Source organism: Amycolatopsis sp. 505, assembly GCF_031625235.1.
Taxonomy (GTDB): domain Bacteria; phylum Actinomycetota; class Actinomycetes; order Mycobacteriales; family Pseudonocardiaceae; genus Amycolatopsis.
On the sequence record NZ_JACKQP010000006.1, the window covers coordinates 1 to 56,213 of the forward strand.

General features: G+C 72.3%; 53 protein-coding genes, 1 tRNA gene, 1 rRNA gene and 1 pseudogene (1 of these 56 running past the window's edge). 35 read left to right on the forward strand and 21 right to left on the reverse strand.

Features of this window, described 5'->3' with window-relative positions:
- Positions 1-7: 7 nt before the first annotated feature.
- Positions 8-124, forward strand: a 5S ribosomal RNA gene (rrf, locus tag H5965_RS22405).
- A 55-nt stretch (positions 125-179) separates the two neighbouring features.
- Here rrf and cobF read toward each other — a convergent pair.
- Positions 180-947, reverse strand: a complete 768-nt coding sequence (gene cobF, locus H5965_RS22410) for a precorrin-6A synthase (deacetylating) (RefSeq protein ID WP_310972042.1) — start codon at positions 945-947, stop codon at positions 180-182.
- A 78-nt stretch (positions 948-1,025) separates the two neighbouring features.
- Between cobF and H5965_RS22415 the strand changes: the two genes are divergently transcribed.
- Genes H5965_RS22415 through H5965_RS22425 form a run of 3 tightly spaced genes read left to right on the forward strand, consistent with a single transcriptional unit; the run spans position 1,026 to position 3,639 of the window.
- Positions 1,026-1,232 carry a heavy-metal-associated domain-containing protein gene (locus tag H5965_RS22415; protein WP_191307862.1) on the forward strand — a complete coding sequence of 69 codons (207 nt, stop codon included), beginning with the start codon at positions 1,026-1,028 and terminating at the stop codon, positions 1,230-1,232.
- Positions 1,229-3,301 carry a heavy metal translocating P-type ATPase gene (locus H5965_RS22420; RefSeq protein ID WP_310972044.1) on the forward strand — a complete coding sequence of 691 codons (2,073 nt, stop codon included), beginning with the start codon at positions 1,229-1,231 and terminating at the stop codon, positions 3,299-3,301. The genes H5965_RS22415 and H5965_RS22420 overlap by 4 nt, the downstream gene beginning before the upstream one ends.
- A gap of 56 nt (positions 3,302-3,357) precedes the next feature.
- Entirely contained in the window at positions 3,358-3,639 is a 282-nt protein-coding gene (locus H5965_RS22425) for a metal-sensitive transcriptional regulator (protein WP_310972045.1), read from the forward strand.
- Here H5965_RS22425 and H5965_RS22430 read toward each other — a convergent pair.
- From H5965_RS22430 to H5965_RS22440, 3 genes are all read right to left on the reverse strand, one after another.
- On the reverse strand, positions 3,636-4,286 hold the full coding sequence (locus H5965_RS22430) for a CPBP family intramembrane glutamic endopeptidase (protein WP_310972664.1): 651 nt from the start codon (positions 4,284-4,286) through the stop codon (positions 3,636-3,638). The two genes, H5965_RS22425 and H5965_RS22430, sit on opposite strands and share 4 nt — an antisense overlap.
- A 144-nt stretch (positions 4,287-4,430) precedes the next feature.
- On the reverse strand, positions 4,431-5,366 hold the full coding sequence (locus H5965_RS22435; RefSeq protein ID WP_310972047.1) for a M protein: 936 nt from the start codon (positions 5,364-5,366) through the stop codon (positions 4,431-4,433).
- Between the two features lie 120 nt (positions 5,367-5,486).
- Positions 5,487-6,206, reverse strand: coding sequence for an MgtC/SapB family protein (locus H5965_RS22440; RefSeq protein WP_310972048.1), 720 nt, complete (start codon positions 6,204-6,206; stop codon positions 5,487-5,489).
- 109 nt (positions 6,207-6,315) lie between these two features.
- Here H5965_RS22440 and H5965_RS22445 point away from each other — a divergent pair, with 109 nt between their 5' ends.
- Positions 6,316-6,984 carry a maleylpyruvate isomerase family mycothiol-dependent enzyme gene (locus tag H5965_RS22445; RefSeq protein WP_310972050.1) on the forward strand — a complete coding sequence of 223 codons (669 nt, stop codon included), beginning with the start codon at positions 6,316-6,318 and terminating at the stop codon, positions 6,982-6,984.
- A gap of 13 nt (positions 6,985-6,997) precedes the next feature.
- Here H5965_RS22445 and H5965_RS22450 read toward each other — a convergent pair whose 3' ends face one another.
- The 3 genes from H5965_RS22450 to H5965_RS22460 form a co-directional block, all read right to left on the reverse strand.
- Positions 6,998-8,332, reverse strand: a complete 1,335-nt coding sequence (locus tag H5965_RS22450) for a CopD family protein (protein WP_310972052.1) — start codon at positions 8,330-8,332, stop codon at positions 6,998-7,000.
- Positions 8,329-8,901, reverse strand: a complete 573-nt coding sequence (locus H5965_RS22455; protein ID WP_310972054.1) for a hypothetical protein — start codon at positions 8,899-8,901, stop codon at positions 8,329-8,331. The genes H5965_RS22450 and H5965_RS22455 overlap by 4 nt, the downstream gene beginning before the upstream one ends.
- 120 nt (positions 8,902-9,021) lie before the next feature.
- A complete protein-coding gene (locus H5965_RS22460; protein WP_310972055.1) occupies positions 9,022-9,711 on the reverse strand; it encodes a winged helix-turn-helix transcriptional regulator in 690 nt (229 codons plus the stop codon).
- 220 nt (positions 9,712-9,931) lie between these two features.
- On the opposite strand from H5965_RS22460, the gene H5965_RS22465 reads away from it, so the two are divergent.
- The 3 genes from H5965_RS22465 to H5965_RS22475 all read left to right on the forward strand — a co-directional run bounded on the left by H5965_RS22465 (position 9,932) and on the right by H5965_RS22475 (position 15,049).
- Positions 9,932-12,229, forward strand: coding sequence for a TOMM precursor leader peptide-binding protein (locus tag H5965_RS22465; RefSeq protein ID WP_310972056.1), 2,298 nt, complete (start codon positions 9,932-9,934; stop codon positions 12,227-12,229).
- A gap of 51 nt (positions 12,230-12,280) precedes the next feature.
- Entirely contained in the window at positions 12,281-13,711 is a 1,431-nt protein-coding gene (locus H5965_RS22470) for a SagB/ThcOx family dehydrogenase (protein ID WP_310972057.1), read from the forward strand.
- 108 nt (positions 13,712-13,819) lie between these two features.
- Positions 13,820-15,049 carry a histidine kinase gene (locus H5965_RS22475; protein ID WP_310972059.1) on the forward strand — a complete coding sequence of 410 codons (1,230 nt, stop codon included), beginning with the start codon at positions 13,820-13,822 and terminating at the stop codon, positions 15,047-15,049.
- Positions 15,050-15,068: 19 nt separating this feature from the next.
- Here H5965_RS22475 and H5965_RS22480 read toward each other — a convergent pair whose 3' ends face one another.
- Positions 15,069-15,674: a response regulator transcription factor gene (locus H5965_RS22480; protein ID WP_310972060.1), complete on the reverse strand. Its 606-nt coding sequence runs from the start codon at positions 15,672-15,674 to the stop codon at positions 15,069-15,071.
- A gap of 176 nt (positions 15,675-15,850) precedes the next feature.
- Positions 15,851-16,597, reverse strand: coding sequence for an AraC family transcriptional regulator (locus tag H5965_RS22485; protein WP_310972061.1), 747 nt, complete (start codon positions 16,595-16,597; stop codon positions 15,851-15,853).
- Between the two features lie 456 nt (positions 16,598-17,053).
- Here H5965_RS22485 and H5965_RS22490 point away from each other — a divergent pair, with 456 nt between their 5' ends.
- Positions 17,054-17,251: a hypothetical protein gene (locus H5965_RS22490; RefSeq protein WP_310972063.1), complete on the forward strand. Its 198-nt coding sequence runs from the start codon at positions 17,054-17,056 to the stop codon at positions 17,249-17,251.
- A 307-nt stretch (positions 17,252-17,558) separates the two neighbouring features.
- A complete protein-coding gene (locus tag H5965_RS22495; protein WP_310972064.1) occupies positions 17,559-18,164 on the forward strand; it encodes a response regulator transcription factor in 606 nt (201 codons plus the stop codon).
- Positions 18,165-18,191: 27 nt separating this feature from the next.
- Here the strand turns inward: H5965_RS22495 and H5965_RS22500 are convergent, their stop codons facing one another.
- Positions 18,192-20,549, reverse strand: a complete 2,358-nt coding sequence (locus tag H5965_RS22500; RefSeq protein WP_310972065.1) for a histidine kinase — start codon at positions 20,547-20,549, stop codon at positions 18,192-18,194.
- A gap of 262 nt (positions 20,550-20,811) precedes the next feature.
- Positions 20,812-21,267, reverse strand: coding sequence for a DUF899 family protein (locus H5965_RS22505; protein WP_310972067.1), 456 nt, complete (start codon positions 21,265-21,267; stop codon positions 20,812-20,814).
- Positions 21,268-21,473: 206 nt separating this feature from the next.
- On the opposite strand from H5965_RS22505, the gene H5965_RS22510 reads away from it, so the two are divergent.
- Positions 21,474-22,094: an L-threonylcarbamoyladenylate synthase gene (locus H5965_RS22510; RefSeq protein ID WP_191307835.1), complete on the forward strand. Its 621-nt coding sequence runs from the start codon at positions 21,474-21,476 to the stop codon at positions 22,092-22,094.
- Here H5965_RS22510 and H5965_RS22515 read toward each other — a convergent pair whose 3' ends face one another.
- Entirely contained in the window at positions 22,095-22,796 is a 702-nt protein-coding gene (locus tag H5965_RS22515; RefSeq protein ID WP_310972068.1) for a wyosine base formation, read from the reverse strand.
- Between the two features lie 134 nt (positions 22,797-22,930).
- Between H5965_RS22515 and H5965_RS22520 the strand changes: the two genes are divergently transcribed.
- Both H5965_RS22520 and H5965_RS22525 read left to right on the forward strand, forming a co-directional pair.
- Positions 22,931-23,320 carry a YciI family protein gene (locus tag H5965_RS22520; RefSeq protein ID WP_310972070.1) on the forward strand — a complete coding sequence of 130 codons (390 nt, stop codon included), beginning with the start codon at positions 22,931-22,933 and terminating at the stop codon, positions 23,318-23,320.
- Complete coding sequence (locus H5965_RS22525; RefSeq protein WP_310972071.1) at positions 23,317-24,543, forward strand: DUF6596 domain-containing protein; 1,227 nt, start codon at positions 23,317-23,319, stop codon at positions 24,541-24,543. The genes H5965_RS22520 and H5965_RS22525 overlap by 4 nt, the downstream gene beginning before the upstream one ends.
- Positions 24,544-24,596: 53 nt before the next feature.
- On the opposite strand, the gene H5965_RS22530 is transcribed toward H5965_RS22525, so the two are convergent.
- Both H5965_RS22530 and H5965_RS22535 read right to left on the reverse strand, forming a co-directional pair.
- Positions 24,597-24,743 (reverse strand): hypothetical protein, encoded by a 147-nt coding sequence (locus H5965_RS22530; RefSeq protein ID WP_310972072.1) that lies wholly within the window; start codon positions 24,741-24,743, stop codon positions 24,597-24,599.
- Positions 24,744-24,853: 110 nt separating this feature from the next.
- On the reverse strand, positions 24,854-25,702 hold the full coding sequence (locus H5965_RS22535) for an AfsR/SARP family transcriptional regulator (protein WP_310972074.1): 849 nt from the start codon (positions 25,700-25,702) through the stop codon (positions 24,854-24,856).
- 492 nt (positions 25,703-26,194) lie between these two features.
- On the opposite strand from H5965_RS22535, the gene H5965_RS22540 reads away from it, so the two are divergent.
- The 21 genes from H5965_RS22540 (at position 26,195) to H5965_RS22640 (ending at position 50,029) form a co-directional block, all read left to right on the forward strand.
- A complete protein-coding gene (locus tag H5965_RS22540) occupies positions 26,195-27,097 on the forward strand; it encodes an AraC family transcriptional regulator (protein WP_310972075.1) in 903 nt (300 codons plus the stop codon).
- A gap of 31 nt (positions 27,098-27,128) precedes the next feature.
- Positions 27,129-28,124 carry a DUF1702 family protein gene (locus H5965_RS22545; RefSeq protein ID WP_310972077.1) on the forward strand — a complete coding sequence of 332 codons (996 nt, stop codon included), beginning with the start codon at positions 27,129-27,131 and terminating at the stop codon, positions 28,122-28,124.
- A gap of 107 nt (positions 28,125-28,231) precedes the next feature.
- Positions 28,232-29,215: a DUF1702 family protein gene (locus H5965_RS22550; protein WP_310972078.1), complete on the forward strand. Its 984-nt coding sequence runs from the start codon at positions 28,232-28,234 to the stop codon at positions 29,213-29,215.
- Positions 29,212-31,188 (forward strand): VCBS repeat-containing protein, encoded by a 1,977-nt coding sequence (locus H5965_RS22555; protein WP_310972080.1) that lies wholly within the window; start codon positions 29,212-29,214, stop codon positions 31,186-31,188. Before H5965_RS22550 ends, H5965_RS22555 begins: the two co-directional genes overlap by 4 nt.
- Before the next feature lie 4 nt (positions 31,189-31,192).
- Positions 31,193-32,200, forward strand: a complete 1,008-nt coding sequence (locus H5965_RS22560) for an enediyne biosynthesis protein (protein WP_310972081.1) — start codon at positions 31,193-31,195, stop codon at positions 32,198-32,200.
- Positions 32,197-33,582 (forward strand): cytochrome P450, encoded by a 1,386-nt coding sequence (locus H5965_RS22565; RefSeq protein ID WP_310972083.1) that lies wholly within the window; start codon positions 32,197-32,199, stop codon positions 33,580-33,582. Before H5965_RS22560 ends, H5965_RS22565 begins: the two co-directional genes overlap by 4 nt.
- 34 nt (positions 33,583-33,616) lie before the next feature.
- The gene (locus H5965_RS22570; protein WP_310972085.1) at positions 33,617-34,186 is read left to right on the forward strand and encodes a DUF5987 family protein; all 570 of its coding nucleotides are present in this window, start codon (positions 33,617-33,619) and stop codon (positions 34,184-34,186) included.
- Positions 34,183-35,835: a GMC family oxidoreductase gene (locus H5965_RS22575; protein WP_310972086.1), complete on the forward strand. Its 1,653-nt coding sequence runs from the start codon at positions 34,183-34,185 to the stop codon at positions 35,833-35,835. Before H5965_RS22570 ends, H5965_RS22575 begins: the two co-directional genes overlap by 4 nt.
- A 66-nt stretch (positions 35,836-35,901) precedes the next feature.
- Entirely contained in the window at positions 35,902-37,008 is a 1,107-nt protein-coding gene (locus H5965_RS22580) for a carboxymuconolactone decarboxylase family protein (RefSeq protein WP_310972087.1), read from the forward strand.
- On the forward strand, positions 37,001-37,795 hold the full coding sequence (locus H5965_RS22585) for a TIGR03084 family metal-binding protein (protein WP_310972088.1): 795 nt from the start codon (positions 37,001-37,003) through the stop codon (positions 37,793-37,795). The genes H5965_RS22580 and H5965_RS22585 overlap by 8 nt, the downstream gene beginning before the upstream one ends.
- 142 nt (positions 37,796-37,937) lie before the next feature.
- A complete protein-coding gene (locus H5965_RS22590; protein WP_310972089.1) occupies positions 37,938-43,766 on the forward strand; it encodes a type I polyketide synthase in 5,829 nt (1,942 codons plus the stop codon).
- Position 43,767: 1 nt separating this feature from the next.
- The gene (locus H5965_RS22595; RefSeq protein WP_310972091.1) at positions 43,768-44,220 is read left to right on the forward strand and encodes an acyl-CoA thioesterase; all 453 of its coding nucleotides are present in this window, start codon (positions 43,768-43,770) and stop codon (positions 44,218-44,220) included.
- A gap of 1 nt (position 44,221) precedes the next feature.
- Positions 44,222-44,797: a flavin reductase family protein gene (locus H5965_RS22600; RefSeq protein WP_310972093.1), complete on the forward strand. Its 576-nt coding sequence runs from the start codon at positions 44,222-44,224 to the stop codon at positions 44,795-44,797.
- A 14-nt stretch (positions 44,798-44,811) separates the two neighbouring features.
- Complete coding sequence (locus H5965_RS22605; protein ID WP_310972095.1) at positions 44,812-45,870, forward strand: NAD-dependent epimerase/dehydratase family protein; 1,059 nt, start codon at positions 44,812-44,814, stop codon at positions 45,868-45,870.
- Complete coding sequence (locus tag H5965_RS22610; RefSeq protein WP_310972097.1) at positions 45,867-46,052, forward strand: DUF6222 family protein; 186 nt, start codon at positions 45,867-45,869, stop codon at positions 46,050-46,052. The genes H5965_RS22605 and H5965_RS22610 overlap by 4 nt, the downstream gene beginning before the upstream one ends.
- A 161-nt stretch (positions 46,053-46,213) precedes the next feature.
- Entirely contained in the window at positions 46,214-46,366 is a 153-nt protein-coding gene (locus tag H5965_RS22615; RefSeq protein WP_310972098.1) for a hypothetical protein, read from the forward strand.
- Between the two features lie 180 nt (positions 46,367-46,546).
- Complete coding sequence (locus H5965_RS22620; protein ID WP_310972100.1) at positions 46,547-46,852, forward strand: DUF6235 family protein; 306 nt, start codon at positions 46,547-46,549, stop codon at positions 46,850-46,852.
- Positions 46,853-47,203: 351 nt separating this feature from the next.
- The gene (locus H5965_RS22625) at positions 47,204-47,683 is read left to right on the forward strand and encodes a DUF6423 family protein (protein WP_310972665.1); all 480 of its coding nucleotides are present in this window, start codon (positions 47,204-47,206) and stop codon (positions 47,681-47,683) included.
- A 39-nt stretch (positions 47,684-47,722) separates the two neighbouring features.
- Positions 47,723-49,051: an FAD/NAD(P)-binding protein gene (locus tag H5965_RS22630; protein ID WP_310972102.1), complete on the forward strand. Its 1,329-nt coding sequence runs from the start codon at positions 47,723-47,725 to the stop codon at positions 49,049-49,051.
- Positions 49,044-49,490, forward strand: a complete 447-nt coding sequence (locus tag H5965_RS22635) for a DUF6187 family protein (protein ID WP_310972104.1) — start codon at positions 49,044-49,046, stop codon at positions 49,488-49,490. Before H5965_RS22630 ends, H5965_RS22635 begins: the two co-directional genes overlap by 8 nt.
- Positions 49,478-50,029 carry a carboxymuconolactone decarboxylase family protein gene (locus H5965_RS22640; RefSeq protein WP_310972105.1) on the forward strand — a complete coding sequence of 184 codons (552 nt, stop codon included), beginning with the start codon at positions 49,478-49,480 and terminating at the stop codon, positions 50,027-50,029. Before H5965_RS22635 ends, H5965_RS22640 begins: the two co-directional genes overlap by 13 nt.
- Positions 50,030-50,076: 47 nt before the next feature.
- Here the strand turns inward: H5965_RS22640 and H5965_RS22645 are convergent, their stop codons facing one another.
- The 7 genes and pseudogenes from H5965_RS22645 to H5965_RS22675 form a co-directional block, all read right to left on the reverse strand.
- The gene (locus H5965_RS22645; protein ID WP_310972106.1) at positions 50,077-50,343 is read right to left on the reverse strand and encodes a YceI family protein; all 267 of its coding nucleotides are present in this window, start codon (positions 50,341-50,343) and stop codon (positions 50,077-50,079) included.
- Positions 50,340-51,461 carry a nucleotide disphospho-sugar-binding domain-containing protein gene (locus H5965_RS22650; protein WP_396136937.1) on the reverse strand — a complete coding sequence of 374 codons (1,122 nt, stop codon included), beginning with the start codon at positions 51,459-51,461 and terminating at the stop codon, positions 50,340-50,342. The genes H5965_RS22645 and H5965_RS22650 overlap by 4 nt, the downstream gene beginning before the upstream one ends.
- A gap of 34 nt (positions 51,462-51,495) precedes the next feature.
- Positions 51,496-51,971, reverse strand: a pseudogene (locus H5965_RS22655) (dTDP-4-dehydrorhamnose 3,5-epimerase family protein).
- A 169-nt stretch (positions 51,972-52,140) separates the two neighbouring features.
- Positions 52,141-52,359 carry a hypothetical protein gene (locus H5965_RS22660; protein ID WP_310972110.1) on the reverse strand — a complete coding sequence of 73 codons (219 nt, stop codon included), beginning with the start codon at positions 52,357-52,359 and terminating at the stop codon, positions 52,141-52,143.
- 265 nt (positions 52,360-52,624) lie between these two features.
- Positions 52,625-52,701: transfer RNA gene (locus tag H5965_RS22665), tRNA-Arg, on the reverse strand.
- Between the two features lie 767 nt (positions 52,702-53,468).
- On the reverse strand, positions 53,469-53,843 hold the full coding sequence (locus H5965_RS22670; protein WP_310972111.1) for a peptidase inhibitor family I36 protein: 375 nt from the start codon (positions 53,841-53,843) through the stop codon (positions 53,469-53,471).
- A gap of 172 nt (positions 53,844-54,015) precedes the next feature.
- A complete protein-coding gene (locus H5965_RS22675) occupies positions 54,016-55,074 on the reverse strand; it encodes a LacI family DNA-binding transcriptional regulator (protein ID WP_310972112.1) in 1,059 nt (352 codons plus the stop codon).
- 59 nt (positions 55,075-55,133) lie between these two features.
- Between H5965_RS22675 and H5965_RS22680 the strand changes: the two genes are divergently transcribed.
- A protein-coding gene (locus H5965_RS22680) for an MFS transporter (protein ID WP_310972114.1) crosses the window boundary here: on the forward strand, positions 55,134-56,213 show its 5' portion. 102 nt of this gene lie beyond the right edge of the window; the window shows 1,080 of its 1,182 coding nt (coding positions 1-1,080); the start codon lies at positions 55,134-55,136; its stop codon lies off the right edge, out of view.

Genomic DNA, 56,213 nt, shown 5'->3' on the forward strand with positions numbered 1-56,213 from the left:
GTAGTGTTTCGGTGGTTATAGCGTCAGGGAAACGCCCGGTCCCATTCCGAACCCGGAAGCTAAGCCTGACAGCGCCGATGGTACTGCAACCGAAGGGTTGTGGGAGAGTAGGACACCGCCGAACTTACTTGAACGGAAGGCCCCGGTCGAGAACCCCACGGTTCTCCCGGGGCCTTCCGCTATTCCCGGGCCGGCCGCCGGAGCAGGTACGTGTCCATGATCCAGCCGCGCCGCTCCCGCGCCTCCGCCCGCACCTCACGGATGTGCGCCGCCAGCGCCGGGGTGAGCGGACCGGACAGCAGGATCTCGTCCGGCGTGCCGATGTAAGCGCCCCAGAAGATGTGCAGGCCCTCCGACGCGAAGCGGTCGAACGTCGTGTGGGCGTCCAGCAGCACGAACACGTCGTCGACGCCCTCCGGCCAGCCCGTCGCCAATCGGCGGCCGGTCGTCAGCTGGACCGCGCGGCCGATCTGGTTCATCGTCGTCCGGTGCCGGGCCACCAGCGCCGAGATGCTGCTGATGCCCGGGACGACCTCGTACTCGAACTCCACGTTCCCCCGGGCCAGCACCGCCTCGATCAGCGCGATCGTGCTGTCGTACAGCGACGGATCGCCCCACACCAGGAAGGCGCCGGATTCGGCGGGCCCCAGTTCCGAGCGGATCAGGTTCTCGTACACGGCCGCGCGGGCCGCGTGCCAGTCGGCGACCGCGGCCCGGTAGTCCGCCGGGGTCCGGTCGCGGGGCGGGTCCTCCGCCAGCACCACGCGGTAGCCCGGGCGCGTCACGAACCGGTCGAGGATCTCCTGCCGCAACCGGACCAGGTCGCTCTTCTCCGCCCCCTTGTCGAGCACGAAGAACACGTCGACGCGGTTGAGCCGGTCGATGGCCTGCACCGTCAGGTGCTCCGGGTCGCCGGCGCCGATCCCGATCGCGTAGATCTTCCGCATGCCGGGAGTGTGCCGGGGGCGATCGGTGAACCCCTACCCCCGATGGGTATAAAGGAAGAAGAGCGAAAGGAGCGGGAGATGGCCGAAGCGACCTACACCGTCGAGGGCATGACCTGCGGGCACTGCGCCACCTCGGTCCGCGAGGAGGTCTCCGAGATCGACGGCGTCCAAAGCGTGGACGTCGACGTCGAGAGCGGCCGCGTGACCGTGACCAGCGACGCGCCGCTGACCACCGACGCGGTCGCCGCCGCCGTCACCGAGGCCGGCTACCGCCTGGTCGCGTGAACTCCACCGAGGTGTCGGCCGCGGCCCGCGTCGAGCTCGCCATCGGCGGGATGACGTGCGCGTCCTGCGCGGCTCGCGTCGAGCGGAAGCTCAACAAGGTCGACGGCGTGACCGCGACGGTCAACTACGCCACCGAGAAAGCCCGGGTCAGCTACCCGAGCGGGCTCTCAGTCGACGACCTCAAGGCCGTCGTCGAAGCCGCCGGCTACTCGGCACGGCTGCCCGAGCCCGAGGCGCCGGATGACCCACGCGAGCTGCGCAAACGTTTGCTGGTGTCCGCCTCGCTCACTGTCCCGCTGGTCGTCGTCGCGATGGTCCCCGCCTGGCAGTCCGCGGCCTGGCCGTGGGTGTCGCTCGTCCTCGCCGCCCCGGTCGTGACCTGGGGCGCGTGGCCGTTCCATCGCGCCGCCGGGGTCAACCTGCGGCACGCCACCGCCACGATGGACACGCTGATCTCACTCGGCGTCGTCGCTTCCGTGGCCTGGTCGCTGTACGCGCTCCTTCTCGGCGACGGCCACCACCACCTGTACTTCGAGGTGGCCGCCGCGGTCACCACGTTCATCCTGGCCGGCCGCCACTTCGAGACGCGGTCGAAGCGCCGGGCCGGCGCCGCCCTCCGCGCCCTCATGGACCTCGGGGCGAAGGACGTCACCGTGCTCCTCGACGGCGAAGAGCACCTCGTCCCGATCAAGGACTTGCAGGTCGGTGCCGTCTTCGTGGCCCGGCCCGGCGAGAAGATCGCCACCGACGGCGTGGTCACCGAAGGCGGGTCGGCGGTCGACACCAGCATGCTGACCGGCGAGTCGGTCCCGGTCGAGGTCGGTCCGGGCGACGCGGTCACCGGTGCCACCGTCAACGTCGGCGGGCGGCTGCTCGTGCGCGCCACGCGCGTCGGCGCGGACACCCGGCTGGCGCAGATGGCGCGGCTCGTCGAGTCGGCGCAAAACGGCAAGGCCGAGGTCCAGCGCCTGGCCGATCGGGTCTCGGCGGTGTTCGTCCCGGCGGTCGTCTTCGCCGCGCTGGCGACCCTCGTCGGCTGGCTGGCGACCGGCGGCTCGGCGGACGCGGCGTTCACCGCGGCCGTGGCCGTGCTGATCATCGCCTGCCCGTGCGCGCTCGGCCTCGCGACGCCGACGGCACTGCTCGTGGGCACCGGCCGCGGTGCGCAGCTGGGCGTCCTGATCAAAGGGCCCGAGGTGCTCGAGTCGACCCGGCGCGTCGACACCGTCGTGCTCGACAAGACCGGCACCGTCACCACCGGCCGGATGACGCTCGTCGAGGGCGACGGCGAGGTGCTCCGGCTTGCGGGCGCCGTCGAGGCCGCTTCCGAACACCCGATCGGCCGCGCCATCGCCGACGCCGCCCGCGAGCGCTTCGGCGCATTGCCCGCCGTCACCGAATTCCGCAGCACGCCGGGTGTCGGCGTGGCCGGGGTGGTCGAAGGACGCGTCGTCAGCGTCGGGCGGGCGCCGGGTGGCGACGTGACCACGGTCGGGGTGACCTGGGACGGCGAGCTGCACGGGACGCTGGCCGTCGCCGACACGATCAAGCCGACGTCCGCGCGGGCCGTCGCCGAATTGCGGCAACTCGGCCTGGAGCCGATCCTGCTGACCGGTGACAACGCGGGCGTGGCGCGGGCGATCGCCGCCGAAGCCGGGATCGGCGAGATCGTCGCCGAGGTGCTGCCCGAGGGCAAGGTCGACGTCGTCAAGCGGCTGCAGGCGGAGGGCCGCGTGGTGGCGATGGTCGGTGACGGCGTCAACGACGCGGCCGCGCTCGCGCAGGCCGACCTGGGCCTGGCGATGGGCACGGGCACCGACGCGGCCATCGAAGCCGGCGACCTGACGCTGGTGCGAGGAGACCTGCGGGCCGCGGCCGACGCGATCCGGCTGGCCCGCCGCACCCTCGCCACGATCAAGGGGAACCTGTTCTGGGCGTTCGCCTACAACGTGGCGGCGCTGCCGCTCGCGGCGCTCGGCCTGCTCGACCCGATGATCGCGGGGGCGGCGATGGCCTGCTCGTCGGCCTTCGTGGTGAGCAACAGCCTGCGGTTGCGCCGGTTCCGCTGACACCCCGGGAGGGTATAGTCGGGGTGAGGAAGGCCGACGACGGGGACAGGTGGGCGATGACGGGTTACGGCACCGAGCGGGAAGCCTATCTGAAGCGCCTGCGCCGGATCGAGGGTCAGATCCGCGGGCTGCAGCGCATGGTCGAGCAGGACAAGTACTGCATCGACATCCTGACCCAGGTCTCCGCGGCGACGAAGGCGCTCCAGTCGTTCTCGCTCGAACTGCTCGACGAGCACCTGGCCACCTGCGTCGTCCAGGCGGCCGCGGCGGGCGGCGAGGACGCCGATCTGAAGGTCCGGGAAGCTTCGGACGCCATCGCGCGGCTGGTGCGGTCCTAGCGGACCAGCACGGCCAGGGTGAGGCCGCCCGCGTTCGTCGTGAAGTGCACGATCACCGACGCGAGCACGCCCCGGCCGAGGTGGCGCCACCAGTGCAGGAAGATCCCGGCGACGCCCGCCGCGGCCATCGCCAGCACCTGCAGCACCACCACCGGCGTCGAGCCGAACACGGCGTGCACGGCGGCGTTGCGGCCGATGGCGAGGGCAGGCAGCGCGTGCCAGAGCCCGAACAGCGCGGCCGAGCACAGGATCGGCGGCCAGCGCCACCGGTCGTCGTCCGCGCCGAACAGACCGGGCAGCACACCGCGGAACGCGACCTCCTCGATCAGGACCGTGCCGAACAGGATCCGGCCGCAGGTCAGCCACAGCAGCTGCGCGAAATCGGGGTCGCCGACGCGGCCGTCCTGGTAGACCGTGCGCAGCGACGGCACGGCCAGCGCGATCCCGAAGACGACCGCCACCGAAGCCGCGCCGGCCAGGCCGGCGAGCGCGGGACGCCGGAGCCGGCTCAGCCCCAGGTCCGTCCACGAGCAGCCGGCCGCCCGGCCCAGCGCGACCAGCACGAGCGCCGTCACCAGCCCGCACACCGGGTACGCCCAGCCGGGCAACACGCGGTTGGCCAGCGTGGTCGACGCGCCGAGCGTCATGACCGCGGCGACCAGCGCGAACACCCGCCGCGGGGGGAACGTCGCGGCTTCGGTCAAGGACCGGCTCCCGCGGTCCCGGTGAAGCCACCGTGGGGACTGCCGGCCGTCACGACGTCCTGACCTGCGCCGATGCCGCGGCGCAGGTCAACCTACCGCGTCGGTGAGGTCGTCCGCCGGTGACCGGCGCTGGATCGGCACTCTTTTCGACATCGGCAGGGTGGCTTCCGGGTCGAACGACGCGGGACGGTCGTCGAGGGCGACGGCCGCGTCGGCCAGCAGCGCCCGGCAGCCCGTCAGGCTCGCCTTGAGCTCGTCGCGGACCTCCGCGAGGGCCGTGACCTCGCGTTGCGCCGCCTCGACCAGGGATTCGCCGTGCTTGGTCGCGTCGGTGACCAGCTTCTCGGCCTTCTCCCGGGCCGCGGCCAGCTCGGTTTCCGCGGTCGTGACCAGGGTTTCGCCGTGTTGCCGCGCTTCGGCGACCAGCTGGTCGGCCTTCGCTCGGGCGGCCGCAGACTGCTCGGCCAGCTCGCGCATCGCGTCGGCGCGGCGCACGGTCATCGCGCGGGTGTGGTCCTCTTCCAGCTGGGCACGGCGGTGTGCCGCGGCCTCGTCGAGTTCCTTGCGACGCTGCTCGGCCGCGCGCAGGAGTTCCTCGTGCTCGGCGCGCTGCCGCTCGCGTTCGGCCTCCGCCTCGGCGACCAGCCGGCGTTCCTTCTCCGTGAGCCGGACGGCCTCCGCCTCGGCGTCCCGGCGGATCCGCTCCGCGGTTTCCGTTGCCGCCGCGGTGATTTCGGCCGCTTCCTCGCGGGTCAGCTCGATCATCCGGCGGGAGCGCTCCTGCAGGGCGTCCGCGGGGATCGGGGTCATGCTGATCCGGTCGATCTTGACACGCAGCTCGTGGTTCTCCTCGGCGAGCGCGGTCCCGCGGCGCCGCGCGGAGTCCCGCTCCGCGGTGAGTCTGCGGATCTCGGCCTCGGCCCACGCGACGTACTCCGCGACCTGGGCCCGGTGAAAACCGCGCCACGCCAGGTCGAATCCGGGCTGCGTGTTCGCCACGTCCTCGCCGCCGCCGGGGGCCATGCCTCACCTCCGAATTGGATGGTTTCTCCTGGGCCGCACGTTTTCCTTGCGGCACCGGGGATTTCCGTGTGCACTCCAGTGTGCCGCAAACCCGCCTCCGCGCGCTGCCCGGGCGGCCGATCATTCGTCGAGCGGTTCTCCGAGCCCGGTGGACGTGCTCCGGACGGCGGGCAGCTCGGCCAGTTCGGCGGCCAGGTCGTAGAGATCACCGCGGCCGTCCAGGCGCAGCGTCACGACCGCGATCCGTTGCCCCTCTTCGGAAACGGATTCGTGGTCGACCTCGACGTGGTGCACCGCCCACCCGCGCCCGGTGCACACGGCCAGCGCCGCGCGCAGCACGCCGTGGCCGTCGAGGTAGCTCAGCCGGACCACCGGTGGTTCCCGGCGGTGCCGGGCCACGAACCGCTGCAGCGGCGGGAAGCCCCGGGTCACCACGAAATGCCCGATCGTCGTGCCGGCCGCGAGCACCGGCAGCCCGGCCCCGCACGCCGTGCCGACCGCGGCGGTCAGCCAGATCGTCGCCGCCGTGGTCAGCCCGCGCACCGCGTCCCGGCGGACGAAGATCAGCCCGCCGCCGATGAAGCCGATGCCGGAAACGATCTGGGCGGCGATCCGCGACGGGTCGAGCGAGACGTGCTCGAAGCCGAGCAGATCGGCGAAGCCGTACTTCGACACCAGCATGAACACGGCCGAGCCGACGCCGACCAGGCTGTGCGTCCGCAGCCCGGCGGCCTTCATGCCGGCCTCGCGTTCGAGCCCGATGGCGACGCTCAGCACGAGTGCGAGCAGGACCGGCGGGAGCAGGCTCCACTGCGCCGGCGTGGACCACAGGGTGGGCAAGTTCGTGACCTCCAGGGTTTCCGGTGGCCGGCAAGCGGGGAGAACCGCGGCGCCGTCACCTGGGCATACTGGGCCGGACGCCCCCGATCGTGCCAGGCGAGGAGGACTCGTGACAGCGAGCCTGCCGGTTCCGGACTTCGTGGCCTACCGCGCCGTGCGCCGCGGCGTCCGCGACCTGCTCGGGGGACGGCCCGGCGCGGGGTTCCACCGGGTCCCGGCGTGTCCGGAGTGGACTGTCACGGACCTGCTCGGCCACCTCACGGCGATCGCCGGGCGGGTCCTGGCGCGCCACGGCGGCGGCCCGGTGTCGCCGGCCGGGGCCGTGGCGGTGCCGGAGCTGCTCGACCACTGGGACGACGTCGGCGAGGAGCTCGACCGGCGGCTCGAGGACGCGGGCGGGCGCAGTGGCGCGGTGATGGTGATGGACGCCTACACCCACGAGCTGGACCTGTGCGCGGCCCTCGGCGTCGCGCCGCCGGAGGACCACGCGGCCGAGGCGCCGAGCTTCGAAGTGCTGGTCAGCGGACTGTCCGGCTCGATCACGGCACGCCGGTTGCCGTCGCTGCGGCTGCGCACGACGTCGGGTGCGGAGTGGACGGCAGGTGCCGGCCGTCCGGCGGCGACGGTGACCGCGCCCACCCACGACCTCTACCGCTCCCTGGCCGGACGACGGTCCCTTGCCCAGCTCGCGGCTCTGGCCTGGAGCACGGCGCCCGAGCCGTGGCTGCCCGCGTTCGGCTGGGGGCCGTTCGCGCCGCCCGCCCAGCCGGGCGTCTGACGGGCGGCGGGGCTCAGCCGGACGGCGGGGTGACCGTCAGGAGGGCGGCCAGGGCCAGCACCACGACGCTGAGCAGCACCTCCACCACCACTGCCTGGCGCAGGCGGCGCAGGTCCGCCGTCACCGTCTTCGTCGCGCCTTCCGGCGGTGCCGCCGGGGTCAGGCTCCGGCGCACCGCCCGGCGGGAGCGGCTCGCCACCGCCAGCAGCACCGCGAAGCCCGCGATCTTCAGCAGGACCAGCAGGCCGAACCGGGTCGTCCAGAGGGACGACAGCGACGGCATGATGCGCAGCGCCAGCACGGCGCCGCTGAGCGCGACGGCCGTCACCGCTCCGCCCGCGATGCGGGAGAAGCGCATCGCCACGGGAACCAGGTCCTCGTCGGCTGCCGGGCGGTGGAGGCACAGGGCCAGCTGGGCCAGGCCGCCCGCCCAGACGGCGATCGCGCCGAAGTGCACCAGGTCCGCCGAGACCGAGACGAACATGATCGGGTCGGTGACCGGGTGGCCGGTGGCCGAGAACGTCAGCAGCACGAGGAAGCCGGTCACCACGGCCAGGTTCTCGTAGCGGGAGCGCAGCCGTTCCGGCAGGTCCGGCCGCAGCAGCCGGGGCAGCAGCAGCGCCAGCACGGCCACCGCGGCCAGCCGGAGCAGCAGCAGCTTCCCGTAGGCGACGCGCAGGGTGTCCGCCAGAAGCCGGGTGTCGAACACCGCTTCGAGGTTCCGCCCGGTCGCGTACGGGCCCTGCAGCACGAACGCCGCGACGGTCGTCGCCGCGACGAGGCCGGCGCCCCAGCGCAGCAGCCGCCGGGCACGGGGGTCGGCGCGGGCCGCCGGACGGCACAGCACCACGAACGCCAGCCCGCCGAGCAGCACGACTCCGAGGTAGGCCAGCCAGCGCACGCCCGTCGACACGGCGTCGACGGCCGCGTCGGTGCCGGTCGCCGCCGACACCGCGCCGGCCGACGTCACCAGCGGCCCGGTGCCCACCACGAACGCGAAGGTGCCGCGCACCGGGTGGGAGTCGGCCGAGACGAAGGCGTATTCGACCAGATAGCTGCCGTCCGGCAGGCCCGGCTTCAGCCGCACCGCGAGCTGCTCGGCGACGTCGCCGGGCTGGAACACCGGCCCGGTGTCGGCCCGCGTGCCCGCGAGGTCGACGACCTTGATCGACCCGGGCTGGATCCCGACGTTCTCCGAAAGGGTGACCGACACCAGGGGCGGCGCCGCGCTCAGGCGGGCGCCGTCCCCCGGGGCCGACGAGACGATCTCGACGTGGGCCGAAGCCGGAACGGCGCCGAGCACGAGCCAGCCGGTGAGGAAGGCCAGCAGGGCCAGCGCTCGCTTCACGACGCGGCGAGGGCGGCCTTCGGCAGCCCGCAGACGCAGCCGCTCAGCTCGTGCTCGGCGACCGAGGCACGCCGGTGCAGGACGACCGCGACGATCATCGGGATGGTGACGATCGTGTTGTAGAACAGGTGTAGTTCCACTCGCGGCACGAGCAGCTGGATGATGCTCGTGGGCACCTTCTGCCCGGCCAGCCGCCAGCCCGACTGCGCCTGGATGAACAGCAGCAGGTGCTCGATGTGGTGCCAGAACTGGATGGCGAGCGCGAGGTTCCACCACTGCCGCGACCGGCCGGCGAAGCCGTACCGCAGGATCCACAGGAACACCAGCATCACGAGCGCGTAGCCGTAGTGCAGCCATTCCTGCGAAATGAGCCACGGGAACGGCATCCCGAGCACTCCCCGCGCCCGCGAGGTGGGCCACCCGAACCCGTAGATCTGCACGGCTTGGACGATGTGCTCGGCCCAGTGGGCCACCACGATCACCATGAACACGGCGAGGGCCCGGTTGTGGTACTTCCCGTTGAGCGTCCCCAGGAAGCCGGCCGGCCGAACGAACTCGGAGGTCGACATGCAAGTGCCCCTTCTCGAAGGACCGAATCTCGGCTTTCCGACGATAAGCCTCCCGGCGGCCCGCTCCGTTACTCCGGATTGCCCATTTCGCGGGGTCGGCCGGCCGCACCCCGGGGCGGCTCAGTGCAGGGTGAGGCCGTCGGAGAGCTCCGGCTTCGGGGGGATCCGGAACAGCTTGGTGAACAGCTCCAGGTGCGCGAACGCGCCTTCGATCTTCACCCGGCCGGACGCCATCGCCTCGGCCGCGGTCAAGTCGCCGTTGAACAGGTCGATCAGCACCGGCCCCTGCGGCTCGATGACGATGTCCGCCGAGGGGTGGTCGCCGCTGCTCACCTTCAGCGTTCCGTCGTCGATCATGGCGTGGACGATCAGCGAGCCGCTGTGGCGCACCACGTACGTCACGTGCACGCCGCGTGCGGCTTCCTCCTGGAACGTCGTGTAGAGCGAGAGGATGGCGGCGTCGGTGGTGAAGACGTCGTCGCCCTTCGGGTGGCCGAGCGAGCGCGCGCCCCACAGCCCGAGGTCCAGCAGGATGTGGTCCAGTTCGCTGCCGTACTCGGTGAGCTCGTAGACCAGGCCGGCGTCGAGCTGCGGCAGGACGCGGCGGCGGACGACGCCGGCCTGCTCCAGCTCGTTGAGCCGGGACGACAGGATGCTCGCCGGGATGCGGGGCAGGCCTCGCTGCAGGTCCGTGAAGCGCTTCGGGCCGAGGATCAGGTCGCGGATGACGAGCATGGACCACCGCTCGCCGATGATTTCGAGAGCACGCGCCAGTCCGCAGAACTGTCCGTAGGTGCGTGTGGTCGTCATACTCGGTCCTCACTGTGGGTCGCATCGGACGCTCGGGATCCAGGTTGACGACCCGCTCGGCCGCCGGGCCAGTGCGGTGTGCACGCCTTCGCTGTGGATTTCACGGGAGGTGCCGTGTGTTTCGCATCCCGGGCAGGTGTACTGCGCACTGGCCGCAGGTCCGGCCGCCGGAGAAGAATCCGGTTTCTCGGATTGTGCGCACCGGCGGCAGGGAGTTGAAATGAGCGGATCGGCCGTGCACCCCGCCTTCCACCCGTCGACGTCGCACGCGCGCGGCCGCGTGCTCGGCTTCAAACGGCACCTGCGCGCCGAGGTCAGCAACGGCAACGGCGCGTACCTGTTCTCCGAACGCGGGGTCATCGCGATGCGGGGCGCCCGCATCGAATCGCTCGCGCCGCTGCTGGACGGGACGTGGGAACTGGCCGACGTGCTCGGTGCGCGGCCGGACGGGATGGCGCCCGAGGAGGTCGCGGCGCTGGTGGCCCAGCTCGTCGAGGCGGGCCTGGTGGCCGTGCGCGAGGCGGCCGGGCCCGGGGCCGACGAACGGGAGCTCGCCTACTGGGACGCGTGCGGCATCGACGCCGGCGAGGTCGCGGCCGGCGACACCCGCGGCAGCATCCGGCTGATCGCGGTCGGCGAGGACGTCGACACGCGGCCCGTCGAGCAGGCGCTGGCGGGCGCGGCCCTCGACGTCGTCGGCGGGACCGGCGAGCCCGACCTGAGCGTGGTCCTGTGCACCGACTACCTCGACCCGCGGCTGGGCGAGGTCGACGCCGAGCACCGCCGCACCGGACGGCCGTGGCTGCTGGCGCGCCCGTTCGGCGCCCAGGTCTGGATCGGGCCGGTGTTGCGGCCGCACGAGTCGGCGTGCTGGATGTGCCTGACCAACCGGCTGTGGGCCCACCGGCACGCCGAAGCGTGCGCCCAGGAGGTCCTCGGTCACGTCGGCCCCGCGCGCCACCCCGCCGCCGCGCTGCCGCCGCTCACCGCGGCGGCGGCCCACCTGGTGGCGCTGGAGGCCAGCAAGTGGCTGGCCGGCTACCGCCACCGCGGCCAGGAGAGCGTCTGGGTGCTCGACACCCTCAGCCTGCAGGGCGAGCTGCACCAGCTGCGCCGCCGCCCGCAGTGCCCCGGCTGCGGGGACGCCACGCTCGTGACCCAGCGGTCCGCCCGGCCGATCGAGCTGCGGGAGGCCCGGAAGGCCACCTCGACCGGCGGGGGGCACCGCACCGCGACGCCGGCCCAGATGCTCGAGCGGTACCGGCACCTCGTCAGCCCGGTCACCGGGATCGTGAAGGCGGTCCGGCCCGACCCGGCGGCGCCGCCGTTCGTCAACGCCTACCGGTCGGGGACGAACGTCGCCCGCGCCCTCACCGGCGTCGTCGGGCTGCAGGCCGGGCTGCGCGGGGAGAACGGCGGCAAGGGCGTCAGTCCCCTCGACGCCGAGGTCGGCGCGCTCTGCGAAGCGGCGGAGCGCTTCTCCGGCAACTTCCAGGGTGACGAACTGCGGATCCGGGCCTCGTTCGACGACCTCGGCGCGGAGGCGGTCCACCCCAACGACTGCATGCTGTTCGCCGAGCGGCAGTACCGGGAGCGCGCGGCCTGCAACGCGGCGCACGGACTGTTCCAGCACGTCGGCGCGCCCTTCGACACCTCGGACGTGATCGACTGGACCCCGGTGTGGACGCTGGCGGGCCGGCGCCGCCTCCTGCCGACCGGGTTCCTGTACTACGGCGCGCCCACCGGCTGCGGGATCCGCGGCCTGCGCCCGGACTCCAACGGCGCGGCGGCCGGCAGCAGCCTCGAGGACGCCGTCCTGCAAGGCACCCTGGAGCTCGTCGAACGGGACGCCGTCGCGTTGTGGTGGTACAACCGGACGCCGGTGCCGGGGGTGGATCTCGCGTCCTTCGGCGACCCGTGGCTGGAGGAGATGATCGGCGGCTACGCGGGCATCGGCCGCGAGCTGTGGGCGCTCGACGTGACGTCGGACCTCGGCGTCCCGGTGGTCGTGGCGCTCTCGCGGCGCACCGACGGGCCGCACGAGCACGTCATCTTCGGCTTCGGGGCCCACCTCGACCCGCGGATCGCCCTCCGCCGCGCGGTCACCGAGCTGAACCAGATGATCCCCGACGTGCTCCAGTTCGGACACGAGCTCGACGACCCGGACGCGGCCCGCTGGCTCCGGTACGCGACGGTCGCCAACCAGCCGTACCTCCGGCCCGCCGCGGGCGTGCGGATGCGCGTCCCGGCGGACTTCCGGTTCGTCCACCGCCCGGACGTGCGCGACGACGTGGTGGCGCTGGGCCGGACGCTGGCGGCGGCCGGCACGGAACTGCTCGTGCTCGACCAGACCCGGCCCGACGTGGGGATCCCGGTGGTCAAGGTGCTCGCGCCGGGGCTGCGGCCGTTCTGGGCCCGCTACGCGCCCGGACGACTGTTCGACGTTCCGGTGCGGCTGGGCAGGCTCGCCGAGCCGACGCCGTACGAGCGGCTCAACCCGTTCCCCATCTTCCTCTAGCACCCTGGAGTGTCCCGGAAGAGCACTTCACCCCTCGCGTAGGAGCACCCGTTGACCCCCGACAGCCCGGAGGGACGCGCCGAAACGATCCGGTTGCTGTCCCTGACCGAGGACACCCTGCTCGAAGCCGCGGACGACGGGACGCTCGTCGCCGTCACGTGGTGGGGGGAGTACGAGTTCCCCGGCACGCCCGAGGAAGTCCGCGCGTCGCTCGACCGGATGGTGCTCGGCCCGGTGACCATGGCCAACCTGGCCGTGACCGGCCAGGACGAGTCGCGGGTGTCGCTGCGGAAGGTGCTCAACCGGCTCTCCGGTTCGGTGGTGCACTCCCTCGCGCTCAACGACGGCCAGGGGCCGTTGCTGTCGGCGATCCCGGTGACGCAGAACCCCGCGTTCCCGGTCGGCCCGCTGCCGGCGGCGCGGCGCGTCCGGCTCTCGCGGTTCACCTCGCTGCGCGCCGACGGTGGCACGCTGCTCGCCGAGTCGGCGGGAGCGCGGTACAAGGTCGTCTTGTCCAGCTCGCCCGCCGTGGTGATCGCGTCGTCGCTGGCCGCGCCGAGAACGGTCGACGAGCTGGCCGGGACGGCCGGGGTGCCCTCGGCCGTCGTGGCCGACGTCCTGTCCTTCCTCGTCGCCGCCGGGGTGGTGCTGCTCGCCCGGCCCGACGGCGGGTTCGCCGAGTCCGGCGGGCCCGACCTCAGTGTCTGGTCGCCGGACGACCTGCTGTTCCACACCCGCAGCCGGACCTGGCAGAAGGGGGCGGCGCCGGATCCGGACGCGGCTCGCGAGATGCGCGAGCCGCCCGTGGTCAAGCAGGTCACCGCGGGGCCGACGTTCCCGCTGTACCGGCCGGACCCGGCCGTGCTGGCGGCCAGGGACCCGACGCTGACCAGCCTGCTCGAGCGCGACCACACCCGCCCGGAGTTCAGCGAGCGCGCCCTGCCGGCGCGGCTGATCGGCGAGTTCCTGTTCCGGGCGGCCCGGGTCCGCTCGGTCGGCCCGGCGCACCTGCCCGGCGGCCTGGCGCACGAGGCGTCGCAACGGCCGTACTTCAGCGTCGCCTGCCTGTACGAGCTCGAGATCTACGTCGGCATCAACCGCTGCGACGACCTGACCCGCGGGATCTACCACTACGACCCGCTGTGGCACACGCTCACCCTGATCAACGACGACCTCCCGGTCCTGGACGGCCTGCTGGACATGGCGATGGTCGCCGCGGGCGGCCACGCCCGGCCGTCGGTGCTGCTGACGATGACGGCCCGCATGTCGCGGATCGCCTGGGTCCTCGGCGGGGCGGCGTACGCCACGACCCTGCTCCACGTCGGGGCGCTGCAGCAGGTGTTCTCCCTCGCCGCGAAGGCCATGGGGCTGACCGCGCACGCCGTGCCCGTGGACGCCGGCGACCGCGTCGACCGGGCGCTGAAGCTCGAGTGGCCCGCCGAGGTCAGCGTCGGCGAATGTGTCCTGAACTTGCCCGGGTGAGCCCGGTGGCGGGAATGCCCGGATCGCGGTTCCGGCTGTTAGATTTGCCGGGCGGACGTCTGGGGAGGTTCCGCGAGGGGGCAACTGGGGTACTGGGGAGGCGCAGCGGTGGTTTCGGCGGCGAAACCGGCCGGTCCGGCCGGGCCCGGCAAGCGCCGGGTCCGTCGTGGCTTCGTCCCGCGGGCGGGACCCGCGCGGCCCGGGGCCGTGGACGGTCCGGCGGGCCGCCCGTTCCCGCCGCGGCCGGCCCGGTTCGCGCAAGCCGGCGGCTGCGTCGCCATCGGGCTGCTCTGTCTCCTCATCCCGCTGCAGGAGGCGGCGGACCGGGCGGTGGTCCTGGCCGCCTGCGGGTGCGGCGGGGCGCTGGTCCTGGTCCACCTGGCCGCGTTCGGGCGCAGGCGGACCCGGTTCCGTGGCACCGCGCTGGCGTTGGAGGCCGTGCTGGGCCTGGCCCCGGTGCCGGAGTTCGGCGCGGCATGGGCCGTGTTCAGCTGTTTCTTCCTGGGCAGCCTGCCGCTGGTGGCCCGGCTGCGCGTCGCCGTCCCGGTGCTGGTGCTCGTGACGGCCGGGGCCGGGGCACTGGCCGTGCGGGCCGCCGGGCCGGCGGCCGTCGCGGACGGCCTGCGAGCCGCGCTGCTCACCGCGGTGACGGCCTTCGCGGTGTTCGGGCTGGCGTGGCTCGCCGGCGCGGCCGCCCTGGACGAGGACGGCAGGCGGGAGGTCGCCGCCCAGGTGGTCGCCGAGGAACGCCGCCGGTTCTCCCGGGACACCCACGACCTGCTCGGCCTGAGCCTCTCGGCGATCACGCTCAGGGTGGAGCTGATCCGGCGCCTGGTCGACGACAGCCCGCAGGCCGCGCAGGCCGAGCTGGCCGAACTGCTCACGATCTCCCGCAAGGCGCTGGCGGACGTCCGGGCGATCGCGGCGGGGTCCCGGGAGATGTCGCTGGCGGAGGAGTGCCGGTCCGCCGCCTCGGTGCTGCGGGCGGCGGGCATCACGGTCGGCTTCGACGGGCAGCTGCCCGGCGACCTGCCGTCGCCGGTGGCGACGACCTTGGCGGCGGTCCTGCGCGAGAGCGTCACGAACGTCATCCGGCACAGCAAGGCCGTCTGGTGCGACTTCTCGGTCGTGGCGGCGGCGGGCGCGGTGCGGCTGCAGGTGGCCAACGACGGGGTCCCGTCCGCCGGCGAAGACCCGCCCGCGGGCGAGAACCGCGGCTCCGGGCTGCGGAACCTCACCTACCGCGTGGAAGCCCTCGGCGGCGAGCTGTCGGTGGGGGTGCGGCCGGACGGGACGCACCGGCTGTGCGCGGTCGTCCCGCTGCGGGCACCGGCCTGATGAACGGCGTCCGGAGCCGTTACAGCCATTCGGCTTCGGTGGCGATCCGGATCGCGTGGACCCGGTTGCGCGCGTTCAGCTTCGTCACGGACGCGGCCAGGTAGTTGCGGACCGTTCCGGGCGACAGGAACAGGTCCGCGGCGATGTCGGACACGTTGCGGCCGCGGGCCGCCAGCGAAAGGATCTCCAGCTCACGGGGGGTGAGCGGGCAGTCGTCGGCTTCCCAGGCGGACAGGGCGAGCTCGCTGTCGATGACGCGACGGCCGACGGCCACCGAGCGGACCGCGTTCGCCAGCTTGTCCGAAGGCGCGTCTTTCAGCAGGAAGCCGTTCACCTTGGCGTCCAGGGCGCGGCGGACGGTGCCCGGCCGGCCGAGGCTGGTGAGGATCAGGGTGTGGCATTCCGGCAGGCTTTCGTGGATCTCGGTGGCCGCCGTCAGACCGTCCTTCCCGGGCAGATCGATGTCGATGACGGCGACGTCCGGATGGGCCGCCTTCGCCGCGGGGAGGATCTCGTCGCCGGAATCGACTTCCGCGACCACTTCGATGTCGGATTCGAGGTTGAGCAAGGCGACAAGCGCGCCGCGGACCATATCCATGTCCTCGGCCAGCAAAACTCTGATCACGGTGTGACCTCACTTCCCCCAGCAGGACGGTCTCCCCGTGAGAATGGTACGCCACCGGATCCCGCCGGAAGGCAATTTCCGCCGCCCGGAATGCCGGCGATCGGCGCCGTCCCCACGACGCTCGATCGCCGGCCGGAAGCCCGGCGTGACCGCCTTCCCCGGTTCGGCGGACGCGCTCAGACCGCCACGGGCCGCCGGACGGCCGACGGCCGCAGGTCCGGCAGCGCCAGCAGTACCGGCGGGTCGAAGCTGTGGCGCGGCCGCAGCCGTACGTCGGCCAGCACGGCGGTGACCCCGCGGTGCACCGGCACCGGGCCGGCGAGCCCGGTGTAGGGCCGTGGCCCGCGGTCGTCGTCGTAGCCGGCGGCGAAGGCGTGGGCGATGACGTACCAGGCGCCGGGCGGCACGTCGGCCAGCGCGTACGGTCCCGGCCCGGACAGGATCGCGTACCGCGCGGGACGGCCTTCGGTGATCTTCGCCGGGAACAAGCCGACGAATACGGTGCCTGCGGTCCCGTACGGGCAGCGGATGTTCCCGCGCAGGGTGCTGCCCGAGGGGGCCTGGTCAGCGCGTTCGAGGATCCGCGGCGGCAGGCCCCTGGTCTGCCGGTAGCCGCTCGGTGACAGCCCCACGCTGCCGCTGAAGCGGGCGCTGAAGGTGCCGACGCTGTTGTAGCCGACCTGGTGGCTGATGTTGGCCACGGAGGTGCTCGTCGTCGCGAGCAGCCGTTTGGCCTCGGCCAGCCGCAGCGCGGACAGGAACCGGCCGGGGGAAAGCCCGGTCGCCCGCAGGAACACACGGGTGAAGTGGAACTTGCTGAACATGGCGGCCCGGGCGAGGTCGTCGACGGTGAGACGGTCACCCAGGTGGTCCCGCATGGTCGTGATGGCGCGCGCCATGGCCTGTCGTACAACCTCGTCCATGGTGGCCCTCCTCCCCTCGCCTGGCGTCGGTAGCCGCGTTCCCCTGTGAAACGCGTGGCCGCTGGCGGAATGCTTGTCGAAAAGAACTCTAGATCGGACGCTGTCTACTTCTTAAGTGCTCAGTGCACCGTTCCGGATGGGTTTCGCACAGGCCGGACATGCGTTTTGCATATGGTCCGCCTACCGCGGTTTCCGGCGGCCCGGACGGGTATGTCCTCCGATGGATGGCCGTGCGTTCCCGTCGCGTATCGCGATGGCGCGAGCGCGAAAAGTGATCGAAACGGCGTTATCCGGTCGCTTGCTGCCCTCTGATACTCCATTCGGCGGAAGTCGCCGCACTGCGCGGAGCAGGCATAAAACACATATGCCCGGTGATGTGGGCACTAGTTCCCGACGGTCCGCGAGCGGACTATTTATGGCACGTGAAGCCTTCTACTTCGCCACTGGGAGATCTCAATGTCCGCACGTATTTCCGCTGACGTCCGCGCGCTTTTCGTCGATCTGGGGGTCGAGGTCGAAAACGCCGATTCGATCGAGACCGGTCTCGTGATCGACTGTTTCGATCAAGGGGGGAGCCGCGTCGACTCGAGGGTGTGCTTCTCCATCTGCGGGCCGAACATCGAAGCGCTGCGCGAGGTGGAACTCGCCGCGTGAGCCGGTTCCGGCTGCCGTCCACACTGGTCCGGGCCTGAGGGAGCCGGTCTCCCGGGTGCATTCGCCCCGGAGGCCGGCTCCCTCGGCGTGCGCCTGACGTCCACTGGGGACAGTCGATCGGAAAATTTCCCACCACGCAAATTGCTTTGCTACCTCCGGTAGTCGTCCGAGCGCGTCCTGTTGTGGTCGGATCGAATTGCTTCGAGGTTTACGTGCATTCTCCGAGGTGAACCCTCTTGGCCCAACCGGGAGTCCCGCGGAAATGTTTAACTGAGGCCCTGGGGAGTTGTGAAGGCGGAGGCGCCTCGTGATCAAAGTGCTCGTGGCCGAAGACATGCACATAGTCCGGAGCGCGCTCGTGGCGCTCTTGCGGCTGGAGCCCGACATCGAGGTGGTGGCCGAAGTCGCTTCCGGGACCGAGATCCTTCCCGCGGCCCGGGCCAGCGAAGCGCACGTCGCCATCATCGACATCGACCTGCCGGGCAAGGACGGCCTCACCGCGGCCGGTGAGCTGCGCGAGCAGCTGCCGCGCTGCCGCACCCTCATCCTCACCGGCCTGGGCCGTCCGGGCACGCTCCGGCGCGCGCTGGACGCGCGGGTGAGCGGGTTCCTGCTGAAGGACGCGCCGCCGGGCGAGCTGGCCCACGCGGTCCGCGGCGTCGCGGCCGGACGGCGGATGGTGGACGGCGACCTGGCCCTGGCGGCCTGGGACAGCGACGACTGCCCGCTGACCGGCCGCGAGCTCGACGTGCTGCGGCTGACCTCCCAGGGGTACGGGACGGTCGAGGTGGCGGCCCGGCTGTACCTGTCGGCGGGCACGGTGCGGAACTACCTGACGACGGTGGTGTCGAAGCTGGGGGCCCGCAACCGGGTGGACGCGATCCGGCGGGCCCAGGAGTCCGGCTGGATCTGAAGCGCCGGTCGCCCGGGAAACCGGCGCTCAGACGGGTACCACGGCGCGCAACCGGAACCGGCCGTCGTCCACCACGCCGGCGGTGAGCTCGCCGCCGAGGTCGGCCACCCGGTGGGACAGGTTGCCGATGCCGCTGCCCGACGCGGTGCCGGGCCGCGCGGCTCCGTCGTCCGCCGGATCGGCCGGGGTGACCGGGGTGACCGGGCGCGGGCCGGACCGCTCGACGCCGTCGTTGACGATCTCGAGGCTGACTCCGCCGTCGACCCGGTGCAGGGCGATCTCGCAGGTCTCCACCTGGCTGTGCCGGAGCACGTTCGTGACGCCCTCCCGCAGCACCACCGCCAGTACCGTGCGGACCGGCGCGGGCAGCTCGTCCTGGAGCATCTCCATCCGGACCTGAACGTCGGCGGCGGCGAGCACGGAGCGGGCCGAGCGGGATTCGCTGTCCAGGGACAGCTCCCGGTAGCCGCTGGCCACCGAGCGCACGTCGGAGAGAGCCTGCCTGGTCAGGCCCAGGATCTCGACCAGCTCCTCGGTCGCCCGGTCGCGGTCCAGTGGCAGCACCCTGGCCGTCAGCTCGCTCTTGAGCGCGATCGCCGAGAGGCTCATGCCGAGCAGGTCGTGCAGGTCGCGGCCGAAGCGCAGGCGCTCCTCGGCGACCGCGGTCTCGGCCAGCCGCCGCCGGCTGTGGTTGAGCTCGGCGACCAGCCGGACCAGCCACAGCATGCCGAACACGATGAGCCCGACCATCACCGTGCCGGCGGAGAACGCCACCGCGTAGAGGGCATCGTCGCCGGCCTGCCCTGCGACGTACTGGAGCCAGAGGTAGAAGCCGGCGTTCGCGGCGAAGACCAGCCAGCCGGCGACCGGGGGCAGGACCAGCAGCGCGCAGCCCATGAGCAGCGACGGCCAGCTCACCCAGTCCCCTTGCAGCGGCAGCATCGGGAGGTAGATCAGGCAGGCCTGGACGAACAGCATCGCGATGCTCTGGCCCGAGCGCAGCCGGGTGGAGGGGCGGTTGAAGTAGGCGAACTGCAGGGTCAGCAGCGCCGCCAGCGACCCGGCGACGAGCGCGATGTGCCAGCCGTTCGTGGTCAGCAGGAGCGCGTGCACGACGGCCATGAGGCCGAACAGGGTGAAGATGACCGGCAGGAGCACCCGGACTCGCTTCGACTCCGCGTCGACCGGCTGGGTGCTGTCGTCGGTGGACGGCGGCTCGACCCGGTCCGGCAGCGGCAGCTCGACGAGCAGCCGGAACCGGCCGTCCTCGCCGATACCGCTGCGCACGGTCCCGCCCAGCGCGGCCACCTCGTCCGGCAGCCGGGCGAGCAGCTCGGACTCCGTGGGCAGGTCGTCGGGGCTCACGCCGTCGTTGACGATCTCCAGCGACACCCGGCCGTCCCGCTGCTGGACCGCGATTTCGCAGTGTTCGACGTCGCTGTGGCGCAGGACGTCGGTGACGCCCTCCTGCAGCACCTTGGCGAGCAGGGTGCGCGCCTGGACCGGCAGGTCGCCCTGGTCCAGGTGGATCCGCACGGCGATGTCGGAGGCGGTCAGCAGCGACTGGGCGGTGCGGAACTCCTTCTCGAGCGACACGCGGTAGCCGTGGGACATCGCGCGGACGTCGGAGAGCGTGCGCTGCGCGATGGCGGTGATCTCGGCGAGCTCGGCCTGCGCCTGCTCGCTCGACTTGCGCATCAGGCGGTACACCAGCTCACCCTTGAGGGCGATGGCCGAGAGGCTTATGCCGAGGAGGTCGTGCAGGTCCCTGGCGAAGGCCAGGCGCTGCTCGGCGACCGCGCGGCGGGCGAGCTCCGTCCGGGCCAGGTTCAGCTCGCGGATCATCCGGGCGACCAGAGGAAGCTGGGCGAAGACCAGGCTGTAGGCGGCGACGCCGAGGACGGTGTAGACCGACTCCAGCGGAGTGTCGTAGCGCAGCTCGATCCACAGCACCGCGGCGAGGTTGAGGCCGAAGAGGGGCCACGCGAACCAGGCGGGCAGCACCAGCACCACCGCGCCGCCGAAGAAGACCGGCATCGCCGCCCACACGGCGTCGAAGGTGAGGACCGGCACGTAGCCCAGCAGGGCCAGCACGACCAGCAGGACCCGGCTGGTCCTCGTGTCGAGGCGGACCGACGGCCTGCTGAAGTGGAGCAGCTGGATGGCGAGGAGCAGCGCGACCGCGAGGATGGCGTAACCGGCCGCGACCGGGCTCACCTCCTGGGGGATGAGGCCGACGAGCAGCACGGCCCCGAAGCCGGCGACGACCACGGTGATGAGCGAGCCGGCGAGGTAGGTCGCCAGCTTGGGCCGCCGGTCGACCGCGCTCGTGCCCCAGGGCACGGAAAGGGCGCCCGAGCGGTTCGAGTCGACGACCGGAGACATGCGCAACGATCCTCCGGTGTCGTGGCGTCGCACGGAGTGGGTTCGGTGACCCGGGCTGAGCTCGGTCTGCATGCTTCCGGCCAATCCTATCTCATCCCGTCGGCTCGTATGACCAATTCGGCCCGAAGCAGGCCGCCCCTGTACTGCACGTAACCGTTGTTACCAAGCCATTCGGCCGTGACTGTGGCCGGATCGGCACAGTCGGCGAAGAGTGGCCGTGCCGCCGTGCGTCCGGCTCCGGCCGAACGTCCGGTCCACTTCGTCAGCCGCGGCCCCGGCCCCGCGCGACACCGGCCGGCGCGAGGAAATCCAGGTACGGCACCGCGATCGAGCCGGTGCGCGGCACGGATCGCCCGTCCTGGCGGAAGAAGCTCAGGCCGGGACCGTCGTCGTGCTCCCCGGGGCCGGCGCCCTCGAGGCGGCGCGTCGCCGGGAAGCCCGCGTCGAACCCCGTGTCCACCGCCGAATACACCGGCAGGTCCCACCCGGAGTGCCTGCGGTCCTGCTCGACCTTCGTGCAGGGGGCGTGGGAAACGATTACCAGGCGGGTGTCCCGGGTGTGCAGCGCGGCCGAAAGCTCTCCGGCGGGGGCGACGGCGGCGGGCCGGCTGCGATCGGGGACGGTGTGGTGCGCCACGAACCGTCGATGCCCGTCGAACAACCCCGTCAAGGTGACCGTGCCCGCGGGCCCGGCGAACCGGTACGCCCCGGCCGGCACGGGGCGTGGCCCGGGGTCCGGCCTGCCGGGTGAGGCCGGGCAGCGCCGGTTCGGTCATGATCGCCTCCTGGGTACGGTGTGCCGGTGCCCACCGCGCATTCTGCGCCCGGACGCCGGGTCAGGTCACCGGTTCGCGAGCGGGCAGAGCAAGGTGGGAGACGCGGGCCGCCGGGCGCGGCCGCGGGCCGGGCCCTAGGCTCGCGGCCATGGCGAAGTACTTCGACGTGCACCCGGACAACCCCCAGCGGCGCGCCATCGGCCAGATCGCGGACCTGGTGCGGCGCGACGGGCTGATCGCCTACCCGACCGACTCGTGTTACGCGCTCGGGTGCCGGCTCGACAACCCCGAGGGCCTCGACCGCATCCGGGCGATCCGCAAGCTCGACCGGCGGCACCACTTCACGCTGGTCTGCCAGGACTTCGGGCAGCTGGGCCAGTTCGTGCACGTGGACAACGCGGTCTTCCGGGCGATCAAGGCGGCGACGCCGGGCAGCTACACGTTCATCCTGCCGGCCACCAAAGAAGTGCCGCGACGGCTGATGCACGACAAGAAGAAGACCGTCGGCGTCCGCATCCCGGCACACGTGGTCACCCAGGCGCTACTGGCCGAATTGGGCGAACCGCTGGTGTCCAGCACGCTGCTGCTGCCGGACGTGCCGGAACCGCTGACGCAGGGCTGGGAGATCAAGGACGAGCTCGACCACGTGCTCGACGCGGTCGTGGACTCCGGTGACTGCGGGGTCGAGCCGACCACGGTGGTCGACTTCTCCTCGGGGGAGGCGGAGATCGTCCGCCGCGGCGCGGGCGACCCGGACCGCTTCGCCTGATCAGTCCGCTTCGGACGTCCACAGTGGATTTCGGTGCTGCTGCACCAGCTCCAGCCATCGGCGGGCGCGCGGCCCGGCGGCTTCGACGGCCAGCCCGGCGGCCGGGCGACGACCGGTGAACAGCAGGCAGAAGTCTTCGGCACGGCCGGAGATCCGGTCCGCCGCGTCGGCGGGGCCGAATTCCCAGAGCGTCCCCGACGGCGCGGTCAGCTCGAACCGGAGCTGACCGGCGGGCGGCCCGCCGTGCCCGGCGTAGACGTCGCCGCTGGTGCGGACGCCGTAGTAGGCGACGTGGCCGATGGCGTCGTCGCGCGGGAGCCGGGCGCCGAGGACGTCGGCGATGTTCTGGCCGCGGGCGAACAGGACCGTCAGCAGCGCCGCCGCCAGCAGGGACGGCCGCAGCGGGCCACCGGGCCACGGGACGTCCCCGGCCGCGGTGGCCAGCAGCTCGACGGCCTTGCGGTGTTCCGACCGCCAGGCGAGCACCGCGTCGCCGAGCAGGCCGGCGTCGGTGATCCGGGGAGCGGTCCCGGTCCCGGTGCCCTCCACGGCCAGGACGACCCGCCGCGCGACGACCGTCAGTTCGGCGAGGTGGGCGGCGACCGCGCGGGCGGACGGCAGCGGCAAGGCTCCCGCGTGGGCGTGCACCAGGTCCGCGAGGGCGTCCGCCTCGGCCTCCAGATCGGCGTACACGTCGGACATGGGTGCGGCCTCCGTGGCTGATCGGGCGCTGAGGTGTCGATGCTGCTCCCGGGCCGCCGCCGCGGGCGACTCGTGGGTTGCGGTCCCGGATCGGCTATGTTCGGGACCGGCAAGGCCGGATCCGGGGAGGACACGTGAAGTACCTGCTGGCGATGTACATGAACCCCGACGTCTGGGAGGCGCTGTCCGAGCAGGACAGGGACGAGGTGATGAGCGGCCACGGCGAGTTCATCCGCCGGATCCGGGAGTCCGGGGAGATGATCAGCACCCAGGCCCTCGACGCCCCGGCCCGCAGCGCCGTCGTCCGGGTGACCGACGGGGTCCCGGCGGTGACCGACGGGCCGTTCATCGAGTCGAAGGAGTTCCTGGCCGGGTTCTACCTGGTCGAGTGCGCCTCGCCCGAGCGCGCCCACGAGGTGGCCGCGATGATCCCGGACGCCGGGATCAAGGGGCTCGGCATCGAGGTCCGGCCGGTGGTGTTCTTCGCCGACGCCGAAACCGAATCCGGGTTCACCGGCGGGTGAGCGCGTCCGTCGGGGAGCGCCTGCGGCCGCTGGTGCCCCAGGTGCTCGGTGCGCTCGTGCGCCGGTACGGCCAGTTCGACGCGTGCGAAGACGCCGTCCAGGAGGCACTGCTCGCCGCGTCGCAGCAGTGGCCCGCCGACGGCGTGCCGGACAACCCGTATGGCTGGCTCGTCGCCGTCGCGACCCGGCGGCTCACCGATCACTGGCGCAGCGAAAGCGCGCGGCGGCGGCGGGAGGAGTCCGTCGCGGTCCGCGAGCCGGTGGTGGCGCCCGGGCCGGACGACGACCGGCCGTCCGACGAGGACGACTCGCTGACCCTGCTCTTCCTCTGCTGCCACCCGGCGGTCTCCCCGCCCTCGCAGGTCGCGCTGACGCTGCGCGCGGTCGGCGGGCTGACCACGGCGCAGATCGCCAAGGCCTTCCTCGTGCCCGAAGCCACCATGACCCGGCGCATCACGCGGGCGAAGGAGAGCATCGCGGCGGCAGGCTCGACGTTCGGCGAACCGGATCCGGCCGACCGCGCGGAGCGGCTCCGGGTCGTGCTGCAGGTGCTGTACCTGATCTTCAACGAGGGCTACGCGGCCACGTCCGGGACGGACCTCCAGGCTCCCGAGCTGGCGCGCGAAGCGATCCGCCTGACCCGCGGGGTGCACGCGCTGCTGCCGGACGACGGCGAGGTGGCGGGCCTGCTCGCACTGATGCTCCTGACGGACGCACGCCGGCCCGCGCGGGTCGGTCCCGAAGGCGAACTGGTCCCGCTCGCCGAGCAGGACCGCGGGCGGTGGGATCGGGCGATGATCGCCGAGGGCGCCGGCCTGGTCCGCCGTACGCTGGGCCGCCACCCGGTCGGCCCCTACCAGGTGCAGGCGGCCATCGCCGCGCTGCACGACGAAGCGCCCAGCGCGGAGACCACGGACTGGCCGCAGATCGTCCAGCTCTACGCGGTGCTCCAGGAGCTCGCGCCGAGCCCGGTGGTCACGCTGAACCAGGCGATCGCGATCGCGATGGCGGAGGGGCCGGAACGGGGGCTGGAGCTGCTGGCCACCCTGGCGGACGACAGCCGGATGAAGCAGAGCCACCGCCTCGACGCGACCCGGGCCCACCTGCTGGACCTGGCCGGCGACCACGAAGCCGCCCGAACCCACTACCGCCGCGCGGCGGAGGCGACCGCGAGCCGGCCCGAGCAGCGTTATCTGCTGGGGCGGGCCGATCGGCTGGGGTGACTCGCGCGCGTGGCCGGGCCGAGCGGTTGCCGCGGCCCGGCACGGCACTGTCCTCAGTGGACGACGATGCCCTCCTGCGGTGAAGGTGCCGCGGTGACGCGGGAGAGCCGGGCGAACAGCTCCAGGCCGGCCGGCCTGGAGCTGTTCGCGATGCGGCCCGTGCGGACCGCCTCCGCGGCGCTCGTCCGGCCGCCGATCACGTCGAGGAGGACCCGGCCGCGGTCGTGCCGCTCACCGACGAGCTACATCGCGCGGGCCACTCCGCAGAACTGGCCACAGGTACGGGTCTGTGCGGTCATCGGTCCTCACTTCATGCGGTGGGGTGGAACTGGTTGTTGTGGTCGCCCTCGGAGATGAGCTCGCGGTGCAGCAGCTGCAGGTCGTCGCACGGCTCGACGCCCAGCTCCTCGGCGAGCCGGCGGCGCAGGTCGCGGTACACGGCCATCGCGTCGGACCGGCGGCCACTGCGGCCCAGCACCCGCATCAGCTGCCCGTGCAGTGCTTCGTCCAGCGGGTTGCCCCCGGTCAGCGACCGCAGCTCGCCGATCAGCTCGCGGTGCCGTCCGCTGGCGATCTCCGCCTCGACCAGCAGGTGCAGCGTGGTGCGGTGCTGCTCGGCCAGCTGGGTCACGTACGACTGCAGCACTGGTCCACAAGAGACGTTCGCCAGCGGCGGGCCCGACCACAGGTCCAGCGCCTCGCGGAACCGGCCCGCCGCGTCGTCGTGCCGCCCGTTCCGTTGCAGGACCTGCCCTTCTTGCTGCAGCCGGTCGAAGCGGAAGACGTCCACCTGCGCGGGGTCGATGCGGAAGACGTAGCCCGGGTTCTTGGTGACGAGCATGTCGTCGGGGTTCTCCGCGAGCCCGTTCTGCTGGATGCACCGCCGCAGATGGTAGACGTAGGTGTGCAGGGTGGTCCGCACCGTGCGGATCGGGTCGCTGGCCCACAGCTCCTGCATGATCGAGTCGGCGTGGACCAGCCGGCCCGGCCGGACCACCAGCAAGGCCAGCAGCTGCAGGACCTTCGGTGTCGTCGGCGCGTAGTCGACGCCGTCACGCAGGAGGCCGAGCGGGCCGAGGACAGTGAAGCGGACGACACTTTCGGATGGTTCCCGTGGCCGCGGGGCTGCCCCGGCCGCTAGCCTAGTTTCGGAGTACATTGCCGAACGCCTCCAATGTGCAGCCGTGTGCCGGCTCCCCAGTAGTGCCGCGTCAGGATCGATGTACTCCCGATGTACCGTCGATCCCCCGGCTGTCCACACTCGAATGTGACAGAGCGGCCGGGGTGCGGCCAGTGAGCCGCCCACCAGAGTCGAACTGTGTTTCTCCGCCCGGACCCGTGCGTTCCGCACTTTTCGCGGCCGCGTGCCGCGGACTCCCGGCCCGGCCGGATTGGCCGTCCGGATCATGCCGCCCGGCCGGGCGAACGGCGGAAGGCCGGTGCTCACTCGCCGTGTCGGAGCAGCTTTCACAACGGATTCGTGCGAAGTGCACGACGGGGGCCGTGCCCTTCGCACGGGTTCGGCGTTCCCCGCCGACAGCGCCTTTTCCGGTCTCCGTCGAGGCTCGATCGGTCGTCCACCGACCCGCGACATCCGGCGTCTTACCTGGCGGCGAGGGAAATCCAAGCGGAGGAATTCGAGGTTGGACTGATGATCTTGCGATCGGTTTCGTCCCCGGGGGCGCAGCGGGAGGCCGGCGAGCCACCGGAGAACGCGGACCGGCTCAGACGCGAACAAGCCGTCCAGCCGGCGATCCTGCGGGCGATCGAGCTGCTGCTCGAACGCTACTTCGAGCCCATCACCCTGTCGGCACTGGCCGCCGAGGTGTACGTGAGCCCCTTCCACTTCTCGCGCATCTTCGCGAAGGCGACCGGGGTCACCCCGGGCCGGTTCCTGACAGCCGTGCGCCTGTTCGAGGCGAAACGGCTGCTGCTGACCACTTCCCTGACCGTGTCGGACATCGTCTGCAGCGTCGGCTACAGCAGCGTCGGCACCTTCACCAGCCGGTTCGTCCGGGCCGTCGGCATGACGCCGACCGAGTACCGCGAACCGGACGTCGGCGAGCTGCTCGTCGCGCACTCGGCGTACTTCCAGCGGCTGCCGTCGCAGCAGTCGCTGCGCGAAGCCGGCTGCGCTTCGCAGCCGATGGGCACCGGCCACCTGGACGTCGACCTGGTGCTGCCGGACGACGCGGCCCCGGCCACCGTTCTCGTCGGCGTGTTCGCCGACAACGTGCCGCAGCGCGGCCCGGTCGCCTTCGGCGGCTCGGCCAACACCCGGTCCGGGCGGTTGACCGTGCACGGCGTGCCGGAGGGCAACTGGACAGTGATTGCGATCGCCGACCACAGCATGCACGCCAAGAGCGGCCCCGCTTTCACGGTCGGGACCGCCTCGGCCGCCGTGTCGCCGTTCGACCCGCCGGGCGTCACCGTCCGGCTGCGGCGGCCCGCGCTGACCGACCCGCCGATCGCGTTCACCCTGGCGTCCCGGCCGACGCCGTCGAGCCGGCAGCAGTTCGCCACGCAACGGCCGCACCTGCGCGCCGTCGCCTGAGCCCCTTCCCCCGACCGACAGGAAGATCCGGATGTCGACTCTGCTCGGCGTGCTGCGCAAGCGCGTGCTCGCTCCCTCCCTCGCGTCCGTCGGCTTCGCCGAGCGCGGGTTCCCGGTGGTGCACACCGACGCCACGGCCCGCCTGGAAGCGGTGCCGCAGGCGGTCGTGTGCGGGTTCGAATGGGCCATCGAAGGCGCGTCGCTGTGGGAGATCGAGCGGCGCCTCGCGCTGATCGAGCCCGAACAGCGCGGGTTCGCCTACGAGGGCGCGACGATGGGCTACTCCATCCTCGACGCCATGCCCGGCGGCGGCTCGGACCGGACCCGCGAGCTGCTCGAAGGACCGGGCCGCCCGCACATCTTCCTGACCTACATCGGGATCGGGTTCGCGATGGCGCGGCTGCCGCGTCCACTGTGGAAGAAAATGCTGCCCGAGCTGACCGGGGTGGCCTACCACCCGGTGATGAGCTGGCTCGCCGTCGACGGCTACGGCTTCGACCGCGCCTACTTCGACACCGGGAAGTGGGTGGAGCGGCAGGCCGCCCCGGAGCCCTACCCGTGGGCCGGCCGCCCGGAGTACTTCCCCCGCGCGTTCGACCAGGGGGTCGGCCGCGCGCTGTGGTTCATCCACGGCGGGAACCCGGACGCGGTGGCCGCCGCGGCCGGCCGGTTCGCCGAGCACCGGCGGGCCGACCTGTGGAGCGGGATCGGGCTCGCCGCGACGTTCGCGGGCGGCAGTGACGAGCTCGGGCTGGCGCGGCTGCGCCGGGCGGCCGGCGGGTACCACGACGAGCTCGGCCTGGGCGTGGTGTTCGCGGTGAAGGCGCGGACCTATTCCGGGTACGTCCCGGCGCACACCCACCTCGCGTGCGGTGCCCTGGTCGACCTGACCGTGCAGGAAGCGCAGAACCTGGCCGACCGCACCGAGCGCGCGGACGGCGACGACGGGCCGGTGCCGCCCTACGAGCTGTGGCGGGAGCGCATCCGGGAAGAGCTCCGTCCCGCCGCCGCGCGACGGGCGAGCTGAGCGGTGATCTCACGCAACCGTGGAGTAGACCGCCGACCAGCGGATCTGTGACCGTGGAACAGACGAGCAGAACCAAGTCTCATTCGACCCGTTAGGGGGAGAGTGCGTTGGGCAATGGCTGGCGCGCGCTCAGACGCCGCATCCTGACACCGAACGTTTCGGAGACCTCGCTGGAAAAGCGGGGCTTCCACCGGAAGAGCCCAGCCGCTCAAGAACGGCTCGAGACGATCGGGGAGAAGTTCCTCCTCGGGTACGCACACGCGGTCGAGGCGCGTTCGGTCGAGCAAGCCGAAGAATGGCTCGAGCGCATCCCACCGCAGTTCCGCGGCTTCGCCTACGAAGGCGCGGGAATGGGGTACGGCGTCCTCGACGGGCTGCCGTTCGGCAAGAGCACGAACATCGCCGAATTCCTGGCCGGACCCGGTGAGAAGCACGACTACATCATCTACGTCGGGGTCGGCTGGGCCATGTGCCGGCTCCCGCGGTTCGCGTGGCCGAAGGCCTCGGCGTTCGACCCGCTGCTGCGCTGGCTCGTGCTCGACGGCTACGGCTTCCACCAGGCGTACTTCAAGACCGACCAGTACATCCGGCAGCAGTACCAGGAGCCGGGTTTCTCGTGGCCGGACAAGCGCTACGACGGGTACGCGTTGCGCGCCATCGACCAGGGCATCGGCCGGGCGCTGTGGTTCATCTGCGGTACCGACGTCGAGCTGGTGACGAAGACGATCGAGGAGTTCCCCGAGTCGCGCCACGGCGACCTGTACGCCGGGGTCGGGCTGGCCTCGACCTACGCGTGCGGCGTCACGGCCGACGAGCTGCGGGAACTGGTCGACCGGGCCGGCATCCACCACGGGCCGCTGGCGCAGGGAAGCGCGTTCGCGGCCGAGTGCCGGGTGCGCTCGGGCCTGATGATCCCGGAGACCGAGATGGCGGCCCGGGCGATCTGCGGGCTCCCGGCCGAGCGCGCGGCGGCCATCACCCAAGAGGTCCGGCCGGAGGTGGTCGTCGACGGCGACGACGTCCCGGCGTTCGAAACCTGGCGGCGGCGGATCGCCGAGGAAGTCCTGACGCACGGAGGTGTGCACGAATGACCGCGACCTTGGGCCGGCTGCTGCGCAAGCAGCTGGCGGGCATCGTGGCGCTGGCGCTGATCTTCACCCTGTTCCTGGTCGCGCGCCTGCCCAGCGTCTCCGCCGCCGAGCAGGACTCGATGGCGAGCAAGTTCCACTTCACCCCGATGTCGATCGCGCTGCCCGCGGCGAAGAAGGCGCAGTCGATCCGCACGGTGAACAAGCAGTACAAGGACATCGCCGCGTGGATCTCCTCGGTCGGCGCCGCGATCGCGCTCAACGACATCAGCGGCAGCGGCAAGGCCAACGACCTCTGCCTGGTCGACACCCGCAGCGACCAGGTCGTCATCACGCCGTCGCCGGACTCGGGCCCGCGGTACGCGCCCTTCGAGCTCGACCCCGCGCCGGTGCTGCCGACGTGGGACTACATGGCGCCGATGGGCTGCGTCCCCGGTGACTACAACGAAGACGGCCGGACCGACGTGCTGGCCTACTACTGGGGCCGCACGCCGGTGCTGTTCCTGCAGAAGGCCACCGCGGCGAAGTTCGACGCGGCCGCGTTCCAGCCGGTCGAGCTGGTGGCGGGCAACCACCGCGGCCCGGACGGGAAGTACAACGGCCCGATGTGGAACACCGACTCCGCCACCATCGGCGACTTCGACGGTGACGGGCACGTCGACATCTTCATCGGGAACTACTTCCCGGACAGCCGGGTCCTCGACCCGAACGCCGACGGTGGCATCACGATGAACCAGTCGATGTCGCACGCGCTGAACTCGGGCGCGAAGTACATCTACCGCTGGACCGGCGCCGCGTCCGGCGCGAACCCGAGCGCGCAGTACGTCGATGCTTCGCAGGGCATCCCGGAAGTCGCCCGCTACGGCTGGACGCTGGCCTCCAGCGCGACCGACATCGACGGCGACAGCCTGCCGGAGCTCTACATCGCCAACGACTTCGGGCACGACCGGCTGCTCTACAACAAGTCCACGCCGGGTCACATCGAGCTCGCCGAGGTCACCGGCGTCCGCGGCATCACCGACCCGAAGTCGAAGGTGCTGGGCAACGACTCCTTCAAGGGCATGGGCGTCGACTTCGGCGACCTGAACCACGACGGGCTCTACGACCTGTTCGTCAGCAACATCACCACGTCGTGGGGCATCGAAGAGTCGAACTTCCAGTTCATGAACACCGCGAAGAACACCATGGACCTGCGCAAGCAGCTGCAGGACGGGGTCGCGCCGTTCGACGACGTCAGCGGCAGCCAGGGGACCGCCTGGTCCGGCTGGGGCTGGGACGTCAAGATCCAGGACTTCAACAACGGCGGCGAGAACCAGATCGCGCAGGCGACCGGGTTCGTCAAGGGGCAGGTCAACCGCTGGCCGAACCTGCAGGAGCTGGCCACGGCACACGACGGCATGCTGTCCAACCCGCTCTGGTGGCCGAACGCCCGCGCCGGTGACGACATCGGCGGCGACCACACCCTGCACTTCTTCGTGAAGAGCGCGGACGGCCGGTACACCGACCTCGCGCCGCAGCTGGGGCTGGCGGTCCCGGTGCCCACCCGCGGCATCGCCGTCGGCGACACCGACGGCGACGGCCTGCCCGAGTTCGCGGTGGCGCGGCAGTACGAGGCGCCGATCTTCTACCACAACGACAGCCCGAACCCGGGCAAGTACCTGCAGCTGAAGCTGTTCACCGACGCCCCGGTGGCGCCCGGCCCGCTGCCCGCGGCCGGCCCGCCCGCGATCGGCGCCCAGGCCACCGTGACAACGGCGGACGGCAAGAAGTACCTCGGCCGGGTCGACGGCAGCAGCGGTGAGGCCGGCCGGCGCAGTTTCGACGTCCAGATCGGCCTCGGGCACGACGTCAGCGGCCCGCTCGACGTGCACCTGCAGTGGCGGGACCGGACCGGGCAGCTGCGGACCCAGAACCTGAAGCTCGAACCCGGTTGCCACATGTACCAGCTCGGCACCACGGCGAAGGAAGCGATGTGACGTGATGGCGACCCCGACTCTGACCAAAGTGGACACCGCGCCACCGAAGCGCACCGACAAGGTCGTCACCGCCTTGCGCCGCTTCGCGATCTCGATCACGATCTTCAACATCGTCGGCTACACCGTGCTCGGCTTCGAGCAGCCGTGGCTGTACCCGTTCGTCGCGCTGGCGACCGCGTACACCACGGAGATCCTGCTCGAAATCATCAACGCCCGCGTCACCTCGCGCGCGGTCCGCTTCAAGGGCAACGGGTTCAAGGGGCTCATGGAGTTCCTGCTCCCGGCGCACATCACCGGGCTCGCGCTGAACATGCTGACCTACGTCAACGACCGGATCCTCGTGATGATCTTCGGCGTGGTCGTCGCGGTCGGCGCGAAGTGGATCCTGCAGGCACCGGTGTACGGCCGGATGCGGCACTACATGAACCCGTCGAACTTCGGCATCACGATCATCCTGCTCGTGTTCCCGTGGGCGAGCATCGCCCCGCCGTACCACTTCACGGAGCAGATCCCCACCTGGGGCGGCTGGCTGATCGTCGGCATCATCCTCGTGTCGGGCACGGTGCTCAACGCGCTGCTGACCGGCCGGATGTTCCTCATCGCGGGCTGGCTGAGCTTCTTCGTCATCCAGGCCGTCGTCCGCGGCTGGCTCTTCGGCACGTCGATCCCCGGCGCGCTGGCGATGGCCACCGGTGTCGCGTTCGTGCTCTACACCAACTACATGGTGACCGACCCGGGCACGTCGCCGTCGAAGCCGGGTTCGCAGTTCGCCTTCGGGGCCGGGGTGGCGCTCGCGTACGGCTTCTTCACCGCCGTGCACGTGGCCTACGGGCTCTTCCTGGCCACCGCGACCGTCTGCCTGATCCGCGGCATGTTCCTGTGGGCCCTGCACTTCTCGAACAAGGCGCGGATCAAGTTCGAGGCCGAGCAGGCCGAGCAGAAGGCGAACCTGGAGCTCGCGCCCGCGCCGGCGGAAGCGGGCGACGAGAAGCCGGGAGCCGTCGCGGCATGACCGGCCGCCAGCACCGAGCCCGGGCGGCGCACCCCGCGCCGCCCGGGCCGCCGCGCCGGGCGACCCTCCGGTTGCTGAAGCAGCTCTTCACCGACCGGCTCGCGCTCATGGGCGACAACGCCGAGGCCTACGGTGACGTCGTCCGCATCGCCATCGGCCCGAAGGCGATGTACCTGGTGAACCACCCGGACCTCGCGAAGCACGTCCTCGCGGACAACGCCGCGAACTACCACAAGGGCATCGGCCTGCAGGAGGCCCGCCGGGCCCTCGGCGACGGCCTGCTCACCAGCGACGGCGAGACGTGGCGCGAGCAGCGGCGGACCATCCAGCCGGTGTTCCAGCCGAAGCGGATCTCGCGGCAGGCCGCCGTCGTCGCGGCCGAAGTGGACGCGCTGATCCAGCGGCTGGCCGCGCACGACGGGCCGGTCGAGATCCTGCACGAGATGACCGGGCTGACCCTCGGTGTGCTCGGCAAGACGCTGCTCGACGCCGAGCTCGGCGGGTACGAAACGCTCGGCCACTCGTTCGAGGCCGTGCAGGACCAGGCCATGTTCGAGGCGGTCACGCTGAGCGCGATCCCGCAGTGGGTGCCGCTGAAGAAGCAGCTGCACTTCCGCACCGCGCGCGACGACCTGCGCCGGATCGCCGACGAGCTCGTCGAGCAGCGGCTGGCGGACCCGGTCGAGAACGGCGAGGACGTGCTGTCGCGGCTGATCGCGTCCGGGTCCGCGCAGGGTGCGTCGCGCGAACGCATGCGGGACGAGCTGATCACCCTGCTGCTGGCCGGGCACGAGACGACGGCGAGCACGCTCGGCTGGGCGTTCCACCTGATCGACGAGCACCCCGACGTCGGCGAGCGGCTGCACGCCGAAGCCGTCGAAGTGCTGGGTGACCGCCTGCCCGAGCACGAGGACCTGCGCCGGCTCACCTACACCGCGGCCGTGGTCGAGGAAGTCATGCGGCTGTACCCGCCGGTGTGGCTGCTGCCGCGGATCGCCCAGGCCGACGACGAGATCGGCGGGTACCACGTACCGGCCGGCTCCGACGTCGTCGTGGTGCCCTACACGCTGCACCGGCACCCGGGGTTCTGGACCGACCCGGAGCGGTTCGACCCCGGCCGGTTCGATCCGGCGAACCCGGCCGGGCGGCCGCCGCGCTACGCCTACATCCCGTTCGGCGCCGGGCCGAGGTTCTGCATCGGCAACAGCCTTGGCGTGATGGAGGCGGTGTTCGTGCTCGCCATGGCGGCGCGGGACCTGGTGCTGCGGAAGGTGCCGGGCAAGGTCGTCGATCCCGAAGCGATGCTCTCGCTGCGGGTGCGCGGCGGGCTGCCGATGACCGTGCACCGCCGGGAACGGGTGCGGCGGGCCGAGGCCGCCTGAGTTCACTGTGGACATTCGATGAGGAGGTAGGCCGGTGCAACCCGAAGCCACCGAAGAAGAACGCGTCAAGAACCTGACCCTCGAGGCCTACGCGGACACGATCGTGCCGGGGGAGAAGCGGAACGAGGACGACCGGGCGATCGCCGGGGCCGCGCCCGGCCCCGGCGCGGTGGCGGCGGGTGCGCTCGAACTGCTGAACTTCGACGCGACCGGCGTCACCGTCGGCCTGCCCTACCTCGCGCAGTCGCTCAACGATCACGCGAAGGCCTACGCGGGCGAAGCGGAGCTGTCGCTCGATCACGACGTCCCGCCGTTCGTCGCGCTGCCCTACGAGCACCGCCGCGAGCTGGTGCGGCGGCTGACCGCGCCCGGCCACCCGGAGAAGGACGGCTGGGTCAGCCTCGCATTGTTCTGCAACATGGCCTTCGACAGCGCCGCGCACAAGCACACCGCCGACGCCATCCGCGAGGGGCACCCGGGCCTGCTGGCGCTGGGCTACACCGCACCGGACGCCGACGGGTTCTGGCGGTTCCCGAAGTACGGCTACGGCCGCAAGCTGGCCGAGCTCCACCCCGACACCACGCCTTCCGGGAGCCCCGCATGACTGCCATCGACAAGACCGACGTCGTCATCGTCGGCAGCGGCTTCGGCGGGTCCATCCCCGCCTACCACCTCGCCGCCGGCGGGGCCAAGGTCACCGTGCTGGAGCGCGGGCCGTGGCTGGCCTCGGCCGACTTCGAGCACGACTACCTGCTCGGCTCGTCCTACACGCGGGCGTTCGACTTCGTCGTCGGCGACGGGATGAGCGTGCTCGGCGGCAACTGCGTCGGCGGCGGCAGCGTCGTGTACTTCGCCGCGATGCCGCGGGCGCCGAAGTTCGTCTTCGAGCGCCACGGCAGCATCGGGCGCCGGATGTGGCCGTGGGTGATCAACCGCGACTCGCTCGAGCCGTGGTACGACCGGGTCGACGAGTCGCTGCCCGTGTCCAAACAGGACTGGAGTGACGTCTCCTACGCCGGCGGGCTGTGGGCCGCGGCCTGCAACCACTCGGGCCGGACGGCCAACCCGGCGCCGGTCGCGGTCGACAACGACACCTGCGTCAACTGCAACTTCATGATGGCGGGCTGCAAGTTCGACGCCAAGCGCTCGATGCTGACGAACTACCTGCCCGCGGCCCTCTCGCACGGCGCGGAGATCCGCCCGCTGCACGAGGTCCAGCGGCTCGAGCGCACCGACGACGGCGGCTACCGCGTCTACTTCGACCTGATCGACGAAGAGGACTACCGGATCCACACCGGCAGCGGCGTGATCGAGGCGAAGGTCGTCATCATCGCCGCCGGCGCGGGGGCCACCCCGGTGATCCTGCAGCGCTCGGAGGCCGCGCTCGGCACGATGCCGCACGGCGTCGGCCGGTACTTCTCCGGCAACGGTGAGCGGCTCAACACCGCGATCATCGACGAGGACCGCGTCCGCGAGGTGCTGGGACTGTCCCGCGAGGACGGCCCGGTGTACTCGGCCAACCACATCGGCAAGGGCCCGACCGTCGCGAACTGGGACAAGCTCGACGGGTCGCTGCCGGAGTACGAGCGGTACTCGCTGGAGCAGCTGTACTTCCCGCCGGGCCTGGGCACCATCCTCGCCCAGGTGCCCGGCGGCGAGGAGCCGCGCTGGTTCGGGGCGGAGAAGAAGGAAATCCTCAAGCAGTGGGCCAACTGGCTGACGATCTTCCTGATGACCGAGGACGACAACGAAGGCGTGTTCGGCGCCCCGCCGCCCACCGGGAACGCCTACCGGATCTCGCAGCAGATGCTCGGCCGCGGCCCGTTGCGTTACGAGCCGACGACGAACACTCGGCGCGGCTGGGCGCTGGCCGACGCGGACTGCAAGGCGATCATCGAGAAGGACGGCCTGGCGAAGGTCGCGCCGTGGACCAACGACGTCGTCGGGGCGTACACGGTGCACCCGCTGGCGTCCTGCCGGATCGGTGACGACCCGGCGACGTCGGCGCTGTACCCGAACCACGAGCTGCGCAACCACCCGGGCATCTTCGTCACCGACAGCGCGGCGGTGCCGGGCGCGCTGACGGTGAACCCGGCGATGACCATCGCCGCGCTCGCCGAGCGGTCGATCCCGGGCATCGTCCGGGCCCTGCAGGCCCGCGACGTCGACGTCAAGTACGGCGCGCCGGCCCCCGACGGTTCGATCACGGGCCGCCGGGCGGTGTCCAAACTGGACCTGGTCGCCGGGAACTGACGTACCCGGACGGACGACTCGCGTACCTGGACGGACGACACGCGCCCGAGGGGCTGAGGAGGAAGTATGGCGGCGGGGTTGGTGCGGGTTGCCTTGCGGCGGTCGCTGCGGGAGGTGCGCTACGTCGACGTGGTGCGGCCGCGGCGGGCGCGCGGGCTGGTGCGGGAGGTCTACCGGCAGGTCGAGCGGGACTTCGGGATGCTCGCCCCGCCGATCGCGCTGCACTCGGCGTCGCCGGAGGTGCTGGCCGCGGCGTGGCTGATGCTGCGGGAGTCGCTGGTCGCGAGCGGGGCGGCGAGCCGGGCCGGCAAGGAGGCCGTCGCGGCCGCCGTGTCCGCGGCGAACTCGTGCCCGTACTGCGTCGAAGTGCACGCGATGGCGCTCGGGACGCTGGGGGAGCCGGCCGCCGCCGCGGCCATCGAGGCCGGGGACCCCGCGGCCATCCCGGACCGCGGCCTGCGCGCGCTGACGGCGTGGGCGGGCGGTGACGGCGGGCTGCCCGCGGACGTGCCCGAGGACGCCGCGGCGGAGTTCACGGCCGTGGCTGTCGCGTTCCACTACCTCAACCGGGTGGTGAGCGTGTTCCTCGGACCGTCGCCGCTGCCCGAGGCCGTTCCGCCGACGGCGCGGGCGAAGGCCAAGGCCGTGCTGGGCTTCCTGCTCAAGCCGGGTGCCGCGCCGCCGGCCGGGCAGGCGCTGGACCTGCTGCCCGCCGCGCCGGCACCGAAGCCGGGCGAGACGCTGTCCGACGCTTTCTCGCGTGCCGCGGCGGCGATCGAGGCCGCCGGGGAACGCTCGGTGCCGTCCCGGGTCCGGGAGCTCGTCCGCCGGGAACTCAAGGCGTGGGACGGGACACCGCCCGGGCTGAGCCGCGCGTGGGTGGAGCCGGTCCTGGCCGAACTCCCGGCGGAGGAACGCGCTGCCGGCCGGGTCGCCCTGCTGACCGCCCGATCCGCCTACCAGGTGACGGCCGCCGACATCGCCGCGTTGAGTCCGGAAAGGACGGACGACCGCGAGGTGGTCGAGCTGGTGTCGTGGGCGGCGCTCACCGCGGCCGTGGCGGCGGGCGACCGGCTTCCACTCCGCCCGCGAAGAGAAGACTTCCCAGGTCGCAACGGTGATGATCGATCAGGAGAAGATGTCGCATCGGGGAAAGGACAGACAGGTGACTGACACCACGGGCGTGATCGCCGACCTGACCGCCGAGGCTGCCGAGGTGGACGCGCTCGTCGCGGGGCTCACCGAGGCGGAGTGGGACACCCCCACGCCCGCGCCGGGTTGGACCGTCCGCCACCAGATCGCGCACCTCGCGTTCATCTTCCGCATCGCGGGGCTGTCGGCGGCGCAGCCGGAGGCGTTCGTCGCCATGACGAAGTCGCTGTCCGGCGGGTTCGAGGCCGCGGTCAACGCCGCGCTGGAGGACTACGTCCACGACCCGGCCGAGGTGCTCCTGACGCGCTGGCGGGCCGAGCGGGACGCGGGGCTCAAGGCCCTCGCGGCCGTGCCCGGGAACCAGCTGGTGCCGTGGCTGGTGAACCCGCTGCCGCCGTACGTGCTGGCGTGCGCGGGGATGATGGAGGTGTTCGCCCACGGCCAGGACGTCGCCGACGCGCTCGGCGTGCGCCGCGAGCGCACCGACCGGATCCGGCACATCGCCGGGTTTTCCGTTCGGGTCCGGGACTTCGGCTACGAGGCGCGGAACCTGACGCCGCCCGCGGAAGAGTTCCGGTTCGAGCTCACCGCGCCTTCGGGCGCGCGCTGGGCGTTCGGGCCCGAGGACGCGGCCCAGCGGGTCACCGGCAGTGCCGAGGACTTCTGCCTGCTCGTCACCCGGCGGCGGCACCGCTTCGACCTCGACGTGCGGGCGACGGGCACGCTGGCCGACCAGTGGCTCGACATCGCCCAGGCCTATCGCGGGCCGGCCGGGGCGGGGCGCCGTCCCGGCCAGTTCGACGCCTGAATCCTTTGCGGACATTGCTGGTCGTTGTCCGGTCGTGCTGGCGATCCGGGCACGGGCAGCGGCAGAACACCGGTGATCAGCGGGGACCGGACCGGACGGTTCCGATGGTATGGGGCTCGAGAGCCAGTGGGAGTGCGGTGGCATGAGCGTAGAGCGGATTTCGATCGTCGGTATCGGTCTCCGGTACCCCGACGCGAGTTCTCCGGAGGAGCTCTGGGAAAACGTGCTGGCCGGGCGGCGGGCGTTCCGCAGGCTGCCGGACGAGCGGATGAACCGGGCGGACTACTACTCGCCCGACCCGAAGGCGGCGGATCGCTTCTACTCGCAGAAGGCGGCCGTGCTGCGGGGTTACGAGTTCGACCGGGTGACGCACAAGATCGCCGGCAGCACCTTCCGGGCGACCGACACGACGCACTGGCTGGCCCTCGAGGTCGCCGCGGAGGCCCTCGCGGACGCCGGGTTCGGTGACGGCGAGGGCGCCCCGAAGCAGAGCACCGGCGTCGTCATCGGCAACAGCCTGACCGGTGAGTTCTCCCGCGCCAACATCATGCGGCTGCGCTGGCCGTACGTGCGCCGCACGGTCGCGGCGGCGCTGACCACCCGCGGCTGGGAGGACGAGGAGACCGCGAATTTCCTGCGGGAGCTCGAAGTCCAGTACAAGGAGCCGTTCCCCGAGATCAACGAGGACACGCTCGCCGGCGGCCTGGCCAACACGATCGCCGGCCGGGTCTGCAACTACTTCGACTTCGCCGGCGGCGGCTACACCGTCGACGGCGCCTGCTCGTCCTCGCTCCTGTCGGTGGTGACCGCGGCCAACGCGCTCGTCCAGGGCGACCTCGACCTCGCCATCGCCGGTGGGGTCGACCTGTCGATCGACCCGTTCGAGGTGATCGGCTTCGCGAAGACCGGCGCGCTCGCCAAGCGCGAAATGAAGGTCTACGACGCCGATTCGAACGGCTTCTGGCCCGGTGAAGGCTCCGGCATGCTGGTCCTGATGCGCGAGAGCGACGCGCTGGAGCAGGGCAAGCGGATCTACGCGTCGATCGGCGGCTGGGGCGTGTCGTCCGACGGCAAGGGCGGCATCACCCGGCCCAGGGCGTCCGGGCACCGGCTGGCCCTCAAGCGCGCCTACGACCGCGCCGGCTACGGCGTCGAGACCGTCTCCTACTTCGAGGGCCACGGCACCGGCACCGCGCTGGGCGACGAAACCGAGATCGAGGCGCTGTCCACGGCCCGCCGCGACGCCGACCCGCTGGCCAAGCAGGCCGCGCTGTCGACGATCAAGGGCAACATCGGCCACACGAAGGCGGCGGCCGGGGTCGCCGGCCTGATCAAGGCGACGCTGGCGGTGTACCACCAGGTCATCCCGCCCGCGACCGGCCACCACACCCCGCACGAGTCGCTCACCGGCTCCTCGGCGCGGATGTACGTCCCGCGCGAGGCGACGCTGTGGCCGGAGGACCAGCCGGTCCGCGCCGGTGTCTCCGCAATGGGCTTCGGCGGCATCAACTCCCACGTCACGGTCACCGAGGCGCCGACCGCACCCCGGCGCCGGGAACTCGACGAGCGGGCCCGCTCGCTGGTCGCCGGTCGCCAGGACGCCGAGCTGCTGCTGTTCGACGCCGACGACCTCGCCACCCTGCGCGGGAACATCGCCGCGGTGCTGGAAACCGTGCCGAAGCTGTCGTTCGCCGAGCTGACCGACCTGGCCGGCACGCTGGCGAAGGACGTGTCCGGCAAGCCGGTGCGCGCCGCGGTCGTCGCGGCCAACCCCGAGCACGCCGAGCGGAAGCTGACCAAGCTGCTCGAACAGCTCGACTCGGGTGACTCGGTCTTCGACAGCGCCGACGGCATCTTCGCGAGCAGCCGCGGCTCCGCGCCGAAGATCGGCTACCTGTTCCCCGGCCAGGGTTCCGGCCGCGGTGGCGACGGGGCGCTGCGCCGCCGGTTCGCCGTGGCGGACGAGATCCACCGGGCCGCCGCGCTGCCCACCACCGGCGACCACGTCGCCACCGAGGTGGCGCAGCCCCGGATCGTCACCGGTTCGCTGGCCGCGCTGCGGGTGCTGCGCTCGTTCGGCATCGAGGCGTCGACGGCCACCGGCCACAGCCTCGGCGAGCTGACCGCACTGCACTGGGGCGGCGCGCTCGACGAGCGGGCGCTGCTGAAGCTCGCCACGATCCGCGGCAAGGTGATGGCCACGACCGTGGGCGACGGCACCGGCGCGATGGCGAGCATCGCCGCTTCGCCCGGCCGGGTCGAGGAGCTGGGCCTGGGCGACGACGTCGTCATCGGCGGGTACAACGCGCCCGAGCAGACGGTGATCTCCGGGCCGGCCGGGGCGATCGACCGGATCGTCGCCCGGGCGAAGGCCCAGGGGGTCACCGCGACCCGCGTCAAGGTCTCGCACGCCTTCCACTCGCCCGCCGTCGAGCCGGCCGCGAACGCCATGACCGAGCGGCTCGCCGAGTTCGGCTTCGCGCGGCTGGAGCGGCCGGTCGTCTCGACGGTCAGCGGGGACATGCTGCACGCCGCGGAGGACCTGCCCGGGCTGCTGCGCGACCAGATCGTGCTGCCGGTCCGCTTCCGTGAGGCCGCCGCCAAGGTGGCCGAGCGCAGCGACCTGGTGGTCGAGGTCGGGCCCGGCCGGGTGCTGACCGGGCTGTTCGAAGAGATCGCGCCGGAGACCCCGGTGCTCGCGATCGACACGGACAACGCGTCGCTGCAGGGCCTGCTGCGGGTCGTGGGCGCGGTGTTCGCGCTCGGCGCGCAGATCTCGGTGGACGCGCTGTTCGAAGGCCGGATCGTCCGCGCCCTGCCCGCCGACGGCCAGTTCACCTTCCTGGCCAGCCCGTGCGAGGCGGGGGCGTCGATCGACAGCGACTTGGCCGCCGAGCTGGCCGCGGAGAAGGCGGAGGCCGCCGCGGCCGAGGCCGAGGAGTCCGGCGGGGACGCCGGTTCGACGCTGGACCTGCTGTGCCGGTTCGCCGCCGAGCGCGTCGAGCTGCCCCTGGAGGCGGTCACCGCGGACACGCACCCGCTCGACGACCTGCACCTGTCGTCGATCACGGTCGGGCAGCTGGTCAACGACGTCACCCGGGCGCTGGGCCGCCCCGCGCTGGAAGGCATGCCGAACTTCGCGACGGTGTGCCTCGGCGACCTCGCCGAGATGATCGACGAGCTGGCGCAGACGGCGAAACCGGCCGACACCGCCGCCGGTGAGGCCCCCGGCGTGGGTCCGTGGGTCCGGCCGTTCGCGGTCGAGTACGTGCCCGCGCCGCGGCCCGCCGCGGACCTCACCGCGGGGGCGGGGAACGCCGACTGGCAGGTGTTCGCGACGCCGCGGCACCCGCTGGCCGAACCGCTGAAGGCCGCGCTCGCGCGGTCCGGCGCCGGGGACGGCGTGCTGCTCTGCCTGCCGGCGGACTGCGACGCCAGCCACGTCGGCCTGTTCCTCGAAGCCGGCCGCGCGGTCATGGCCGCCCCCAACGGCACGCGGTTCGTGGTCGTCCACCACGGCTACGGGGCGGCCGGCCTGGCCAGGACCCTGCACCTGGAGGACCCGTCGGCGAAGACGACGATCATCGACCTCGCCGACCCGGAGCCGTCCACTGTGGACGCAATCGCGTCGGCCGTGACCACGGTGGTGGCCGAGGTCGCCGCGACCACCGACTTCACCGAAGCGCGCTACGGCGCCGACGGTGGGCGCACGGTGCCGCGGCTGTCCGCGCTGCCCGCCCCGAAGCCCGGCCCGATCCGCGACTCGCTGGACGCGACCGACGTCCTGCTCGTCACCGGTGGTGGCAAGGGCATCACGGCGGAGAGCGCGCTGGCGCTCGCCAAGGATTCCGGGGCGCGGCTGGCCCTGCTCGGGCGCAGCGACCCGGAGTCCGACAGCGAACTGGCGGAGAACCTCGACCGCATGCGGGCGGTGGGCATCCGCTACCGCTACGAGCGCGCCGACGTCACCAGCGCCCCGCAGGTGGCCGCGGCGGTCGCCCGGATGGAGGCCGAACTCGGCCCGGTCACCGCGATCCTGCACGGCGCGGGCCGCAACGAGCCGGCTGCCCTCTTCAGCCTGACCGAGGACAGCTTCCGCAAGACCCTCGCCCCGAAGATCGGCGGCCTGAACGCGGTGCTCGCCGCGGTCGACCAGGACCGGATCAAGCTCCTGGTCACCTTCGGCAGCATCATCGGCCGGGCCGGCCTGCGCGGGGAAGCGCACTACGCCACGGCGAACGACTGGATGACCGAGCTGACCCTGCGCTTCGGCCAGGAACACCCGAAGGCCCGGGCGATCGCGCTGGAGTGGTCGGTCTGGTCGGGCACCGGCATGGGCGAGAAGCTCGGCGTGGTCAGCGCCCTGATGCGCGACGGCATCACGCCGATCCCGACCGAGGAGGGCATCGCCGTCCTCCGCCGGGTGCTGGCCGACCCGGCCGCGCCGCCGGTGCTGGTGGTCTGCGGCCGCACGGCGGGCCTGCCCACGCTGCCGATCCGGAAGCGGGAGCTGCCGCTGACCCGGTTCGTCGACCGCGCGATCGTGCACTACCCGGGTGTCGAGCTGATCACCGAGGCGGACCTGTCCGACGGGGCCGACCCGTACCTGACCGACCACCTGCTCGACGGGCAGCTGCTGTTCCCGGCGGTGCTCGGCATGGAGGCGATGACGCAGGCCGCGGCGGCGACGCTGGACCGCACCGGCACCCCGGTGCTCTCCGACGTCGAGTTCCTCCGGCCGATCATCGTCTCGCCCGGCGGGTCGACCACGGTCCGGCTGGCCACGCTGGCTCGCGACGCCGACACCGTGGACGTCGTCATCCGCAGTGACGAGACCGGCTTCAGCGCGGACCACTTCCGGGCGCGGCTGAGCTTCGCCCGGCCGGCCGAGCTGGGGGAGAAGGCCGCCCGCGACGTCGCGCTGCCGCCGGTCCCGGTGGAGCCGATCAGCGAGCTGTACGGCTCGGTCCTGTTCCAGGGCAAGCGGTTCCAGCGCGTCCTCGGGTACCGGCGGGCGAGCGCCCGGCACGCGGTCGCCGAGATCGCGACCAGCGCGGACTTCTCGTGGTTCGCGCCCTTCCTGCCCCAGGAGCGGCTGCTGGCCGACCCCGGCACGCGGGACGCGATGATGCACGCGATCCAGTGCTGCGTCCCCGACGCGACGCTGCTGCCGCAGGGCATCGAGAAGCTGTACCTGGCCGAGCCGGGGCGGCAGCACGACGAATACGTCCTGCTGGACGCGAAGGAACGCTCCCAGGACGGCGACAGCTACGTCTACGACCTGGACGTGCGCAACCCCGACGGGACGCTGGTCGAGCGGTGGGAAGGCCTGAAGCTGCGCGCGGTCCGCAAGCGCGACGGCGCCGGGCCGTGGGTCCCCTCGATGCTGGGGTCCTATGTGGAGCGTTCCTGTGAGCGCCTGCTCGGCGGGACGCGGTCGGTGGTGCTCGAGCCGGATCCGGCCGGGCGCCCGGCCGAGGGCATCGCCGAGCGGAGGGCGCAGACGGCGCTCGCCGCGGGCCGGGCGCTCGACCGGCCGGTCGAGATCCGGTACCGCCCCGACGGCAAGCCGGAGTGCGACGGCGGGGTCCACATCACCGCGTCGCACACCGCACAGCTGACCCTCGCGGTCGCCGGCACCAGCCCGGTGGCCTGCGACATCGAGACGGCGATCGAGCGCAGCGAAGAGGACTGGGCCGGGCTGCTCGGCGAAGAACTCCTCACCCTCGGCCGGCTGCTGGCCGCCGACACCGGCGAACCGGTCAGCGTGGCCAACACCCGGGTGTGGAGTGCGCTGGAGTGCGTACGCAAGACCGGGTCGATGACCCAGGCGCTGACCGTGCGCCAGGTCGACGCCGACGGGTGGGCGCTGCTCGCTTCCGGGAACGCCCGGATCGCCACCTGGTCGACCACCGTCAACGACCGGACCGCCCCGATCGTCTTCGCCGTGCTCCAGGCAGAGGGGAACTGAGATGTCCGACTACTACGAGATCCGCCACACGGTCGGCTTCGAAGAGACCAACCTGGTGGGCAACGTCTACTACGTGAACTACGTGCGCTGGCAGGGCCGGTGCCGGGAGATGTTCCTGAAGGAGAAGGCGCCCGCGGTGCTCGAAGAGGTTCGCCAAGACCTCAAGCTGTTCACCCTCAAGGTGGAGTGCGAGTTCTTCGCCGAGATCACCGCGTTCGACGAGCTGTCCATCCGGATGCGGCTGGAGGAACTCACCTCGACGCAGGTGCAGTTCGCCTTCGACTACGTCCACCTCACCACCGACGGCGAGGAGCGGCTCGTGGCGCGGGGCCGGCAGCGGATCGCCTGCATGCGCGGGCCGAACACGGCCACCGTGCCGTCCCGGGTCCCCGAGCAGCTGCGCGAAGCGCTGGTGCCCTACGCGACGGCCGCGGTCAACGGCAAGGGAGTCTGACGTGGGCCACGACGCAGAGCCTTCCGAGGGGGCTCCCGTGCTCAACCGGCTGCGGACGTCACGCGCCCGCAGTGGCCTCTCCGTCCAGCCGGGCCTGCGGCAGGTGATGGCCCAGTTCGCGACCGGGGTGACGGTGCTGACGGCGGGCGGGGAGGGCGCGCACGGCATGACCGCCAACGCGTTCTCGTCGGTGTCGCTGGAACCGCCGATGGTGCTGTGCTGCGTGTCCAAGGCGGCCCGGATGCACACCGCGATCGTCGCCGCGGGCTCGTTCGGGGTCAACATCCTCGCGGCCGAGCAGCAGGAGCTGTCGAAGTACTTCGCCGACTGGCGCCGTCCCGACGGGATCGCCCAGTTCGACGCGGTCGGCTACACGGCGGGCGACCTGACCGGCGCGCCGCTGCTCAACGGCGCGCTGGCCTGGCTCGAATGCGAGCTCGCCGAGGTGGTGTCGGGTGGTGACCACTCGATCTTCCTCGGCCGGGTGGTCGCCACCAGCCGCGGCGAGGGCGAACACGCGCTCGTCTTCTACGGCGGCGGCTACCACCGGATCGACGGGCGGGCCCGCGCGGCCTGAGGGAGGCGAACGTCATGCTGATCGCGGTCACCGGCGGCACCGGCTTCCTCGGGACCCACACGGTCGCGGCCCTGCTGCGGCGGGGGCACCGGGTGCGGCTGCTCGCCCGCGACCCCGCCCGGACCGTACCGTCCACTGTGGACGTCGTGGCCGGCGACGTCACGGACCCCGCCGCCGTCGCCCGGCTGGTCGACGGTGCGGACGCGCTGCTGCACGCGGCGGGCGTCTACACCTTCGACAGCCGGCGCCGGGCCGAGCTGTGGCGGGTGAACGCGGGCGGCACCGAAGTCGTGCTCGCCGCCGCACGCCGGGCGGGCACCGGGCGGATCGTGCACGTCTCCACCGTCGGGGCACTGTACCCGGCGGCCGGGCCGGCGATCGGGGCGGCGAGCCCGGTCGGCACCCCGCGGGAGGCCTACCTCGCCTCGAAGGCCGAGGCCGAGCGGATCGCCCGTGCGCACCGCGCCGACGGCGTCCCGGTCACCGTCACCCACCCGCCGGCGCTGCTCGGACCGCACGACCCGCACCTGGGCGACCAGAACGCGCGGCTGCGGGACCTGCTGCGCGGGCTGATGCCGATCTGGCCGTCGGGCGGGCTGCCGATCGGCGACGTCCGCGACTCGGCGGAACTGCACGCGCGGCTGTTCGACGGCGTGCCCGGCGACGGGTACTTCGGGCCGGGCCACTTCCTGACCACCCGCGAGTACCTCGCCGTGGTCCGGGCCGCGACCGGGCGGCGCCTGCCCGCGGCGTTCCTCCCAGCGCGGGCGATGTTCCCGGTCGGCCGGGGTGCCGACCTGCTGCAGCGCGGCTGGCCGTGGCACATCCCGGCCGAGTACGGCGCGCTCTACGTCTGTGCCTCCGCCGTGCCCGTCGCCGCGGACGCACCCGGGGCCGGCGTCCCGGCGCGGCCGGTGGCCCGCACCGTGCGCGACACGGTCGCCTGGTTGCACGCGACCGGACGCCTCACCGACCGGCAGGCCGGCGCGGCCGCCCTGCCCACTGTGCCCACGACGACGACAGCGGTCCCGGCCGAGCCGGGACCGTCCCGACCGAGGAGGGTCCTGCCATGACCGCCAGCGACGCCATCGAGCCCATCCGGCCCGGCTCCGACACGGCCCCGACGGCCTTGACGGACGTGCCGGACGCCTGGCAGGCCCGGCCGATGCCCCGGTTGGGGCGGGGCATCGTCTGGTCCGACCTCGTCGCCGAGATGGAGCACGACTACGAGGTCCGGCTGCGGGATGCCGCGTGAGCGGAAGTCACCGCGCGGACGCCGCGGTGAGGCACTCGCCCTCGCGCTGAACCGCTGCCGTCGAACCGCCTCGGCCACTCGACGGCCGGTATCCCGGAATGCGGCGAGATTCGTCTGATTCGTGAGCTTCCGGGCCGGGGAGGGAGAACGGAGGAAACGCCATGACAGCTCCGGCGTTGCCGGCCGGGAAGGGCCGGCCCGACGGAAAGCCGGCCGAACCGAGCGGCCGCCCGCGCGCGGACTCGCCGCGGGAACCGGCCGCGCCGGCCGAGCGGGAGTACCTGCGTGAGCACATCGTTCTCGGTTACAACTGAACGTCCGGCGGCCGGGCGGGTGCCGCGTCACGGGCGCGCGCCTGCCGGTCCGGCGCACGCACAGAGATGACGCGGTCACCGCGAGGGCGGGACACTGGAACCTCACCGGGGCCGGAGTGCGGGGCGGGACTCGCCGTGCGCGCCCGGCGTCCGGCCGAAGTTCGGTTGGGAGGCCGGCGGATGGCGATGCGCCTCCAGCTCACCGCGGGAGTGCAGGTGCTCGAGGACTGGGCCGAGTCGGCGACACAGGCCGAACGGAACGTCGTCTACGAGGCATTGTTCGCTGTGGGCGACGGGTCTGCTTTTCTGATCTACGACATTTTCGGCGACCCGCACGATCCCGGCAATTTCATGATTATGGTGAAACCGGGTCTGGTGCTGAAAATAATGGTGCAGCGGGCGGAATCCGCATTCGAGATCCGTTATGTCGGCCGTCTGCAGGACGGTGTCGACGCCCCGGCCCGCCCGGGCTCGCCGGGGCAGTGAGCACTGGCCGCTAGATGACGCTGAGGCTTACTCCGGCCAGGCTGCCGCGGCTCGGCCCCGTGACGGTTTGTGACCGGGACGGTCGGGCGACGGCCGACGGCTGACTGAGCGGCACTGCGCCGAACGGGGTAAGAAGTCGCCCGGATGGCGTACGTTCCCGGTGGGTGCAATGCATGCCTCGGAACGGGGTATTCCTCATCTTGACAATGTCTCTTGTGGTATGAAAACCTCGTCGTGTTCGCCGTTGCGGCCGTTATTTTCTGGGGTGAATAACGAGGAGGCTTCGTCATGTCGTCGCCCGAATTGCCAGGACTCGATGTTTCCAGCCGGGTCCGCGCCCGGGACATCCAGCTGACCGGCGTGGCCGATGTCGGCCGCCGGGTACTCATGATCACCGGCGCTATCGACACCACCGATCACGACGTTTCGGTGAGTGTCAGCCTTCCGGAGCCGGGGCGCTGGCAGGTCATCAAGGCCGAGACCAACCTGACCGACCGGACGTGGGTCGCCATGCAGGCGGTGCTGGACGAGGACTCGGTGTTCATCGACGACGCCGCGCTGATGTCGCCCCAGTTCGCGAAGAGCTTCATGACGCCCGACCAGCGGCGGCTGACCTTCTACGACGGTGAGGTCCGGCCGGGCGAGGCCGTGCTCAAGACGTACTCGATGGAAACCGGCGGCAGCAAGCCGACGTACTTCTCCTCCCGGTACAGCCCGCTCGCCACCGACAGCGCCGAGCGGTCGCAGCAGACGCTCGAAGAACTGGTCACCAACGGGATGCGGCAGCGACCGGTGGTCGAGCTGATCGTGCCCATCACGGTGATCGGCTGAACCGGCGCCCGGTCCCGGTCTCGGGCGTGAGGGGAATTCGTGATCAAGTTCGTCCCGGAACCGCACCTGCTGGACTCGCCCCGCGGCCGTGACTGGCCGCGGCTGCCCGCCCCGCCGGCCGCGGACCGCGGCACCCGGCCGGCCGCGACCGCGGAGGTCGTCGTCGTCGGGGCGGGGCCGGCCGGCCTCGCCGTGACGTCGGCGCTGTGGCACCACGGCGTCCGCGACGTCGTGGTGATCGACCGTGACGGCCGCCCGTGCGGGCGCTTCTTCGACCGGATCGACCGGCTGGGCCAGCGTGTCCTGCGCTCGCCCTACGAGCACCACCCCGGCGTCGAGGGCTACCGCGACTGCGAGCTGGTCGACTTCGCCCGGCTGCACTGGGCGCGGCTGACCCCGGTCGAGCGCCGGGAGATCCGGATGTCGCAGGCCGGCCACCGGTCCGTCGTGCCGGTGGACGTCTTCGAGGCCTACTGCGCGCATCTGGCGGCGAGCCACCACGTCGGCGAGAAGACGTGGCGGGGCGAGGTCCGCGAGGTGGTGCCGTCCGCCGACGCGGTCACGGTGCACGCCGGCGCCTTCACCGTCACCGCCCGCCACGTCGTGCTCTGCCTCGGCGAGGAACGGCGCCCGGCCCCGGATCCGTGGTGGGGCGGCGGCCCGACACCTCCCGGGGTCTCGTACTGGGACGAGCCCGTGCCCGACACCGGACGGCAGATCGTCGTCGGCGCCGGTCTGACCGCCGCGCACCTGATCACCAACGCGCTTTCGGCCGGGCGGGAGGTGCACTGGGTGCTGCGCGACCCCGGCGAGCGGTACCAGTGCGCCGACGTCAACTCGACGTTCTTCCGCCCGGAGGGCCGCAAGCGGTTCGACAGCGTCGGCTGGGCCGACCGGCTCGCCCTGATGAACCAGTTCCGCCGGGCGTCGATCATGTTCGAGTTCCAGCCGTTGCTCCGGCAAGCCGAAGCGGACGGCCGGCTGGTCGTCCACCGCGGCGAAACCGTGGCCCGGATCGCGACCGGCGTCGGCGGGACGGTGACGGTGCGCCTCGCGAGCGGCCGCCGGATCGTCGCCGACCACGCCGTCCTGGCGCTGGGCACGGCACCGTCCATCGGCGACGGCCTGCTGCCCGCCGAACTGGTCGGCGAGCGCGACGGATGGCCGGCCCTGGACGAGCGCACCCTGGTCTTCGAGCGCGCCCCCCGCGTTTCGGCGGTCGGCGCCGCCACGGCGATGGTCCTCGGCCCGGCGGCCCGGAACATCGACGGGCACCGCGTGGCGACGACCCGGGCGGCCGCGGCCATCGCGGCCGCCGTCCGCGAGGAAAGCCCCGTCCGGACGCTCCGGGAGGCCGTCGGTGTCTGAGCCCGCCGACAGCCGGTTCGCCCTGCCCGACGTCGACGCGCCCGCCGACGTCGAGGTCGGCATCATCCTGCTCGGCCTCGACCCCGACCGCCTGCTCGGCGGGCTGGGCCTGGCGCGGATCGCCGACGATCCGGCGCTGGTCACCCAGCTGGTCGACCAGGTGCGCCACGGGGGCAGCAGTTTCGACCTGGCGGGCCTGGTCGCACTCGGCCGGGACCACTGGCGCTCGGTGCGCTCCGGCTTCGGCGAGCCGGCCGCGGGCACCCCGGGCTCGCTGCGCCAGGAGTGGGTCAAGACTGCCGAGCGCGTCGCCGCGGCCGCGCCCGGTGCGGGCCACGCCTCGATCGCCTACCTGACCGCGTGCGTGCTGCGCCGAGCGGACGTCGATGCCTGCGCCGACGCACCACCGAACGGAGAGGGCCTCCGATGTCCTACCTGAAATCCCTGCCGTCCGAGACGACGCTCCTCCAGGTGTTCCAGGCCTACCCGGGCCCGGCGCGGCACCTGCTGGCCTTCCACGAGCTGGTGCTGCGCGGCGAGTCGCCGTTCACGCCGGGCGAGCGTGAGCTGATCGCGGCCTACGTGTCCGGCCTGAACAGCTGCGACTACTGCCACGGCATCCACACCGTCACCGCCGAGGCGTTCGGCATCCCGGAGGGCACGCTGGCGGCGGCGCTGGCCGACCTCGAGTCCGCGAACGTGGACGCGCGGCTCAAGCCGGTGCTCGCCTACGTGGGCAAGCTGACGAGGACGCCGTCGAAAATGACCGACGCGGACGCCGAAGCCGTCTTCGCGGCCGGCTGGGACGAGCGCGCGCTCCACGACGCCGTCCTGGTCTGCGCCCTGTTCAACTTCATGAACCGGATGGTCGAGGGACTCGGCATCCGCGCCGACGAGGCCTACACGACGACGTCGGGCGAGCGGCTGAAGAACGCGGGCTACGCGGGCTTGGCGGAGTTGCTCAACGCCCCGGCCTGACCGGCCCGGGTCGGGCTCACCGGCCCGACCCGGCTCCCGTCAGGCGTTCAGAACGGCTTCGCTGTCCAGCGTGACGTCGACCTTGTCGCCGATGACGACCTTGCTGCCGTCGACGGCCAGGCCGAAGGTGAGCCCGAAGTCGCGTTCTCGTCGGCCCGGAACCAGCCGGCCGACCGCAGGTGGTCGTCCCGCATCTTGAGGCCGGTGCCGACCGAAGCCAGGTCGATGTCGGCGGTGACGGTCGACCGGGCCGGGTCGTCGGCGGTCACGATCTGCGCGGTGCATTCGGTGAAACTGCCGCGCACCTTGTTCATCCGCCCAGCGCCTCCAGATTGGCGACGACATCGAGAGGTGAGAGCTGCGCCGCCATCTCGCGGGCGACGGCCGCGGCAGCCGTGGCGAACGCGGGCGTGCCGAGCAGTTCTTCGCAATGCGCGGCCACGGCTCTCGGGGTGACTTCGTCGGGCAGCATCCTGATCCCCGCCCCGGCCTTGGCGACCGCGTCCGCGTTCTCGAACTGGTCGTCGAACTGCGGCAGGGCCAGTTGCGGCACCCCGGCGGCGAACGCGGTGAGGGTGGTGCCCTGCCCGCCATGCTGGATCAGCACATCGCAGGCACCGAGTACCTGGTGCAGCGGCATCCGCCCGGCCTGGCTGACGTTCTCCGGCAAGGGACCCCAGGAGGCTATGGCCCGCTCGTCGACCGCGATCACCACGTCGACGTCCAGCCGCCCGAGCTCCCGCACGACGGCCAGCATTTTCCCGTGCAGGTCGGGAATTCCGAAAAGCGGAACCAGCGTGCCGAGGGTCAGGCAGATCCGGGGCTTGGTGCGCGGCGCGAGCGCCCAGCCGGGAACGTGCGCGGTGCCGTTGTAGGACACGTGCCGGAAGCTCAGCTGGCTTTTGGCGTGCGGCAGGCGCAGGCTCGGGGGCCACGGGCTCAGCGACAGGGCGGCCTCGGGAAGAGTGAGTCCGGACGCGGCCGGCGAGCCGGCGAGCACCTCGGCCGCGCCCGCGCGGTACTCGGGCAGTTCGGCCACGCCCCAGCGCACGTCGGCCAGCGGTGTGCCGTGCGCGGCCGCGGCGAGCGGCCCGGCGAACTCGGCCCGCTCGCTCAGCACGACATCGGGCCGCCACGAGTCCACAATGGACAGCATCCGGGGCAGTGCGGCCTCGGCGATCCGCCCGAACACCCGCCCGTGCACGTGCCGCCGCTGTTCGATCGGATGGGTGGACAGGTCCGGCCCCAGCTCGACGAAGTCCATCGGCGGCCCGCACGCCACGGCGGGCAACCCCGACCGCAGGACGGTGTCGACGAAGTTTTCGGGGACGGCGACCAGCACCTCGTGCCCCGCCGCCCGGCAGGCCCAGGCGAGCGGGACCAGCGGGAAGAAGTGACCCAGCAGGGGTTCGGTGGTGAAGAGGATCCGAATGGTTCGCTCCGATCTCGGTAACCGGCCGGCCCGGTCAGTGCGACAGGGCCTCTTCGGCGGCTTTGCACTTGTCGTAGTGCGGAAGCAGCCCGCGTTCCAGGGCTTCGGCGAGCGTCGGCGCGGCTTGGTCGCGCGCGGACAGAACCGGTGTGAGGTCTCCCGGCAGCGGGAGGTCGAGGGCGGGGTCGAGCACGGAGAGCGCGAGCTCGTTTTCCGCCACGTATTCCCCGCAGAACAGGTAGGACATCACGGTGTCGTCCTGCAACGAGATGAACGCGTGGCCGACGCCGACCGGGCGCAGCCCGGCGGTGTCGCGGTGAAGTGGACCCCCCGAACGACCCCCGGCCGCGACCGGCTGTGGCTGGTCCGGGCCACTTCGAAGAGCGGCCGGCCGGTGGCCGGTCGGAAGGCTGTCTCCTGGAACGTGGAGACGAAGTGGCCGCGATCAGCCGAAACCGGCGTCGGCGTGATTTCCAGGGCACCTTCGACGGCGAGTTCACGTATTCGCATCGCAGCCTCGTTCACGAGTCCGGAAGAACGACCAATTTCGGGTCAGCGTGGCAGGCGTGGGACCGGGTCAGCGTCTTCAGCCATGCGCTACCGCCACCTTGCCCGGTGTGGGTGGGGACAAGACCGCCGGGCTTCGGTGGTCCGGTCCTCTGTCCGGCCGGTGCCGGTGTCAGGCCGCGTCCGATGTGGAGGACGGGATGTTCGCCGGCTCTGCGGGTGTTCGGGGTAGTGGTTCCGGTGCCGGGCGGGCGCGGGCGGCCAGGTAGCTGAGCTTGGTCAGGTGGCGCTGGACGAGTCCGGCGCGGCGGGCTTCGTCGAGGGCCGTCCGGGCGACGGTGTTCTGCCTTCGCCGGCGGTGGCGGCCACCGCCGGGTGGTTCCTGGTCCATTTGTGGTCCTCTCTGTTGGCTTCACCCGATCGTGCGAGGCCGCGATCGATCGATCGGCGAGATAACAAGGTTGTTTCGGGAAGAACTCGTTCGGGACCCGCTGGGCCACCTGGCCGCTTACGCGGTGCGCCTTCCGGAGTCCTGCGCGCGAGAGCGCACGACAGGCGGAACTGTCCACAGTGGGAGTGAGACCGAGGCGTCGGCTGTGGGCCCGATCACTGGGCCGGGGCACGCCGTGCGCTGCTGCGCACGGCGTCTTCCCTGGTGGCGCCCCCGGCAGGACTCGAACCTGCGACCTAGAGATTAGAAGGCTCTTGCTCTATCCAGCTGAGCTACGAGGGCCCGCGCCGACGGCCGCTGCCGGTGACCCGGCACTGGCAGCTTAGTCGTCGCCACCCACTCGATCGTTCGACACCGGCGAATCGTTTCAGGTCTCGTTCGACGTAATCGGGGAGTTTCGCGCGCGCAGTGGTGATCGGACCCCCTCCTGTGTCCGGGGAAGTGCTGAGCGTGACCGTTCGGGGTTCTCCGCGCGGCCGGAACCTGTAATCTGGCCAGCAGAAGGCTCTTGCTGTGTCCAGCCAGAACCCTGCTCGCCCGCTCGACCCGCGGCCGGGCAGGCAGCGCCGTGGGCTTCTGCGCGCCGCTGCCTGCCCGGCGCAGCGGGGCGGCGAGCCGGTCGTCGACCCCTGGACTTCTACCGGGAAGTTGTGTCGGGGAGGCTCCTGCCTGCGGGAATGCCGATGGTGACCTCCTCTGCCGTTTGAGGTGTTCGCCGCTGGTAGGTGTCAGGTGGTAGCTCCCGGCTGGCTGCCAGGCACCCGGAGGGTGACCTGCTGGAGTTCGCCCCCCCCGGTCGGCCGAAGCGCCGCCCGAGAACTCCAACAGGCCTCCCGTCGGCCCCGGGGACCGGCTCCTGGGCCTGGAACGCGTCTCCTGCGGCTCCAGGGGCCCAGGAAGGCCCCCGGGGAGCCCGTGGGCGCGCCCTGCCGCAGGGGGCGCGCCCACGGGTGGGGCCGCTTCGGGGGAGCGGCCCCGGTCGGGCCCGGCCGCCGCCGCGAGCCGGCTCCCTCCTCGGAGCGGGCGGCTTTGCGGGGCCCGGGTCGGTGTCACTCCCAGATTTGGATGCCCCGGACCAGGAATGGCGCGTTCGGGACGTACGTGCCGCCACCCGGATAGGTGACGAAATCTCCCTCCGTCGAGCATTCCTCGTCCTGGTACACCGTGACGTCGCGGGTCATCAAATTCGCGAACGACGACCCGTCGAATCCTTCGGGCAGTGGCAGGCATTCCCCGGTATTGGCCGAGCGCAGGTCGAACCGCTGGATTTCGCCGGCGTAACCGTCGGACGGCCACAGGCAGAACTCGCCCTTGCGGCAGCCCGGGTCCGTGCCCGCGTGCGCGGCTCCGACGCTGGTCAGCAGCCCGACCATGGCCAGGACCACGATGTGCGGCAGGCGGGAACGAAGACGACGTGAAGACATGGTGGATTTCCCCTCCGGAATCGCGGCCGGGCCGCGGTGAACGTGTGATTCCAGATTGGCGGGCGGGGATGGCTTTGTCAGCCCGGGATTTCGAATCTGTGGACAACCGCGCGGCGAGGGAAAGGTTGTCCACAGCCGAGGAAAACGGCCTTGCCGAACAACCGAGGCAGTGCTAAGCGGGTCCCGTGCTTCCGCGCACGACCAGCGAAACCGGCACCTCGACCGGCACCGGCGCAGGCGCCGAACCGTCCAGCAGCCCCAGCGCCAATTCCCCGGCGATCCGCCCCTTGGCCGCGAGGTCCTGCCGGACCGTCGTCAGCGGCGGCGACGACCACGATGCCGGCGGGCTGTCGTCGAAACCCGCGACCGACAGCTCACCCGGCACGCTGATCCCCAGCTCACGGGCCGCGGCCAGCACCGCCAGCGCCAGCTGGTCGGACATGCACAGCACCGCCGTCGGCCGCGGTGACGTCCCCAGCAGCGCGAACGCCCCCGCCATTGCGCTCTCCGCGCTGAGCCCGGCCGCCTCCTCGACTACGACCGGACACGACCCCAGCTCGTCCAGGTAGCCGCCCAGCCGTTCGCGGACGTCGTGGAACGGCGCCGCCGAGGCTTCCGCCACGGTCAGCGCACCCCCGCCCGGCCGGAGGTGGCTGCATGCGGCGAAGATCCCGAACCGCCGGTGGCCCAGGTCCAGCAGGTGCCGCGCGGCCGCCGCCGCCCCGGCCCGGTCCGCGCAGCCGACCCGCGCCGTGCCGGGCAGCAGCGGCTGGTCGATCACCACGAGCGGCAACCCCCGCGTCCGCACCGCCTCCAGCGACGGAGCGCCATCGGGCAGCGAGTACACGATCGCGATGTCGGCCTGCGCGGTGAGCACGCGGTCGGCCGCCGGCCCGCCGAAAGCGCCGCCGGGCAGGAGCAGCAGCGCATGGCCGCCGGGGTCGATCACCCGCGCCAGCGCGTCCAGCGTCAGGTACAGCGCCGGGTCCGAAAACGCCATCGAGAGTGACGTGTCCAGCAGCACCGCGATCGCGCCCGTGCGGCTGGTCGCGAGGCTCCGCGCGGTCGGGTCCGGACCGGGGTAGCCCAGTTCGGCCGCCACCCGCAGCACCTCGTCCCGCAGCCGGGCGGACAGCTGGTCCGGCCGGTTGTAGGCGTTCGACACCGTCGCGCGCGAGACGCCGACGGCGCCGGCGACATCGTCGAGCGTGGGACGGCGCCGCCGGGTCATCCGCGCAGTCTATCCACTACGCGGTGGACTTTCTGAAGCGCTTAAGTCACGCTGAAGGCATGCGGGACCGGATCGCGGTGTTCACCGTCTTCGCCCTCAACGGGCTCGCGCTGGGGTCGTGGGCGTCGCGCACGCCCGCACTGACCGCGCAGGTGCACGCCTCACCCGGCGTCTTCGGCCTGGCCCTGCTCGGGGCCAGCGTCGGCATGCTCGCCGCCGCCTCGGTGTCCGGACGGCTGATCGAACGGGCCGGCGCCAGGGCGGTCGTCGCCGGGAGCACCGCGATGGCCGCCGGTTCGCTGGTGCTGATCGGGTTCGCCCCCACCGTCCCGCTGCTGGCCGGGGCGCTGCTGGTGATCGGCGCGAGCGTCGGGATGCTCGACGTCGCGATGAACGTCGCCGGCGTCGCGGTCGAACGTCGCCTGGGCAAGCCGGTGATGTCCGTCTTCCACGCGGGGTTCAGCTTCGGCGCGCTCGCCGGTTCGCTGGCCGCGGGCCTCGCCGCCGGTCACGGCTGGTCCCCGGCGCGCCACCTCAGCGTGGCCGCCGTCGTCGCGGTCCTGGTGCTGGCCCTGGTGATCCGCGACGTCCCGGGCATCCGCCCCCAGCACACCGAAGAACCCGTCGTCACGCCGGCGCGGGCGCCGATCCGGCGGCCGGTGCTGTGGCTGCTCGCCGCGGTCGCGCTGTGCTCGGCCATCGCCGAAGGGGCGTCGTCGGACTGGTCGGCGCTGCTGATGACGGTCGAGCGCGGCGTCGGCCAGGGCGCCGCCGCTCTCGCGTTCGCGGGGTTCCAGCTGGTCATGGCGCTGACCCGGCTGGCGGGCCCGTGGGCGCAACGCCGGTTCGGCCCGACGCGCTGCCTCGCCGCGGGCGCCACCCTGGCCGCAGCCGGGCTGCTCGCCGCGGCCCTGATCCCGGTCGCCGCCGTGGGGTACGCCGGGTTCGCGCTGGCCGGCGCGGGTCTCGCCGCGTCCTTCCCGATGGCCCTCAGCCTCGCCGGGGACGCCGGGAAACGCGGCGACGGCACCGGCGGTGAGCGCGAGATCGGCTTCGTCACCGCCGTCGCGTACACCGGCTTCCTGGGCGGGCCGCCGATCGTCGGCGGGATCGCGCAGGCGACCGACTACGACGTGGCG

What these genes read in the sequence shown, in the direction of transcription:
- cobF (WP_310972042.1), bottom strand. Translation starts at nt 947, where the DNA reads ATGCGGAAGATCTACGCGATCGGGATCGGCGCCGGCGACCCGGAGCAC.
- H5965_RS22415 (WP_191307862.1), top strand. Translation starts at nt 1,026, where the DNA reads ATGGCCGAAGCGACCTACACCGTCGAGGGCATGACCTGCGGGCACTGC.
- H5965_RS22425 (WP_310972045.1), top strand. Translation starts at nt 3,358, where the DNA reads ATGACGGGTTACGGCACCGAGCGGGAAGCCTATCTGAAGCGCCTGCGC.
- H5965_RS22430 (WP_310972664.1), bottom strand. Translation starts at nt 4,286, where the DNA reads ATGACGCTCGGCGCGTCGACCACGCTGGCCAACCGCGTGTTGCCCGGC.
- H5965_RS22435 (WP_310972047.1), bottom strand. Translation starts at nt 5,366, where the DNA reads ATGGCCCCCGGCGGCGGCGAGGACGTGGCGAACACGCAGCCCGGATTC.
- H5965_RS22455 (WP_310972054.1), bottom strand. Translation starts at nt 8,901, where the DNA reads ATGTCGACCTCCGAGTTCGTTCGGCCGGCCGGCTTCCTGGGGACGCTC.
- H5965_RS22460 (WP_310972055.1), bottom strand. Translation starts at nt 9,711, where the DNA reads ATGACGACCACACGCACCTACGGACAGTTCTGCGGACTGGCGCGTGCT.
- H5965_RS22465 (WP_310972056.1), top strand. Translation starts at nt 9,932, where the DNA reads ATGAGCGGATCGGCCGTGCACCCCGCCTTCCACCCGTCGACGTCGCAC.
- H5965_RS22485 (WP_310972061.1), bottom strand. Translation starts at nt 16,597, where the DNA reads ATGGACGAGGTTGTACGACAGGCCATGGCGCGCGCCATCACGACCATG.
- H5965_RS22490 (WP_310972063.1), top strand. Translation starts at nt 17,054, where the DNA reads ATGTCCGCACGTATTTCCGCTGACGTCCGCGCGCTTTTCGTCGATCTG.
- H5965_RS22500 (WP_310972065.1), bottom strand. Translation starts at nt 20,549, where the DNA reads ATGTCTCCGGTCGTCGACTCGAACCGCTCGGGCGCCCTTTCCGTGCCC.
- H5965_RS22510 (WP_191307835.1), top strand. Translation starts at nt 21,474, where the DNA reads ATGGCGAAGTACTTCGACGTGCACCCGGACAACCCCCAGCGGCGCGCC.
- H5965_RS22515 (WP_310972068.1), bottom strand. Translation starts at nt 22,796, where the DNA reads ATGTCCGACGTGTACGCCGATCTGGAGGCCGAGGCGGACGCCCTCGCG.
- H5965_RS22535 (WP_310972074.1), bottom strand. Translation starts at nt 25,702, where the DNA reads ATGTACTCCGAAACTAGGCTAGCGGCCGGGGCAGCCCCGCGGCCACGG.
- H5965_RS22540 (WP_310972075.1), top strand. Translation starts at nt 26,195, where the DNA reads ATGATCTTGCGATCGGTTTCGTCCCCGGGGGCGCAGCGGGAGGCCGGC.
- H5965_RS22545 (WP_310972077.1), top strand. Translation starts at nt 27,129, where the DNA reads ATGTCGACTCTGCTCGGCGTGCTGCGCAAGCGCGTGCTCGCTCCCTCC.
- H5965_RS22555 (WP_310972080.1), top strand. Translation starts at nt 29,212, where the DNA reads ATGACCGCGACCTTGGGCCGGCTGCTGCGCAAGCAGCTGGCGGGCATC.
- H5965_RS22560 (WP_310972081.1), top strand. Translation starts at nt 31,193, where the DNA reads ATGGCGACCCCGACTCTGACCAAAGTGGACACCGCGCCACCGAAGCGC.
- H5965_RS22565 (WP_310972083.1), top strand. Translation starts at nt 32,197, where the DNA reads ATGACCGGCCGCCAGCACCGAGCCCGGGCGGCGCACCCCGCGCCGCCC.
- H5965_RS22575 (WP_310972086.1), top strand. Translation starts at nt 34,183, where the DNA reads ATGACTGCCATCGACAAGACCGACGTCGTCATCGTCGGCAGCGGCTTC.
- H5965_RS22580 (WP_310972087.1), top strand. Translation starts at nt 35,902, where the DNA reads ATGGCGGCGGGGTTGGTGCGGGTTGCCTTGCGGCGGTCGCTGCGGGAG.
- H5965_RS22590 (WP_310972089.1), top strand. Translation starts at nt 37,938, where the DNA reads ATGAGCGTAGAGCGGATTTCGATCGTCGGTATCGGTCTCCGGTACCCC.
- H5965_RS22595 (WP_310972091.1), top strand. Translation starts at nt 43,768, where the DNA reads ATGTCCGACTACTACGAGATCCGCCACACGGTCGGCTTCGAAGAGACC.
- H5965_RS22605 (WP_310972095.1), top strand. Translation starts at nt 44,812, where the DNA reads ATGCTGATCGCGGTCACCGGCGGCACCGGCTTCCTCGGGACCCACACG.
- H5965_RS22610 (WP_310972097.1), top strand. Translation starts at nt 45,867, where the DNA reads ATGACCGCCAGCGACGCCATCGAGCCCATCCGGCCCGGCTCCGACACG.
- H5965_RS22615 (WP_310972098.1), top strand. Translation starts at nt 46,214, where the DNA reads ATGACAGCTCCGGCGTTGCCGGCCGGGAAGGGCCGGCCCGACGGAAAG.
- H5965_RS22620 (WP_310972100.1), top strand. Translation starts at nt 46,547, where the DNA reads ATGGCGATGCGCCTCCAGCTCACCGCGGGAGTGCAGGTGCTCGAGGAC.
- H5965_RS22640 (WP_310972105.1), top strand. Translation starts at nt 49,478, where the DNA reads ATGTCCTACCTGAAATCCCTGCCGTCCGAGACGACGCTCCTCCAGGTG.
- H5965_RS22645 (WP_310972106.1), bottom strand. Translation starts at nt 50,343, where the DNA reads ATGAACAAGGTGCGCGGCAGTTTCACCGAATGCACCGCGCAGATCGTG.
- H5965_RS22660 (WP_310972110.1), bottom strand. Translation starts at nt 52,359, where the DNA reads ATGGACCAGGAACCACCCGGCGGTGGCCGCCACCGCCGGCGAAGGCAG.
- H5965_RS22670 (WP_310972111.1), bottom strand. Translation starts at nt 53,843, where the DNA reads ATGTCTTCACGTCGTCTTCGTTCCCGCCTGCCGCACATCGTGGTCCTG.
- H5965_RS22675 (WP_310972112.1), bottom strand. Translation starts at nt 55,074, where the DNA reads ATGACCCGGCGGCGCCGTCCCACGCTCGACGATGTCGCCGGCGCCGTC.